The sequence below is a fragment of the Mesorhizobium sp. CA5 genome, from assembly GCF_020165105.1.
In the GTDB taxonomy this organism is placed as follows: Bacteria; Pseudomonadota; Alphaproteobacteria; order Rhizobiales; family Rhizobiaceae; genus Mesorhizobium.
Map to the genome: position 1 here is coordinate 281501 of NZ_JAIUHJ010000003.1, position 56086 is coordinate 337586.

Annotated in this window: 56 protein-coding genes and 1 pseudogene (2 of these 57 cut by a window edge); 15 read left to right on the forward strand and 42 right to left on the reverse strand. The window is 63.2% G+C overall.

Annotation, left to right across the window (positions count from 1 at the left end):
* Window positions 1-380 carry the final stretch of a nucleoside triphosphate pyrophosphohydrolase gene (mazG, locus tag LB529_RS06225; protein WP_224710557.1) on the forward strand. The gene continues 445 nt to the left of window position 1, outside the view, so only the last 380 of its 825 coding nucleotides appear in the window; the start codon falls outside the window, past its left edge; the stop codon is at window positions 378-380.
* An 8-nt stretch (window positions 381-388) separates the two neighbouring features.
* Here mazG and hflX read toward each other — a convergent pair whose 3' ends face one another.
* From hflX to dusB, 8 genes are all read right to left on the reverse strand, one after another.
* Window positions 389-1777: a GTPase HflX gene (hflX, locus tag LB529_RS06230; RefSeq protein WP_224710558.1), complete on the reverse strand. Its 1389-nt coding sequence runs from the start codon at window positions 1775-1777 to the stop codon at window positions 389-391.
* Window positions 1778-2023, reverse strand: a complete 246-nt coding sequence (hfq, locus tag LB529_RS06235; RefSeq protein ID WP_006202172.1) for an RNA chaperone Hfq — start codon at window positions 2021-2023, stop codon at window positions 1778-1780.
* Between the two features lie 143 nt (window positions 2024-2166).
* Window positions 2167-3030, reverse strand: a complete 864-nt coding sequence (locus LB529_RS06240; RefSeq protein WP_140843390.1) for a D-amino-acid transaminase — start codon at window positions 3028-3030, stop codon at window positions 2167-2169.
* An 82-nt stretch (window positions 3031-3112) separates the two neighbouring features.
* A complete protein-coding gene (locus LB529_RS06245; RefSeq protein ID WP_095765455.1) occupies window positions 3113-4474 on the reverse strand; it encodes a sigma-54-dependent transcriptional regulator in 1362 nt (453 codons plus the stop codon).
* A complete protein-coding gene (locus LB529_RS06250) occupies window positions 4464-6755 on the reverse strand; it encodes a sensor histidine kinase NtrY-like (RefSeq protein WP_224710559.1) in 2292 nt (763 codons plus the stop codon). The genes LB529_RS06245 and LB529_RS06250 overlap by 11 nt, the downstream gene beginning before the upstream one ends.
* A gap of 121 nt (window positions 6756-6876) precedes the next feature.
* A complete protein-coding gene (gene ntrC, locus LB529_RS06255) occupies window positions 6877-8337 on the reverse strand; it encodes a nitrogen regulation protein NR(I) (RefSeq protein ID WP_095765457.1) in 1461 nt (486 codons plus the stop codon).
* A complete protein-coding gene (locus tag LB529_RS06260; protein ID WP_140843396.1) occupies window positions 8334-9476 on the reverse strand; it encodes a two-component system sensor histidine kinase NtrB in 1143 nt (380 codons plus the stop codon). The genes ntrC and LB529_RS06260 overlap by 4 nt, the downstream gene beginning before the upstream one ends.
* On the reverse strand, window positions 9473-10501 hold the full coding sequence (gene dusB / locus LB529_RS06265; protein WP_224710560.1) for a tRNA dihydrouridine synthase DusB: 1029 nt from the start codon (window positions 10499-10501) through the stop codon (window positions 9473-9475). Before dusB ends, LB529_RS06260 begins: the two co-directional genes overlap by 4 nt.
* A 140-nt stretch (window positions 10502-10641) precedes the next feature.
* On the opposite strand from dusB, the gene LB529_RS06270 reads away from it, so the two are divergent.
* Both LB529_RS06270 and LB529_RS06275 read left to right on the forward strand, forming a co-directional pair.
* Window positions 10642-11871 (forward strand): bifunctional 2-C-methyl-D-erythritol 4-phosphate cytidylyltransferase/2-C-methyl-D-erythritol 2,4-cyclodiphosphate synthase, encoded by a 1230-nt coding sequence (locus LB529_RS06270; RefSeq protein WP_224710561.1) that lies wholly within the window; start codon window positions 10642-10644, stop codon window positions 11869-11871.
* Window positions 11868-12356, forward strand: coding sequence for a CinA family protein (locus LB529_RS06275; RefSeq protein WP_224710562.1), 489 nt, complete (start codon window positions 11868-11870; stop codon window positions 12354-12356). The genes LB529_RS06270 and LB529_RS06275 overlap by 4 nt, the downstream gene beginning before the upstream one ends.
* Here LB529_RS06275 and LB529_RS06280 read toward each other — a convergent pair.
* From LB529_RS06280 to eno, 10 genes and pseudogenes are all read right to left on the reverse strand, one after another.
* The gene (locus LB529_RS06280) at window positions 12353-12808 is read right to left on the reverse strand and encodes a type II toxin-antitoxin system RatA family toxin (protein WP_140843402.1); all 456 of its coding nucleotides are present in this window, start codon (window positions 12806-12808) and stop codon (window positions 12353-12355) included. The two genes, LB529_RS06275 and LB529_RS06280, sit on opposite strands and share 4 nt — an antisense overlap.
* Window positions 12809-12814: 6 nt before the next feature.
* Entirely contained in the window at window positions 12815-13780 is a 966-nt protein-coding gene (gene lipA, locus LB529_RS06285) for a lipoyl synthase (RefSeq protein WP_140843404.1), read from the reverse strand.
* Between the two features lie 133 nt (window positions 13781-13913).
* Window positions 13914-14163 (reverse strand): annotated as a pseudogene (locus LB529_RS06290) (GlsB/YeaQ/YmgE family stress response membrane protein).
* A gap of 156 nt (window positions 14164-14319) precedes the next feature.
* Window positions 14320-15786: a dihydrolipoyl dehydrogenase gene (gene lpdA / locus LB529_RS06295; protein ID WP_224547552.1), complete on the reverse strand. Its 1467-nt coding sequence runs from the start codon at window positions 15784-15786 to the stop codon at window positions 14320-14322.
* A gap of 27 nt (window positions 15787-15813) precedes the next feature.
* Entirely contained in the window at window positions 15814-16452 is a 639-nt protein-coding gene (locus LB529_RS06300) for an SGNH/GDSL hydrolase family protein (protein WP_224710563.1), read from the reverse strand.
* A gap of 130 nt (window positions 16453-16582) precedes the next feature.
* Window positions 16583-17950: a pyruvate dehydrogenase complex dihydrolipoamide acetyltransferase gene (locus LB529_RS06305; protein ID WP_224710564.1), complete on the reverse strand. Its 1368-nt coding sequence runs from the start codon at window positions 17948-17950 to the stop codon at window positions 16583-16585.
* A gap of 18 nt (window positions 17951-17968) precedes the next feature.
* On the reverse strand, window positions 17969-19363 hold the full coding sequence (locus LB529_RS06310; RefSeq protein WP_224608843.1) for a pyruvate dehydrogenase complex E1 component subunit beta: 1395 nt from the start codon (window positions 19361-19363) through the stop codon (window positions 17969-17971).
* Between the two features lie 15 nt (window positions 19364-19378).
* The gene (gene pdhA / locus LB529_RS06315) at window positions 19379-20416 is read right to left on the reverse strand and encodes a pyruvate dehydrogenase (acetyl-transferring) E1 component subunit alpha (RefSeq protein ID WP_095765469.1); all 1038 of its coding nucleotides are present in this window, start codon (window positions 20414-20416) and stop codon (window positions 19379-19381) included.
* 174 nt (window positions 20417-20590) lie between these two features.
* Entirely contained in the window at window positions 20591-20914 is a 324-nt protein-coding gene (locus LB529_RS06320) for an FtsB family cell division protein (RefSeq protein ID WP_095765470.1), read from the reverse strand.
* Between the two features lie 157 nt (window positions 20915-21071).
* A complete protein-coding gene (eno, locus tag LB529_RS06325; RefSeq protein ID WP_140843412.1) occupies window positions 21072-22346 on the reverse strand; it encodes a phosphopyruvate hydratase in 1275 nt (424 codons plus the stop codon).
* A gap of 201 nt (window positions 22347-22547) precedes the next feature.
* Here eno and LB529_RS28970 point away from each other — a divergent pair, with 201 nt between their 5' ends.
* The gene (locus LB529_RS28970) at window positions 22548-22670 is read left to right on the forward strand and encodes a hypothetical protein (RefSeq protein WP_263490149.1); all 123 of its coding nucleotides are present in this window, start codon (window positions 22548-22550) and stop codon (window positions 22668-22670) included.
* Between the two features lie 65 nt (window positions 22671-22735).
* On the opposite strand, the gene LB529_RS06330 is transcribed toward LB529_RS28970, so the two are convergent.
* The 6 genes from LB529_RS06330 to LB529_RS06350 form a co-directional block, all read right to left on the reverse strand.
* Entirely contained in the window at window positions 22736-23101 is a 366-nt protein-coding gene (locus LB529_RS06330) for a PRC-barrel domain-containing protein (RefSeq protein WP_095765629.1), read from the reverse strand.
* Window positions 23102-23237: 136 nt separating this feature from the next.
* On the reverse strand, window positions 23238-24083 hold the full coding sequence (kdsA, locus tag LB529_RS06335; protein ID WP_224710565.1) for a 3-deoxy-8-phosphooctulonate synthase: 846 nt from the start codon (window positions 24081-24083) through the stop codon (window positions 23238-23240).
* The gene (locus LB529_RS06340) at window positions 24080-24952 is read right to left on the reverse strand and encodes a VOC family protein (protein ID WP_224710566.1); all 873 of its coding nucleotides are present in this window, start codon (window positions 24950-24952) and stop codon (window positions 24080-24082) included. Before LB529_RS06340 ends, kdsA begins: the two co-directional genes overlap by 4 nt.
* Window positions 24953-25022: 70 nt before the next feature.
* On the reverse strand, window positions 25023-25313 hold the full coding sequence (locus tag LB529_RS06345) for a Dabb family protein (RefSeq protein WP_224710567.1): 291 nt from the start codon (window positions 25311-25313) through the stop codon (window positions 25023-25025).
* 102 nt (window positions 25314-25415) lie between these two features.
* Complete coding sequence (locus tag LB529_RS28975) at window positions 25416-25544, reverse strand: hypothetical protein (protein ID WP_263481783.1); 129 nt, start codon at window positions 25542-25544, stop codon at window positions 25416-25418.
* A 210-nt stretch (window positions 25545-25754) separates the two neighbouring features.
* The gene (locus LB529_RS06350; protein ID WP_224710568.1) at window positions 25755-27020 is read right to left on the reverse strand and encodes an NAD(P)/FAD-dependent oxidoreductase; all 1266 of its coding nucleotides are present in this window, start codon (window positions 27018-27020) and stop codon (window positions 25755-25757) included.
* 173 nt (window positions 27021-27193) lie between these two features.
* Here LB529_RS06350 and LB529_RS06355 point away from each other — a divergent pair, with 173 nt between their 5' ends.
* Entirely contained in the window at window positions 27194-27853 is a 660-nt protein-coding gene (locus LB529_RS06355; RefSeq protein ID WP_224710569.1) for a 5-formyltetrahydrofolate cyclo-ligase, read from the forward strand.
* Here the strand turns inward: LB529_RS06355 and LB529_RS06360 are convergent.
* Window positions 27850-28323 (reverse strand): Lrp/AsnC family transcriptional regulator, encoded by a 474-nt coding sequence (locus LB529_RS06360; RefSeq protein WP_040982960.1) that lies wholly within the window; start codon window positions 28321-28323, stop codon window positions 27850-27852. The two genes, LB529_RS06355 and LB529_RS06360, sit on opposite strands and share 4 nt — an antisense overlap.
* Window positions 28324-28529: 206 nt before the next feature.
* On the opposite strand from LB529_RS06360, the gene ald reads away from it, so the two are divergent.
* On the forward strand, window positions 28530-29645 hold the full coding sequence (gene ald, locus LB529_RS06365; RefSeq protein WP_140843422.1) for an alanine dehydrogenase: 1116 nt from the start codon (window positions 28530-28532) through the stop codon (window positions 29643-29645).
* A gap of 432 nt (window positions 29646-30077) precedes the next feature.
* Here the strand turns inward: ald and LB529_RS06370 are convergent, their stop codons facing one another.
* From LB529_RS06370 to LB529_RS06390, 5 genes are all read right to left on the reverse strand, one after another.
* Window positions 30078-30545: a DUF1203 domain-containing protein gene (locus LB529_RS06370; RefSeq protein ID WP_224710570.1), complete on the reverse strand. Its 468-nt coding sequence runs from the start codon at window positions 30543-30545 to the stop codon at window positions 30078-30080.
* Between the two features lie 103 nt (window positions 30546-30648).
* Window positions 30649-31212 (reverse strand): GNAT family N-acetyltransferase, encoded by a 564-nt coding sequence (locus LB529_RS06375; RefSeq protein WP_224628479.1) that lies wholly within the window; start codon window positions 31210-31212, stop codon window positions 30649-30651.
* Window positions 31212-32063: a 3-mercaptopyruvate sulfurtransferase gene (gene sseA, locus LB529_RS06380; RefSeq protein ID WP_224710571.1), complete on the reverse strand. Its 852-nt coding sequence runs from the start codon at window positions 32061-32063 to the stop codon at window positions 31212-31214. Before sseA ends, LB529_RS06375 begins: the two co-directional genes overlap by 1 nt.
* 30 nt (window positions 32064-32093) lie before the next feature.
* The gene (locus LB529_RS06385) at window positions 32094-32837 is read right to left on the reverse strand and encodes an alanyl-tRNA editing protein (protein ID WP_224710572.1); all 744 of its coding nucleotides are present in this window, start codon (window positions 32835-32837) and stop codon (window positions 32094-32096) included.
* Window positions 32837-33871, reverse strand: a complete 1035-nt coding sequence (locus LB529_RS06390; protein WP_224710573.1) for a cysteine synthase A — start codon at window positions 33869-33871, stop codon at window positions 32837-32839. The genes LB529_RS06385 and LB529_RS06390 overlap by 1 nt, the downstream gene beginning before the upstream one ends.
* A 191-nt stretch (window positions 33872-34062) precedes the next feature.
* On the opposite strand from LB529_RS06390, the gene LB529_RS06395 reads away from it, so the two are divergent.
* Both LB529_RS06395 and LB529_RS06400 read left to right on the forward strand, forming a co-directional pair.
* Window positions 34063-34911: an SDR family NAD(P)-dependent oxidoreductase gene (locus tag LB529_RS06395; protein ID WP_140843434.1), complete on the forward strand. Its 849-nt coding sequence runs from the start codon at window positions 34063-34065 to the stop codon at window positions 34909-34911.
* Window positions 34912-34980: 69 nt separating this feature from the next.
* Window positions 34981-35970, forward strand: a complete 990-nt coding sequence (locus tag LB529_RS06400) for an alpha/beta hydrolase (protein WP_095765483.1) — start codon at window positions 34981-34983, stop codon at window positions 35968-35970.
* A gap of 189 nt (window positions 35971-36159) precedes the next feature.
* On the opposite strand, the gene LB529_RS06405 is transcribed toward LB529_RS06400, so the two are convergent.
* Window positions 36160-37599 carry a DEAD/DEAH box helicase gene (locus tag LB529_RS06405; RefSeq protein ID WP_224710574.1) on the reverse strand — a complete coding sequence of 480 codons (1440 nt, stop codon included), beginning with the start codon at window positions 37597-37599 and terminating at the stop codon, window positions 36160-36162.
* Between the two features lie 12 nt (window positions 37600-37611).
* Window positions 37612-37812 (reverse strand): hypothetical protein, encoded by a 201-nt coding sequence (locus LB529_RS06410; protein WP_224710575.1) that lies wholly within the window; start codon window positions 37810-37812, stop codon window positions 37612-37614.
* Between the two features lie 180 nt (window positions 37813-37992).
* Here LB529_RS06410 and LB529_RS06415 point away from each other — a divergent pair, with 180 nt between their 5' ends.
* Genes LB529_RS06415 through waaF form a run of 3 tightly spaced genes read left to right on the forward strand, consistent with a single transcriptional unit; the run spans window position 37993 to window position 41599 of the window.
* Complete coding sequence (locus tag LB529_RS06415; RefSeq protein ID WP_140542881.1) at window positions 37993-39525, forward strand: acyl-CoA carboxylase subunit beta; 1533 nt, start codon at window positions 37993-37995, stop codon at window positions 39523-39525.
* 52 nt (window positions 39526-39577) lie between these two features.
* Entirely contained in the window at window positions 39578-40519 is a 942-nt protein-coding gene (locus LB529_RS06420; RefSeq protein ID WP_224610712.1) for a glycosyltransferase, read from the forward strand.
* 60 nt (window positions 40520-40579) lie between these two features.
* Window positions 40580-41599, forward strand: coding sequence for a lipopolysaccharide heptosyltransferase II (waaF, locus tag LB529_RS06425; RefSeq protein ID WP_224710576.1), 1020 nt, complete (start codon window positions 40580-40582; stop codon window positions 41597-41599).
* Between the two features lies 1 nt (window position 41600).
* Here waaF and LB529_RS06430 read toward each other — a convergent pair whose 3' ends face one another.
* Together LB529_RS06430 and LB529_RS06435 are read right to left on the reverse strand one after the other, a co-directional pair.
* Window positions 41601-43601, reverse strand: a complete 2001-nt coding sequence (locus tag LB529_RS06430) for a hypothetical protein (protein ID WP_224710577.1) — start codon at window positions 43599-43601, stop codon at window positions 41601-41603.
* A complete protein-coding gene (locus LB529_RS06435; RefSeq protein ID WP_224710598.1) occupies window positions 43598-45115 on the reverse strand; it encodes an NAD(P)H-hydrate dehydratase in 1518 nt (505 codons plus the stop codon). Before LB529_RS06435 ends, LB529_RS06430 begins: the two co-directional genes overlap by 4 nt.
* A 346-nt stretch (window positions 45116-45461) precedes the next feature.
* On the opposite strand from LB529_RS06435, the gene LB529_RS06440 reads away from it, so the two are divergent.
* Genes LB529_RS06440 through LB529_RS06450 form a run of 3 tightly spaced genes read left to right on the forward strand, consistent with a single transcriptional unit; the run spans window position 45462 to window position 47499 of the window.
* Window positions 45462-45800, forward strand: coding sequence for a P-II family nitrogen regulator (locus tag LB529_RS06440; protein WP_018428041.1), 339 nt, complete (start codon window positions 45462-45464; stop codon window positions 45798-45800).
* 49 nt (window positions 45801-45849) lie between these two features.
* Entirely contained in the window at window positions 45850-47259 is a 1410-nt protein-coding gene (glnA, locus tag LB529_RS06445; RefSeq protein WP_095765489.1) for a type I glutamate--ammonia ligase, read from the forward strand.
* Window positions 47260-47286: 27 nt separating this feature from the next.
* Window positions 47287-47499 (forward strand): hypothetical protein, encoded by a 213-nt coding sequence (locus tag LB529_RS06450; protein WP_224710578.1) that lies wholly within the window; start codon window positions 47287-47289, stop codon window positions 47497-47499.
* 136 nt (window positions 47500-47635) lie between these two features.
* Here LB529_RS06450 and LB529_RS06455 read toward each other — a convergent pair whose 3' ends face one another.
* Window positions 47636-48673: a glutamine synthetase beta-grasp domain-containing protein gene (locus tag LB529_RS06455; RefSeq protein WP_095765491.1), complete on the reverse strand. Its 1038-nt coding sequence runs from the start codon at window positions 48671-48673 to the stop codon at window positions 47636-47638.
* 310 nt (window positions 48674-48983) lie between these two features.
* Here LB529_RS06455 and LB529_RS06460 point away from each other — a divergent pair, with 310 nt between their 5' ends.
* A complete protein-coding gene (locus LB529_RS06460; RefSeq protein ID WP_140544917.1) occupies window positions 48984-49178 on the forward strand; it encodes a DUF2735 domain-containing protein in 195 nt (64 codons plus the stop codon).
* Window positions 49179-49264: 86 nt separating this feature from the next.
* Here LB529_RS06460 and LB529_RS06465 read toward each other — a convergent pair whose 3' ends face one another.
* The 7 genes from LB529_RS06465 to adh form a co-directional block, all read right to left on the reverse strand.
* Window positions 49265-51154, reverse strand: a complete 1890-nt coding sequence (locus tag LB529_RS06465) for an MFS transporter (protein ID WP_140847586.1) — start codon at window positions 51152-51154, stop codon at window positions 49265-49267.
* A 281-nt stretch (window positions 51155-51435) separates the two neighbouring features.
* The gene (locus LB529_RS06470) at window positions 51436-51900 is read right to left on the reverse strand and encodes a cupin domain-containing protein (RefSeq protein ID WP_224710579.1); all 465 of its coding nucleotides are present in this window, start codon (window positions 51898-51900) and stop codon (window positions 51436-51438) included.
* Window positions 51901-52013: 113 nt separating this feature from the next.
* Window positions 52014-52805, reverse strand: coding sequence for an ATP12 family chaperone protein (locus tag LB529_RS06475; protein ID WP_224710580.1), 792 nt, complete (start codon window positions 52803-52805; stop codon window positions 52014-52016).
* A 103-nt stretch (window positions 52806-52908) separates the two neighbouring features.
* The gene (locus LB529_RS06480; protein ID WP_224710599.1) at window positions 52909-53784 is read right to left on the reverse strand and encodes a DMT family transporter; all 876 of its coding nucleotides are present in this window, start codon (window positions 53782-53784) and stop codon (window positions 52909-52911) included.
* Between the two features lie 43 nt (window positions 53785-53827).
* Entirely contained in the window at window positions 53828-54808 is a 981-nt protein-coding gene (locus LB529_RS06485; protein WP_224710581.1) for an RluA family pseudouridine synthase, read from the reverse strand.
* 102 nt (window positions 54809-54910) lie between these two features.
* Window positions 54911-55273: a DUF779 domain-containing protein gene (locus tag LB529_RS06490; protein ID WP_224710582.1), complete on the reverse strand. Its 363-nt coding sequence runs from the start codon at window positions 55271-55273 to the stop codon at window positions 54911-54913.
* Window positions 55274-55337: 64 nt separating this feature from the next.
* Window positions 55338-56086 carry the final stretch of an aldehyde dehydrogenase gene (gene adh / locus LB529_RS06495; RefSeq protein ID WP_224710583.1) on the reverse strand. 769 nt of this gene lie beyond the right edge of the window, so the window shows 749 of its 1518 coding nt (coding positions 770-1518); its start codon lies beyond the right edge, outside the window — the gene reads right to left on this strand; its stop codon occupies window positions 55338-55340.

Genomic DNA, 56086 nt, shown 5'->3' on the forward strand with positions numbered 1-56086 from the left:
ACAGCGTGCCGGTCGCGCTCCCTGCCCTGACGCGTGCCCTGAAACTGCAGGAAAAGGCGGCACGCGTCGGCTTCGACTGGAGCGAGGCAGCTCCCATCCTCGACAAGATAGAGGAAGAGATCGGGGAATTGCGCGAGGCGCTCGCCACCGGTGACGCGGCTCCCATCAAGGACGAGTTCGGCGACATGCTGTTTGCTATCGTCAATCTCGGCCGCCACCTCAAGCTCGATTCCGAAGCCGCGCTCAGCGGTACCAACGAAAAGTTCCGTTCGCGCTTCCATTATGTCGAGCAGGCTCTGGAGGCCTCGGGCAAGTCGCTGGAGAAGGCAACGCTCGACGACATGGAAGCGCTCTGGCAGCAGGCCAAAAGCACCAAATAAACAGCCGGTTAGCTGCCGCTCCTGCGATGCAGGCGGTTCTCTATCTCTTGCCTGGCGCTGTGCGTGGCTGTCAGCGAGAGCGTGACGCTGCCGTCTTCATTGTCGGTGCGCGAAATGACGTCGCCGTTGCGGTAGAGCCAGTCGACCTGGCCAAGCTGGGCGGGGCTCAACGTCACCGTCATCCTTTCCAGCTCGCCCGACACGCGCGTCTCGATGAGCGCTTTCAGCGCGTCGATTCCTTCGCCGGTGACGGCCGATATAGAGATCGGCGGCGCCTTGCCGCTGGCGCTCTCGGCAAGCAGTCGCTCGCGATTGCCTTCGTCGAGCAGGTCGACCTTGTTCCAGACCTCGATCACGCGGTTCGCATCGGCAGCGTCGACGCCGAGATCGCCGAGGATGCGTTCGACGTCCTCGGCCTGGGCGGCGGTGTCCGGATCGGAGATGTCGCGCAGATGCAGCACCAGATCCGCCTCGACGACTTCTTCCAGCGTTGCCCGGAAGGCCGCCACCAGATGCGTCGGCAGGTCGGAAATAAAACCCACCGTGTCCGACAGGATAACCGGCGTGCCGTGCGGTAGCCGCACGCGCCGCAGCGTCGGATCGAGCGTTGCGAACAGCATGTCCTCGGCCAGCACCCCTGCTCCGGTCAGCCGGTTGAACAGCGTCGACTTGCCGGCATTGGTGTAGCCGACGATCGCCACTACCGGGAACGGCACCTTCTTGCGCTTGGCGCGGTGCAGGTCGCGCGTGCGCCGAACCGTCTCCAGCTCGTGCTTCAGCTTGGTGATCTTGTCCTGCAGGATGCGCCTGTCGGATTCGATCTGGGTTTCGCCCGGACCGCCGAGGAAGCCAGCGCCGCCGCGCTGCCGCTCGAGGTGGGTCCAGCTTCGCACCAGACGACCCTTCTGGTAGTTAAGATGCGCAAGCTCGACCTGCAGCGTGCCTTCCTTGGTGCGCGCCCGCTCGCCGAAGATCTCGAGGATGAGCCCGGTGCGATCGAGCACCTTGGCGTTCAGTTCCTTTTCGAGATTGCGCTGCTGCACCGGCGTCAGCGGATGGTCGACGATGACCAGCTCCGCCTTGCGCTCCTTCACGATTTCAGCAAATTCAGCAACCTTGCCGCTGCCGAGCAGCGTGCCCGGCCGCGGATCGGCAACCGTCACCACCGCGGTGTGAACCGGGTTGAGATCGATGGCGCTGGCAAGCCCGACCGCTTCGTCGTGGCGTGCATCCGCCGAACGGCTCAGGCGCGGACGGCTCGACTCGTCGTCGCCGCGGGGCTGCCGGGTAAGCACCGGCACAATGACAACTGTGCGGGTCGGATCCTTGGATTCCGGCCCGAGTTGATGTCCTTGTTTTCCGCGAACGCTGCGGTCCGCGTCCTTATCACGTGCCAATCAGGCGCCCTGGCTTTCCTCGCCATCGAACATCTGAACCGGCTGGCTCGGCATGATCGTGGAAATAGCGTGCTTGTAGACGAGCTGGGAGTGCCCGTCGCGCCGCAACAACACACAAAAATTGTCGAACGAAGTGACGACCCCGGTCAGCTTCACGCCGTTGATGAGGAAGATGGTAAGTGGATTTTTGCTCTTGCGAACTGAATTCAGGAACAGGTCCTGAAGGTTTTGCGATCGTTCCGCCATTTTTCTTGTCTTTCGCCGATCCCCTTCGGTTTACGCGCCAATGCGCCAAATTACGAGGCACCTGTCAAGCGCGCAAACCCCCTCTTGCCGACACAATGGCAAGCAGAATGAGATAGTTGAGGTTACTTCCAGTTGTGCGGTTATCAGGCTGGACTTTTTTCCGCAACGTGAAAAAAGGCCTGCCGCAACGAAAGTGTCATCGAACCGGGATGGCCATTTGCGATCGGCGCCCCGTCGATTTCGACCACCGGCATGGCGATTGTGGTCGCCGAACTGATGAATGCTTCCCTTGCGGCCTTGGCTTCGGCGACCGAAAAACCGCGTTCCTCGATCTTGAGGCCAAGCTTGGCGGCGACATCGAAAAGCGTCGTGCGGGTGATGCCGCGCAGGATGCCGTGCTCGGCCGGCCGGGTCACGAGGACGCCGTCCCGGGTGACGATCCAGGCGTTGGACGAGCCGCCTTCCTTGACGTTGCCGTCGGTGTCGACGAACCACGCTTCCTGCGCGCCGGCTTCCTTGGCCTTCTGCTTGGCGAGCACATTAGGCAAGAGGCCGGTGCTCTTGATGTCGACGCGGTCCCAGCGATTCTCCGGGACGGTGATGACCTTGATGCCGGTCTCCACCCGCTTCGCGCTCGCGGCCGGATCGGCTTTCCTGGCGGTTATGACCAGGGAAGGCCTTGTGCCCGCGGGCGGAAACACGAACTCGCGGCTGGCGACGCCGCGCGTCACCTGCACATAGACAAGGCCGTCGACCACGCCGTTGCGATTGACCACCTCGCGCAGCAGCATCGGCAAGACGCTTTCCGAGACTGGCCAGGCGATCGACAGTTCCTTCAGCGAGCGCTTGAGCCTGGCAAGGTGGCGCGGCATGTCGACGATATGGCCGCGCGCCACCTCGCAAACCTCATAGACGCCGTCCGCGAACTGGTAGCCGCGATCCTCGATATGGACGCTGGCTTGAGCATGGACGACATAGCGCCCGTTGACATAGGCAATGCGCGGCATGGGCATCCTCAGGGAAAATGTCCGGCTTTCTTAGGCGATTCCGCCCCTGCCGTAACGAACAATCGCGTGGGCCAAGGGCTCGCTACACACCCAGCGACTTCAGCTTGCGGTGGAGTGCCGATCGTTCCATGCCGATGAACTCGGCGGTCTTCGAGATATTGCCGCCGAAGCGGTTGATCTGGGCGATCAGATAATCCTTCTCGAATTGCTCCCGGGCCTCGCGCAGCGGCAGCGCCATGATGTGCTGGTCCGACTGGTTGGGCGTGCGCGGCATGACGTCGCCGATCTCGGACGGCAGAAGGTCGGCGGTGATCGGCGCATCGGCGTCTTCGCCGCGCGCCAGGATCATCAGCCGCTCGACATTGTTGCGCAATTGGCGAACATTGCCCGGCCAGTTGTGCGCCTGCAGCACGGCCAGCGCGTCGTCGCCGATGCGGCGCGGCCTTATGCCGGCCTGGCGCGCGATCTGCTTCATGAAGTTGTCGACGAGGTAGGGAATGTCCTCGCGCCGCTCAGCGAGCCCCGGCACTATGACCGGAACCACCGCCAGGCGATGGTAAAGATCCTCGCGGAAGCGGCCGTCGGCGATCATCGCTTCGAGGTTCTGCGAGGTCGAGGAAATGATGCGGACATCGACCTTGACGCGCTTGGTGCCGCCTACCCGCTCGAATTGCTGCTCGACCAGCACGCGCAGGATCTTGTTTTGCGTTTCGCGCGGCATATCGGCGACTTCGTCGATGTAGAGGATGCCGCGATGCGCCTCCTCCAGCGCGCCGACCTTGCGCTCGGTGCCGTTCGATTCGGTACCGAACAGCTCGATCTCCATGCGCTCGGGCGTGATGGTGGCCGCGCTCAGCGTGACGAACGGACCGGACTTGCGAGACGACAGCGTGTGGATGGCGCGCGCCGTCAGCTCCTTGCCTGAGCCGGAGGGGCCGATGATCATGACGCGGCTGTTGGTCGGCGCGACGCGCTCGATGGTCTGCCGCAGCTGGCTCATCGCCGACGACATGCCGATCAGGTCGAAAGTCTCGCCGCTGCGCTGCTTGAGGTCGGAGACCTCGCGCCGCAGCTTGGACGTTTCCAGGGCGCGCTCGGCGATCAGGATGAGGCGATCGGCCTTGAACGGCTTCTCGATGAAATCATACGCGCCGCGCCGGATGGCCGACACCGCCGTTTCGATGTTGCCGTGGCCGGAGATCATGACCACCGGCATGTTCGGATGCATGGTCTTGATCTCGTCGAGCAGCGCCAGGCCATCGAGGCGCGAGCCCTGCAGCCAGATATCGAGGAAAATCAGCCGCGGCGCGCGATCGGCAATCGCCGCAAGCGCGCTGTCGGCATCATGGGCCGTGCGGGTTTCGTGACCCTCGTCGCTCAATATACCGGCGACAAGTTCGCGGATGTCTTCCTCGTCATCGACGATGAGAATGTCAGACGCCATTACCGACCTTTTCAGTTTCTCGTTCGTGTTCGCTTCGACCTTCACCGCGTGGCGGCGCGGCTACGATCGTGGCCGGGGGCAGGATGATCGAGATCATCGCGCCCCGGCCGCCATGAAAATCCGCTGGCGCGTCGTGCAATTCGAGACGGCCGCCATGGTCCTCCACGATCTTTTTGACGATAGCGAGGCCAAGCCCGGTGCCCTTCTCGCGCGTCGTCATATAGGGCTCGAGAAGCCTTTGACGATTCTCGCGCGGCAGCCCCTTGCCGTTATCGATAACGTCGATTCGTATGGCGCCATCTTGCCGTCCAGCCTGAATCCGGATTGTGCCGCCCGAACGGTCCTGCGCATCAAGTCCGTCGATCGCCTCGGCCGCGTTCTTGATGACGTTGCCGAAGGCCTGAGCCATCAGGCGGCTGTCGAAAGTGCCTTTCAACGGCTCGCTGCCGAAGTCGCGCTGGAAGGCAATGTCCGAGCGGCTGACCTCGACCAGGAAGGACGCCTCGCGCAACGACTCACGAAGGTCGATCGCCTTCATCTCCGGCTTCGGCATGCGGGCGAAGGCCGAGAATTCATCGACCATGCGGCCGATGTCCTCGACCTGGCGGATGATGGTGTCGGTGCACTGGTCGAAGACCTCGCGGTCCTCGGTGATGACCTTGCCGTAGCGGCGCCTGATGCGCTCGGCCGAAAGCTGGATCGGCGTCAGCGGGTTTTTGATCTCATGCGCGATGCGCCGCGCCACATCGGCCCAGGCCGACGAACGCTGCGCCTGGACGAGATCGGTGATGTCGTCGACCGTCACCACATAGGATTTCTCTTCCTCGCCGTCGTCGCCGGATTCGACTGTGACCTGGACATTGAAGGTGCGCTCCAGACCGGTGCGGAAGAAGGTCACCTGCTCGCGATAGACCGGCTTGCCGGACTGCCGCCCGATCTCGAACACGCGACCGACAAGCGGCAGGACTGTCGAAAGGTTCTGGCCGAGCGTCGCATTCGCCGAAATCGTCAGCATGGTCTCGGCCGAGCGATTGACGATGGTGATGATGCCGTAGGGGTCGACGCCGATGACGCCGGCAGTGACGCCGGCAAGCACCGCCTCGGAGAAACGCCGGCGCTCGTCGATCAGATCCTTGGCCGAGAGCAGCTCGTTGCGTTGCGACTTGAGCTCCAGGATCATGTTGTTGAAGGTCTCGCCGAGCGAGGCGACGTCGCCATCGGACTGGCGCACTGGAACGGCAACGTCGAGATTGCCGGTCGCCACCTCGTCGGCGGCGCCGATCAGCTGGCGGATCGGCCGCACGATCCGGTCGGCGACCGCGATGCCGGTCCAGATCGCCGAAAGTGTGATGATCAGCGTGAGCGACAGATAAGGCAACGCGAAGGCGACCTGCGAGGTCCGGCGGTTGTCTTCCAGGTTGCGGTATTCGTCGGTGTTGCCCCTGACGATCTGGCGCGCCTTGATCACGTCGGGATCGACCAGCCGGATCGTGTAGAGGTAAAGCCCTTCGATCTCGCGCAGTTTAGTGATGGCACCCATGATGTTGCGGGTGCGCGGCTCGATCAGCACCGGCTTGCCGCCGGCCGCGGTCTCGACAGCACCCGCGGGCGGCTCCGGCATCGGAAAATCGGCATCGGTCTTGGCATTCATGACGAACGAGCCGTCAGGCTTGATCAGGGCCGCATGCGCCAGTCCGCGGCCTATGGCTTCCTTGTTCAGCAGATCGAGGAAACCGCCCTTGTCGAGACCGTAAAGCGTGCGCGAGGCATCGAGATCGTATGCCATGGACAGTGTTGTGCCCTGGAGGTTGCGCGCATTCTCCTGCACATAAGCGTCGGCAATCGACAGCGACGAGTTGACGATCGTCTTGGTGCGGATTTCGAACCAGCGGTCCAGGCCGATGTCGAGCGTGATCGAGGCGACGATCGCCACCATGATGGCCGGGATGGCGGCAACCAGCGCGAACATGGCGACGATGCGCACATGCAGCCGCGAGGCAGCCCTGCCGTGACGCCGCGCCAGGACGATGCGACGCACCTCGCGGGCGATCAAGGCGATCAGGAACAGGACAAAGACGGCATTGGCCGCGATCAGGGCCCAGGTCGCGTCAGCGGTCGGCGCGATCGGCGTTGCGCCGACCAGGATCGCAAACGATATGGCCGCCGTGATCACCGCGCCGGCAATGGCGACCACGCCGGGCAACGCCAGCAACCGTCGCCCGTCACGCGTGCCGGTCTGGTTGAAAAGCGGTTGGGTCAGGGTCGGAGCCTCAGCTGCCATGTCGCGGTACAGAGTCGGTCATCGCGTCGGATGTATGCAACGCATTGTGGCGATTATGCAACAAGTGTGGCCGGGAAGATAATCTTTCCCAGACAAAATTCACCGACGGGACGAGGTGACGTTACGGCTGCCTGGCTGATTTGTAGACGTTGACGCCGAGCTCGCGGATCTTCTTGCGCAGCGTGTTGCGGTTGAGCCCCAAAAGCTCCGCCGCCTTGATCTGGTTGCCGCGCGTCGCCGTCATCGAAGCCAGCACCAGCGGATACTCGACCTCGGCAAGAATGCGCTGGTAGAGCCCGGCCGGCGGCAATTCGCCGGCGAAGGAGGCGAAGTAGCGCTGCAGGAAATGCTCGACAGCCTGGCCGATCGACAGATCGTCGGGGATGAGCGCGCCGCCGTCCGGCACGACCGGCCTTTCGCCGGTTTTCAGCTCCGATTCTATGATTTCCGATGAAATCTCGTCCTGCGAGTAGAGGGCGGCCAGCCGGCGCACCAGGTTTTCAAGCTCGCGCACATTGCCCGGCCAGGGATAGCGTTTCATAAGCTCGATGCCGCCGGAGGATATGCGCTTGGTCTGCAGGCCCTCGCTGGCGCCCTGCTTGAAGAAATGCCGCACCAGGTCGGGAATGTCCTCGGAACGCTCGCGCAGCGCCGGCAGCCTGAGCGGCACGACGTTGAGACGATAGAACAGGTCCTCGCGGAACAGGCCCTGGTTGATGAGCGTGCGCAGGTCCTTGTTTGTGGCCGCGACGATACGGACGTCGGTCTTGATCGGCGTGCGGCCGCCGACAGTGGTGTATTCGCCCTGCTGCAGCACGCGCAGCAGCCGGGTCTGCGCTTCCATCGGCATGTCGCCGATCTCGTCGAGGAACAGCGTGCCGCCCTCGGCCTGTTCGAACCGGCCGCTGGAGCGGTTCTGTGCCCCGGTGAAGGCGCCCTTCTCGTGGCCGAACAATTCCGATTCGATCAGGTCGCGCGGGATCGCCGCCATGTTGATGGCCACGAACGGGCCGCCGCGACGGCGGCCATATTCGTGCAGCGCGCGCGCCACCAGCTCCTTGCCGGTGCCGGACTCGCCGCTGATCATGACCGTGAGGTCGGTCTGCATCATGCGCGCCAGCATGCGGTAGATGTCCTGCATGGCGGCGGATCGGCCGACCAGCGGCATCGTCTCCGGCTGGTCTTCCGCGCGGCCATCGAGCTTCGGCCGCTTCGGCTCGGCCAGCGCCCGGCTGACGATGTTGAGCAGCTCCGTCAGGTCGAACGGCTTCGGCAGATATTCGTAGGCGCCGGTCTCGGAGGCGCGGATGGCGGTCATGAACGTGTTCTGGGCGCTCATGACGATGACCGGCAGCTCGGGCCGCGCCTTCTTGATGCGCGGCAGCATGTCGAAGGCGTTTTCGTCGGGCATCACCACGTCGGTGATGACGAGATCGCCCTCGCCCGCCGCAACCCAACGCCACAGCGTCGAGGCATTGGAGGTCACGCGCACCTCGTGGCCGACGCGTGACAGCGCCTGGTTGAGCACGGTGCGGATGGCCGCATCGTCATCGGCGACGAGAATATTGCCGCGAGCGGTCATGTGCGGTCTCCTTCAGCTTCATCGCCGGCGCTTGGTGCGGCCTCCTTCCAGGCTGGAAGCAGGATGCGAAACGTCGTCCCGCGCGGCGTCGAATCGCATTCGATGATGCCGCCATGCTCGCCGACGATCTTGGCGACCAGCGCAAGGCCAAGTCCGGAGCCGTTCGGCTTGGTGGTGATGAACGGATCGAACAGGATCGGCAGGATGTCCTCGGAAACGCCTGGACCGTTGTCATGCACGCAGAATTCCAGCGGCAACGACACCCGGTCCTGCGTTCCGGGTACCGAGACGCGGATGCCTGGGCGGAAGGCCGTCGACAGCGCGATCTCGCCTTGCGGGTCGGCGCCGATCGCCTCGGCGGCGTTCTTGACCAGGTTGAGGAAGACCTGGATCAGTTGATCGCGGTTGGCGAAGACCGGAGGCAATGATGGATCATATTCCTCCAAGATCTTGATCCGTCTTGCAAAACCGTTCTTGGCAATCGCCTTCACATGGTCGAGCACGACATGGATGTTGACCGGATAGCGTTCGATCGGCCGCTCATCGGAGAACACTTCCATGCGGTCGACCAGTGAGACGATGCGGTCGGTCTCGTCGGTGATCAGGCGGGTCAGCGCGCGATCTTCATCGGAGGCGGAAAGCTCGAGCAACTGGGCGGCGCCGCGGATGCCGGAGAGCGGGTTCTTGATTTCATGCGCCAGCATCGCGGCAAGGCCGGTGACGGAGCGCGCCGCGCCGCGATGCGTCATCTGGCGGTCGATCTTGTCGGCCATCGACCGTTCCTGGAACATGACGACGACCGAGCCCGGAAATTCCGGCACCGGCGCGACATAGAGATCGACCATCTTTTCGATGCCGAGGCGCGGCGACGAGACGTCGACGCGGTATTCGTTGACCGGCGCGCGGCGTTCGCGCACTTGGTCGACCAGCGTCAGCAACGGGCTGCCGAAGGGCACCAGCTTGGAGAGCGTGTTGCGCGCGAGCATATTCGCGCTGGAGCGGAAGAAGTCCTCGGCATCGGCGTTGGCGAATGTGATGAAGCCGTCGGGATCGACCATGATCACCGGGCGGCGGATGGTGTTGAGCACGATATTGGCGGCATCCGCCATATCGGCCTGCTGTGGCACGTCCGCCTTCATGCCGCGCTCCGCAGGCTGTCCGGGTGCGCGCCATCGGCGAAGACACGGCACAATTCGGCCACGACTTCACCCGGCTTGAAGGACGTGAGAATGGCTTTGCGCTGCTCGGCTGAGACATCGGCAGCGTGACGGTCGAGATACCAGCCGAGATGCTTGCGCGCCTGACGCAGCCCGCTTTCTATGCCGTAGAGCGAGAGCATGTCCTCGTAATGCAAGGTGACGTATTCGGCGAGCGCCTGCGGCGCGTGCGGAATGCCGGGCGCAGATACACCACCGGCAATTGAGGCGATGCTTCCTGCAATCCACGGCGCGCCGTAATGCGCGCGACCGATCATCACCGCGTCGGCGCCGGACTGTTCGAGGATTGTCGCCGCCTCTTCCGGCGAGCCGACATCGCCATTGGCCACGACCGGGATCGAGACGGCTTGCTTGACGCGGGCGATGGCGCGCCAGTCGGCCTTGCCCTGATAGAACTGGCAGCGCGTGCGGCCATGCACGGTCACCATGCTGACGCCGGCCTGTTCGGCGCGGCGCGCCAGCATCGGCGCGTTGAGCGCGCTTTCGTCCCAGCCGAGCCGCATTTTGACGGTCACCGGCACCGAAACGGCGCCGACCACCGCCTCGATTAGCGACAGCGCATGGTCGAGGTCGCGCATCAGCGCCGAGCCGGCATAGCCGCCGGTCACCTTCTTCGCCGGGCAGCCCATATTGATGTCGATGATATCGGCGCCCTCGCCCGTCGCGATTCGCGCGCCCTCAGCCATGTGCGCGGCCTCGCGGCCGGCAAGCTGCACCATATGCACCGGCAGACCGGAATGACGGATGCGAAGGTCGCAGCCTGCCCTGCCCTTGGCCAGTTCGCCGCTCGCCACCATTTCCGAAACGACCAATCCCGCGCCATGCCCGTGCGCGCGCTGCCGGAACGGCTCGTCGGTGATGCCCGACATCGGCGCCAGGAAAACCCGATTACGGATTTTCACGCCGCCGACATCAAGAGGCGATGCCAATGTGGTCAGTTCAGCCATGCACAAAAACCAAGCATGTTCGATCGTTGCACATTCTCTAGCCAGAAGTGTGGCATTGTGCAACGCGCAATGACGTCACATTAAGGCGCATTTTGGAAAAAGCTGGCCTTCGGCCATCACCCCGACTAGGACCGATCGGAATGAGCGAGGCAAGTGAAAAGCAAGCGACAGGCCTGAACGGCGGGATCGGGGTGGTGATCGTTGCCGCCGGCCGTGGCGCGCGCGCCGGACAGGCGGACGGTCCGAAGCAATATCAGCGCATCGGCGGCCGTGCCGTCATCGCGCATACGTTGGATACCTTCCTCTCCCATCCGATGATCGGTCCCGTGGTCGTCGCCATCCATGCCGACGACGCCGAACTCTTCCAACGCGCGGCCGAAGCGCATGGCAATCGTCTTGTCGCCGTTATCGGCGGCCCTTCGCGCCAGGCGTCCGTGCGGCTCGGCCTCCTGGCGCTGAGGGACAAGGCACCGGCAAAAGTGCTGGTGCATGACGCCGTGCGACCCTTCGTCGACGCCGGGCTGATCGACCGCACCATCGAAGCCATCGGCGAGCGCCAAGGCGCGTTGCCGGCGCTGCCTGTCGCCGACACGCTGAAGCGGGAATCGGCCGCCGGCATGATCGACGAGACGGTGTCGAGAGCCGGCCTTCATGCCGCGCAGACGCCGCAGGGCTTTCCGTTCTGGCCGCTGCTCGCCGCGCATGAGAAGGCGCATCATCTGGGCAAGACGGAGTTCACCGACGACGCGGCGATCGCCGAATGGGCACAGATACCGGTCAAGATCGTTCCCGGATCGCCGGACAATGTCAAACTCACCTGGGCAAGGGACATCGCATTGGCCGACCAGCGGCTTTCGAGCGCGCAGCAGCGCTTCCCGGATATTCGCACCGGCAACGGCTATGACGTGCACGCGTTCGAGCCCGGCGACCATGTAACGCTCTGCGGCGTCTCCATTCCCTATGATCGCAAACTCTCCGGGCATTCGGACGCCGATGTCGGGCTGCATGCGCTGACCGATGCGTTGCTCGCCACCTGCGGCGCCGGCGATATCGGCACGCATTTCCCACCGTCCGATCCGCAATGGAAGGGTGCTGCCTCGAAGATATTCGTCGAGCACGCGGCGAAGCTGGTGCGCGAGCGCGGCGGCCGTATCGCCAATGCCGACATCACGCTGATCTGCGAGGCGCCGCGCGTCGGGCCGCATCGCGCGGCGATGACGCAAGCGCTCGCAGCCATGCTCGGCATCGCGCCCGAGCGCATTTCGATCAAGGCGACAACCAACGAGAAGCTCGGCTTCGTCGGGCGCGGCGAAGGTATCGCCGCGATCGCCACCGCCAGCGTCGTCTATCCGGGCGAGGTGCCGGCATGAGCAACGCCGAACTCGCAAATGCCCTGCTCCAGGCCTGCCAGCAGCGCGGTGTTATGCTGGCGACGGCCGAAAGCTGCACCGGCGGCCTGATCATCGCGGCGCTCACCGATATCGCCGGGTCTTCCGCCGTGGTCGATCGCGGCTTCGTCACTTATTCCAACGAAGCAAAGATGGAGATGCTCGGCATCTCCGCCGCCACGCTCGACGCGCATGGAGCGGTGTCGCGCGAGACGGTGCTGGAGATGGCCGCAGGCGCGCTGGCGCATTCGCAAGCGAGCCTGTCGCTCGCCGTCACCGGCATTGCCGGCCCCAGCGGCGGCTCGGCCGACAAGCCGGTCGGTCTTGTCTGGTTCGGGATAGCGCTTGCAGGACAACCGGTTATCGCTGAGCGGCAGTTGTTCGGCCACAAGGGCCGCGAATTCATCCGGCACGAGACGGTGCGGCATGCGCTGCAACTCGGCTTGCGCGCGCTCAGCGAACGTTAGGCGGGCTTTGGACCGTAAATCACGTTTGCCCGTTTCTCGAAGGCTTCCGAGAACATGCGGAAGGCACGGTCGAACATCGTGCCCATCACGGCGCCGAGTATGCGGCTCTTGAATTCGTAGTCGATGAAGAAATGCACCTCGCAGCCGCTGGCCGCGGGGTCGAAGCGCCAGATGTTGCTGAGATATTTGAACGGGCCGTCTATGTATTTGACGTCGATCGCTTTCTCGTCGGGCTTTAGCAGCACTTGGGTCGTGAAAGTCTCGCGGATCGCCTTGTAGCCGATGCTCATGTCGGCAACCAGGATAGTGCGGCCGTCACGCTCCTTGCGCGAGCGCACGGTGAGCGATTCACAGAGCGGCAGGAATTGCGGGTAAGCCTCGATATCCGCCACCAGCGCGAACATCTCGTCGGGTGAATGCGCGACGCGGCGTGTCGCCTCGAATTTCGGCATTGAAGGTCAGCTGGCCTTCGCGAGCTGCGCCTCGCGCGCCGCGCGCAGCCTGGCGAAATCCTCGCCGGCATGGTGCGAGGAGCGCGTCAGCGGGCTCGACGCCATCAACAGGAAACCCTTGGTCTTGCCGATGGTCTCGTAGGACTTGAACTCGTCCGGCGGGATGAAGCGGATCACCGGATGGTGCTTCTTCGAAGGTTGCAGATACTGGCCGATGGTCATGAAGTCGACATTGGCAGAGCGCAGATCGTCCATCAACTGCAGCACTTCGTTCCGCTCCTCGCCGAGGCCGACCATGATGCCGGATTTGGTGAAGATCGAGGGGTCGATTTCCTTGACCCGCTGCAAAAGCCGGATCGAATGGAAATAACGCGCGCCGGGGCGAACCGTCAGATAATTCGACGGCACGGTTTCGAGATTGTGGTTGAAGACGTCGGGCTTGGCGGCAACGACGATCTCCAGCGCGCCGTCCTTGCGCAGGAAGTCGGGTGTCAGGATCTCGATCGTCGTCGAAGGCGTTGCCTTGCGGATGGCGCGGATAACGTCGGCGAAGTGCTGCGCGCCGCCGTCGGCAAGATCGTCGCGGTCGACGGAGGTGATGACGACATGGCTCAATCCCATCTGCTTGACGGCATGCGCCACGCGCGCCGGCTCATCCGGATCGAGCGCGGTCGGGATGCCGGTCGCGACATTGCAGAAGGCGCAGGCACGCGTGCAGATCTCGCCCATGATCATGAAGGTGGCGTGCTTCTTGTCCCAGCATTCGCCGATATTCGGGCAACCGGCCTCCTCGCACACCGTCACCAGCTTGTGCGACTTCACGATCTCGCGCGTTTCGGCATAGCCCTTGGAAACCGGCGCCTTGACGCGGATCCAGTCGGGCTTGCGCAGCACCTCCTGGTCGGGCCGGTGCGCCTTCTCGGGATGCCGCGGGCGCGGCCGGTTGGCGATCGTGTCTACGACTGTGACCATCTCAAACCCTTCCCCTTCGCGGCCGCGATTTCGCCAGCCGCCTGTCTTGCGTCATCTAGGACTTTTCGAGACAAAGAAAAAGGCCGCGGCAGCGCATGCCGCCACGGCCATTTTCGCATAACGTTGGCTTCGGTCAGCGACGCACGAGCCGTCCGACGAAGATCAGCAGGCAGGCGCCGATGAAGCCGGTGATCAGATAGGCGACCCAGCCGACGCCGAACGACTGGATGTTGAGAGCCTGCAGGATCGCGTTCAGCACTATCGCGCCGACGATCCCCATGATGATGTTCATGAAGATACCGGTGTTGCTCTTCATGACCATCTCGGCCCGCCAGGCCGCCGACGATGATGGCTGCGATCCAGCCGACGCCATTCATATGCATGTGCCAATTCCTCCTCGATCAGGTGAAAATGCATCCGGATACGAACCGCCTTGCCGTCAGCTTTCTCCGGCTGCCGCGTGTGAGTCTCACCCGACCACGTTAGCACGGATTGGCCATCGATCACCGATTGATGACTTATCACCGATTGGTGGCTCATCAGGCGTTCAAAACGCGGCCATAGGCGTCGAGCACGCTCTCCTTCATCATCTCCGACAGTGTCGGATGCGGGAAGATCGTATGCATCAGCTCTTCCTCGGTCGTCTCTAGGTTCATCGCCACGACAAAACCTTGGATGAGCTCGGTCACCTCGGCGCCGACCATGTGCGCGCCGAGCAGCTGGCCGGTCTTCTTGTCGAAGATGGTTTTGACGAAGCCCTGGTCCTCGCCGAGCGCGATGGCCTTGCCGTTGGCGCTGAACGGGAAGCGGCCGACGCGGATGTCCTTGCCGTCCGCCTTGGCCTTCGCTTCGGTCAGGCCGACGGAAGCGACCTGCGGGCTGCAATAGGTGCAGCCGGGGATCTTCAGCTTGTCGATGGGGTGGACGCCCGGGAAATTGGCTATCTTCTCGACGCAGACGACGCCTTCATGCTCAGCCTTGTGGGCGAGCATGGGCGGGCCGGCGACGTCGCCGATCGCGTAGATGCCGGGCACATTGGTCTTGCCGTAGCCGTCGACGGCCACGCAGCCGCGGTCCGTCTTCACGCCAAGTGCTTCCAGGCCGAGATTCTCGATATTGCCCTGCACGCCGACGGCCGAGATCATGCGGTCGGCGGTGATCTTCTCGACCTTGCCGTCCTTCATCTCGACATACGCGGTGACCGAATTGGCGCCCTTTTCGACCTTGGTCACCTTGGCTTCGAGGAGGATCTTCATGCCCTGCTTCTCGAACTGTTTCTGCGCGAATTTCGAGACTTCGGCGTCCTCGACCGGCATCACCGCCGGCAGCAGCTCGACCACCGTCACATCGGCGCCCATGGTGCGGTAGAAGGAGGCGAATTCGATGCCGATGGCGCCCGAGCCCATCACCAGCAGCGATTTCGGCATTTCCTTTGGCACCATGGCCTCGAAATAGGTCCAGATCAGCTTGCCGTCCGGCTCGATGCCGGGCAGCGCGCGCGGCCTGGCACCCGTCGCCAGGATGATGTGCTTGGCCGTGTAGGTGCCCTCGCCCTTGACGCCTTTCGGCACCGGCGGCTGCGGCTCCATCGCCTTCTTCGCCGTCTTCGAAACGACGACCTCGCCCGGTTTGTCACCGGCTGGGGCTTTGGAAAGCTTCGCCTCGCCCCAGATGACGTCGACCTTGTTCTTTTTCATCAGGAAGCCGACGCCGGTGTTCAGCCTGAGCGAGACTTTTCGCGAGCGGTCGACCACGGCAGCGGTGTCGGGGATAATTTTACCGCCTTCAAGCTTCAGCCCGTAATCCTTCAGATGATCCGAATAATGCATGATCTCGGCCGAGCGCAGCAGCGCCTTGGTCGGAATGCAGCCCCAATTCAGGCAGATGCCGCCAAGATGCTCGCGCTCGACGATCGCCGTCTTGAAGCCGAGCTGGGCGGAACGCACCGCCGTGACATAGCCGCCCGGGCCTGAGCCGATGATGATGACGTCGTAGGATTCAGCCACGGGTTTTCTCCCTGATCTTTCTGAGGGTTAGAGCGAGAGCATGACGCGCACGAGCGGCGCCAGAGCCTTGCCGATGTTTCGCGTGTTCTCGGCATCGAGATGGACGCCGTCGAGCGGCGTGGTGGTTGCGACCGTGCCGGCGTCGAAGAAGCCGCAGCCGGCCTCGTCGGCCAGCGCCGAATATTGGGCCGCAAGTCGCCTGGAGGCGTCGTCACCGCCGGCGAACGTTTCCTTGAATTCGGCATTGTCGGTGCGTGTCACGACAGGCGGCGCGACAATGAGGATCTGCGGCGCCGGCCATTCGAACGGATAGTCATGGCCGCGCACGATATCGATCAGCCGCTGCACGCCTTGCTTGGCTGCGACCGGATTGCCGTGAATCCAAGGCTTCATGTCGTTGGAGCCGAGCATGACGATAACGAGATCGAGCGGCGCATGGCTGGTCAGGATCGTCGGCAGAATGCGGGCGCCATTGCGATCGGCGCCGGCCAGATGGTCGTCGAAGGCGGTGGTGCGGCCGTTGAGGCCTTCGGCGATGACTTCGACATCGTTGCCGAGTTCAGCCCCAAGCACACTCGGCCAGCGGTCCTCGAGCGCATGGCGGCCGAGATTGGCGGCGTCATAGCCCCAGGTCAGCGAGTCGCCATAACAGAGAATTGTCTTCATGCGATTGCCCCACCTTGCCGAAAGCTGGCTGCGAGCGCCTGCCGCCGGCGTGCGAAGAGCTCGCCGTCGGGATTGAAAATAATCAGGGTGAAAAGGCTGGTGAAGAATTTCCGCACCGCCTTTTCCCTTCTTACACCAGCATGCCCATCGGGTTTTCGATCAAGCGCTTGAAGGCGCCGAGCAGCTCGGCGCCGAGCGCGCCGTCGACGGCGCGGTGATCGGTCGACAAGGTCACCGACATCACGGTGGCTATTCTGATCTCGCCCTTCTTGACCACCGCCCGTTCCTCGCCGGCGCCGACCGCCAGGATCGTCGCATGCGGCGGGTTGATGACGGCGGCAAAGTCCTTGACGCCGAACATGCCGAGATTGGACACCGCCGTCGTGCCGCCCTGATATTCTTCCGGCTTCAGCTTGCGGCTCCTGGCGCGGCTTGCCAGGTCCTTCATCTCGTTGGAGATGACCGACAGCGTCTTTTCGTCTGCATGCCGGATGATCGGCGTGATCAGCCCGCCGGGGATCGAGACGGCAACGCCGACATCGGCGTGCTTGTGCTTGACCATGGCGTTCTCGGTCCAGGAGGCGTTGGCATCCGGCACCGCCATCAGCGCCATCGCCATGGCCTTGATGACCATGTCGTTGACCGAGAGCTTGTAGGCCGGAACCTCGCCCTTCTCGGTCTTCTTCATCGGGGCTGCGGCATTGAGCTGCGTGCGCAGCGCAAGCAGCGCGTCGAGCTCGCAATCGAGCGTCAAATAGAAATGCGGGATGGTCGACTTCGCCTCGACCAGGCGGCGCGCGATGGTCTTGCGCATGTTGTCATGCGGCACGAGCTCGTAGGAGCCTTCGGCGAACAGCTTCAGCACCTGGTCGTCCGACATCGGCTTGGCTGCGGTCGCCGGAGCGGACGGGGCGGCGGCGGGCGCCTTCGCAGCCGGAGCGCCGCCGGAAGCGATCGCCGCCTCGACGTCGACCTTCACCACGCGGCCATGCGGGCCGGAACCGGTCAGCGCCGTCACGTCGACGCCGGCATCCTTGGCGATGCGGCGGGCCAGCGGCGATGCGAAGACGCGATCGCCTGCGGCGTGGCCGTTGGCGACGGGAGCAGGCTCGGCCTTCGCCGGCGGGGGCGCCGCGGCGGCTGCTGCCGGCTTGGGCGCTTCCTTGGGCGGCTCGCCCTTCTGGGCATCAGCTTTCGGCGCTTCAGCCTTGGGCGCGGCGCCGCCGCCGCTCTTGGCAGCGGCCGCGGCATCCTCGCCTTCACCGGCCAGGATGGCGATCAGCGCGTTGACCTTGACGCCTTCGGTGCCGGCCGGAACCACCAGCTTGGCGACTGTGCCTTCATCGACGGCTTCGACCTCCATCGTCGCCTTGTCGGTCTCGATCTCGGCGATCACGTCACCCGGCGAAACCTTATCGCCTTCCTTGACCAGCCATTTTGACAGATTGCCCTCTTCCATGGTCGGGGAGAGCGCCGGCATGGTGATGTTGATTGGCATGATGTCCTCCCGACCGGCTCAGCGATAAGTGACGGCTTTGACGGCCTCGACGACTTCGCCGACGTTGGGCAGCGCCAGCTTCTCGAGGTTCGCCGCGTAAGGCATGGGAACGTCCTTGCCGGCAATGGTGATCACCGGCGCATCGAGGAAATCGAAGGCGCGCTGCGAGACCTGGTTGGCGATGTGGTCGCCGACCGAGTTCTGCGGAAAACCTTCTTCCACCACCACGAGACGGTTGGTCTTCTTCACCGAGGCGATGATCGTGTCGAAGTCGAGCGGCCGGACGGTTCTGAGATCGATGATCTCGGCGTCGATGCCCATGCCGCGCAACTCGGCTTCCGCCTTGAGTGCATAGGTCATGCCGATGCCGAAGGAGACTAGGGTGACGTCCTTGCCCTGCTTGTGGACACGCGCCTTGCCGATCGGCAGCACGAAGTCGTCGAGCTTCGGCACGTCGAAGGAATGGCCGTAGAGGATCTCGTTCTCCAGAAAGATGACCGGGTTCGGATCGCGGATCGCGGCTTTGAGGAGGCCCTTGGCGTCGGCAGCCGTATAGGGCATCACCACCTTCAGGCCGGGAATATGGCTGTACCAGGCGGCATAGCACTGCGAATGCTGGGCGGCGACGCGGGCCGCCGCACCGTTGGGACCACGGAACACGATCGGCGCGCCCATCTGGCCGCCGGACATATAGAGCGTCTTGGCGGCCGAGTTGATGATCTGGTCGATCGCCTGCATGGCGAAGTTGAAGGTCATGAACTCGACGATCGGCTTCAGCCCCGCCATCGCGGCGCCGACGCCGACACCGGCAAAGCCATGCTCGGTGATCGGCGTGTCGACGACGCGCCTCGGCCCGAATTCCTGCAGCAGGCCCTGCGTGATCTTGTAGGCGCCCTGGTACTCGGCGACCTCCTCGCCCATGACGAAGACATCGCCGTCGCGGCGCATCTCCTCGGCCATGGCGTCACGGAGCGCTTCGCGCACCGTGGTGGAAACCATCTCGGTGCCGGCTGGAATATCCGGATCGGCGGCGATCTCCGCCTTCGGCGCGGCGGCGACAGCGGCGGACGCCTCGCTTTTGGCCGAAGCTTGCGCCGGGGCCGGCGCGGCTTTTTCAGCCTTGGCGGGCTCTTCCTCGCCGATGCCTTCGCCGGCCTTGTCGACGTCCTCGCCGTCGACGGCAAGCACGGCGATGACCGCGTTGACCTTGACGCCTTCACTGCCGGCGGGAACCACAATCTTGGCCAGCGTGCCTTCGTCGACAGCTTCGACCTCCATCGTCGCCTTGTCGGTCTCGATCTCGGCGATCACATCACCGGCGACGACCTTGTCGCCTTCGTTCTTCAGCCATTTGGAAAGATTGCCCTCTTCCATCGTCGGCGACAGCGCGGGCATGAGAATTTCGATCGGCATGTCCTTGCCCTCTCCTTAGAGTACGATGTCGGTCCAGAGCTCGGACGGATCCGGCTCGGCGTCGTTCTGGGCGAATTCGGCGGCGTCGGCGACGATGTCGCGGACTTCCTTGTCGATGGCCTTGAGCTCGTCCTCGCTTGCCCACTTCTTGTCGAGCAGCCGCACTCGGACCTGCTCGATCGGGTCATGCTCGGAGCGCATCTTCTGCACTTCCTCCTTGGAGCGGTATTTCGCCGGGTCGGACATCGAATGGCCTCGATAGCGATAGGTCTGCATCTCGAGGATGAGCGGACCGTTGCCGGCACGGCACCATTCGGTCGCGAGATCGGCCGCCGACTTCACGGCGCGGACGTCCATGCCGTCGACCTGGATGCCGGGAATCTTGAAGGAAGCGCCGCGATGCGAGAAGTCGGTCTCGGCCGACGAACGCGACACGGACGTGCCCATGGCGTAGCGGTTGTTCTCGATAATGTAGATCACCGGCAGCTTCCACAGCGAGGCCATGTTGAAGCTTTCATAGACCTGGCCCTGGTTGGCGGCGCCATCGCCGAAATAGGTCAGCGAGACATTCTTGTTGTCGCGGTAGCGGTTGGCGAAGGCGAGACCGGTGCCGAGCGACACCTGCGCGCCGACAATGCCGTGGCCGCCATAGAAATGCTTCTCCTTGGAGAACATGTGCATCGAGCCGCCCTTGCCCTTCGAAAGACCGCCACGGCGGCCGGTGAGCTCGGCCATGACGCCGCGCGGCGACAGCTCCATCGCCAGCATGTGGCCATGGTCGCGATAGGCGGTGATCATCTGGTCGCCTTCGACCAGCGCCATCTTCATGCCGGTGACGACGGCCTCCTGGCCGATATAGAGGTGGCAGAAGCCGCCGATGAAGCCCATGCCGTAGAGCTGGCCCGCCTTCTCCTCGAAGCGGCGGATCAAAAGCATGTGCCGGTAGGCGGAAAGCTCTTCTTCTTTGGTGAAATCCGCCGGTTTGGGCGCTGACAGATTGGGCTGTTTGTCGGATCTGGATTTTGCGGGCGCTTTTTTGGCGGCGGTGGCCATGCGTCACTCCCTGTTGGCGTCTCTTCGCGGACATTCAGGGAGATCGATCGTCTCCCCACCGATTGCGGAAAGCTAACATGCAAGTATGCATTGCGCCATGCTGAAAAACGCATGGCTGGCATGCATCTAAGCGATTAGAATCATTGAAAATAAAGGCGATTAACCGAAATTCGGTTATTTCGTCGAGGTAGGCAGCATAATGGTGATTTCGTCCGGATGGGACAGATTGAGCGCCTTTCGGGCCTGCTCGTCAAGCATATCCTTCTCCAGCGTACCTTCATGCATCAGCTGGACACGGCGCTCGAAGTCGATCCGGCGCGCCTTCACGGCGTCAAGCTGGGCCTGCAATTCAACGGCACGGGCCTGCAGCCGATATTTGGAATAGATGCCGAATTCGCCGTGATAGGCGTGGAAGCCGAAATAGGCCAGGAAGAGCACGCAAAGCGAGGGGATGATCAGCCTGCCGGTGTTTCTCTGCTTGTGCTGACGTGTCCACATGACCCGAACCCTCGCGGCCGCGAACGCAAGCGGCCATGAATCGTATTTCGCCCGATTGTGCTTAATGGACGGTTACGGACGACCCTTATCGAGGATCGCCGGAACGAAAAAGGGCGGGAATGACCCGCCCCTTTCCAGACTGTCCGAACAGGCTGGATCAGCCCTTGACCACCGACTTGCCTGCGTAGCGCGCCTGCTTGCCGAGCTCTTCCTCGATGCGGATGAGCTGGTTGTATTTGGCCATGCGGTCCGAACGCGACAGGGAGCCGGTCTTGATCTGCCCGCAATTGGTGGCGACGGCGAGGTCGGCGATGGTCGAATCCTCGGTCTCGCCCGAGCGATGCGACATGACGGCGGTGTAGCCGGCCTTGTGCGCGGTCTCGACGGCGTCGAGCGTCTCGGTCAGCGAGCCGATCTGGTTGACCTTGACCAGGATCGAATTGGCGACGCCCATGCGGATACCGTCGCGCAGCCGCGCCGTGTTGGTGACGAAGAGATCGTCGCCGACGAGCTGGGTCTTCTTGCCGATCAGATCGGTCAGGATCTTCCAGCCTTCCCAATCGTCCTCGGCAAGGCCGTCCTCGATGGTGATGATCGGATAATCGGCAGCGAGCTTGGCAAGGTACTTGGCCTGCGCCTTCGGATCGCGGGTCTTCTTCTCGCCCTCATAGACGTAATTGCCGTCCTTGAAGAACTCGGTCGCCGCGCAATCGAGACCGAGGGCCACGTCCTCGCCGGGCCTGAAGCCTGCCTTCTCGATCGATTCCATGATGAAATCGAGCGCCGAAGGCGCGCTCTTCAGGTTGGGGGCGAAGCCGCCCTCGTCGCCGACATTGGTGTTGTGGCCGGCGTCCTTCAGCTTCTTCCTGAGCGTGTGGAAAATCTCGGAGCCCCAGCGCACGCCGTCGCGCAGGGTCGGCGCGCCGATAGGCAGGATCATGAACTCCTGGAAGTCGATCGGGTTGTCGGCATGCGCGCCGCCGTTGATGATGTTCATCATCGGCACCGGCAAGATGTGCGCCTTAGTGCCGCCGACATAGCGGTAGAGCGGCAGGCCCGCGGCTTCCGCCGCGGCCTTGGCGACCGCCAGCGATACGCCCAGGATGGCGTTGGCGCCAAGGCGGCTCTTGTTCGGCGTGCCGTCGAGCTCGATCATCGTCTGGTCGATATGGATCTGGTTCTCGGCTTCCATGCCGCCGATCGCCTCGAATAGCTCGCCGTTCACCGCTTCGACGGCGCGCTGCACGCCCTTGCCGAGATAGCGCGGCCCGCCGTCCCGGACTTCGACCGCCTCATGCGCGCCGGTCGATGCGCCCGACGGCACAGCGGCGCGGCCCATGGAGCCGTCCTCCAGCACCACGTCGACCTCGACGGTCGGATTGCCACGGCTGTCCAGGATTTCACGCCCGACAATGTCGATGATGGCGGTCATTTGCGATGTCCCCGATTGATCGATTGAAGCGTCGCGCCCCTCTTAGCCAAAGCAGAGCAAAAGGCAATCGGCGGGCCCCGCATTTATTGCCGCGGGCGTGATTCACGAAGCGCAATTTTCTGTCATCATAAGTCATGCGCGCTGTGTGACCATCTCATCTATGGTCGCGTTCGCGCGGGGCGAAACAGGAGGAGTTTCGCCATGTCCCAGTTGAGCGGTATCGTGAGTTTGTTCCTGATCGCGGCAGCGTTCCTGACGTCATGCGACGATCAGAAACCCCAGCAGAGCTCGGTGGAGCTATCGACTCTCAACGCGGCGGAGTAGCTAAACGTCAAAGGCCCCCGGCTTTGTGTCGGGGGCCGTTCGATTCCCAGCTTGCCGATCTGCGATCAATGCCAATAGGGCTTCACATGGTAATACTGGAATGAAGCATCGCGGGCGGCTTCGCCGTCAGCGCCGGTCAGCTCGTCGATCGAATAGGCGGGCGCGGCCTGAAGCTGTTCCTTGGTGAACGGCACGACGTAGCCGCCTCTGTCCTCGTCATAGTCGAGCGTCGCCCACGGAACGGCGTGGTATTTCTCGCCCATACCGAGAAAGCCGCCGAAGCCGATCACGGCGAACATAATGCCATTCGACATCTTGTCGAGCATCACGTCCTCGATGCTGCCGATGCTCTTACCTTCGGTGTTATAGACCGACGTGCCGATGACGCGCGAGGCGGCAATGGCTTCGGTATGCCCGGACGGAGTGGTCATGATGGTGCTCCTCTCGTTGAATGCCTGCACCGACAATGAGAGGAGCGCGCTAAGGTTCCCGACGATTTGCTCAGCTGTCGGTGAGGCAGCCCCCGCTCACCACAAGCCGGCGCAGGATCGAGGTCCGCCGCTGCAATCAGTGGCCCTTGGCAATGCGGTCGAAAGCCATCAGCTTTTCCAGCAACGCCGGCATATCCTTGAGAGGCACCATGTTGGGGCCATCCGAAGACGTCGAATTGTCCGGGTCCTGATGGGTTTCGATGAAGACGCCGGCGACACCGACGGCAACGGCCGCGCGCGCGAGCGTCGCGACAAAGCGCCGTTCGCCGCCGGAGGAGCCGCCCTGTCCGCCCGGCTGCTGCACGGAATGGGTGGCGTCGAAGATCACCGGGGCGCCGATCTCGGCCATGACCGGCAGAGCGCGCATGTCCGAGACCAGCGTGTTGTAACCGAACGAGACGCCGCGCTCGGTGGTGAGCACATTCGGGTTGCCGGAGCCGGTGATCTTGGCGACGACGTTCTTCATGTCCCAGGGCGCGAGGAACTGGCCCTTCTTCACATTGATGACCTTGCCGGTCCTGGCGGCGGCGACCAGCATGTCAGTCTGGCGCGACAGGAAGGCCGGGATCTGCAGGACATCGACATGGGGGGCTACGATCGCGCATTGCTCCTCGGTGTGAACGTCGGTCAGCACCGGCAGCGAGAACGCCTTGCGCAGATCGTCGAAGATCGGCATCGCCGCATCGAGCCCCGCGCCGCGCGTCGCCGACAGCGAGGTGCGGTTGGCCTTGTCGTAGCTGGTCTTGTAGACGAGGCCGATTCCCAGCCGTTCCGTCAGTTCCTTCAGCGCGCCGGCCATGTCGAAAGCGTGCTGGCGCGATTCAAGCTGGCACGGGCCGGCGATTAGCGACAGCGGCGCATTGTTGGCGAAGACGACCTTGCCGACGGTTACCGATGAATTGGGCGCCAAGGGCTTGCTCATGGGATCTCCCGGAAGATGAAGGCGGCGCCCTGCCCGCGCGCCGGAGGAACGACGATGTCAGTGCCGCTCATGTCGTGATCGATGGTCCCGGCCGCAAGCGCGTGCGCCGCTGTAGCTTTGTCGCGGATCGAGAAAATAACCGCCTCAAACCGTAAATGCGGTGAGGCTTCGGCCGCCAGGCCGAAGCGCCGCGCGTAGCTCTCGGGCGTGACCACGCTCAAGATTGCATTCGGCAACCGCACCATGTCGCCGTCTGCCTCCGACCCGGCGGCGATCGAGATCAATGCGATCTGTGCGGAAGGCACATCGCTGAAGGCGATCACTTCGACGATGCCGGTTACGCCATTGGCATGCGCCTGGAGCGCCGTGCGATCGATCTTCGGCGGGTTCACGCGCTCGCAGGCGAAGAGGAAGGCGTCCGTCGCTCCCTTGCCGGCCGCGAAGGCCAGCTTGAAGGATGCCGTGTCGCTCTTTCCGTTAGCATCTGTGAACGCGCGCGAGAAACGCAGCGTATCGCCGGCTGACAGATCGGCTTCGACAAAACGCATATGGTCGGCATCGGCATTGCCGGTTCCAAGCACGACGGCGGAAAAACCTTCATCGCCCAGTCGTTCGCGATAAAGGCGGTCGCGCGCTACGAAGACATTGCCGGCGGCAATCGCCTGTTCCGTCGCCTGCGCATCTCCTACCGCCAACGGCTCGAGATAGGTGCCGTCGGCGAAAAAGACGCAGGCATTCTCAGTGCCGAACGGGTGGATGCCCGTGGGGGCGACGACGAAGCCGAGCGAGGCCAGACGCGACCGCGCGGCATCGAGGCTCCGCGTCGGCAGCACGAGATGGTCAAGCGGATGGGCGGAGTTTCTGGTCATGCCGGCGCGGTGTGCCTCATTCCGGCCGGCGGTTCAAGAGCGGCGGCCCGACGGACCGTGCTCTGCCGCTTCAGGCAGCGGCCACGACATCGGCCGAATAGCGCAGTTCGCGCAGCGGCTTCACCTTGGTGGTCGTATCCGCATAAATCGGATGCGCCTTGTAAGCGGCAAGCGCCGCCTCGTCCTCGAACTCGGCATAGACGACGACATCGATCGCATTGGAGAACTGATCGACCTTGGTGTTGAGCGTCACCTCGAAATGCTTCGAGTGCGGAATCTTGCCGAGCGCCAGCAGGCCCGAGCGCACAGTCTCGACATGTTCCTTGCGCCGCACGCTGAAGAAAACGATGTGCCGGATCAAGCCAGCCTCCCTGGTCTTCGCTTCAGCGGCGTTTTTGTGGGAGCAATGCTCAGGCGTCAACCGGCAACGATGTCGCGCCCGTGACGCGAAACCGGCGAGACCTTACCCGGTAACGTAGCGCACAATGCGCGAGACTTCCCGCACGGTCACATCGAGGTAGTGGCCGCGATTGTAGAGTCCGTCCCAGAACAGGAAGAAGGTGATGGAGGCGATGACAATCACATAACGCATGGCTAAAACTATCCCATGCGGACGGCCGGAACCAGAGGGGGGAGCGACGGCAGTCATTCCAGTTAACCGCTTTTTGCCTGGCGCTTTCGGCCAACGGCGCCTGCGCAAGAGGGCCTGGCCGCAGAGTGCGAAGCCACGCTCTTGAGGCGACGGAATGAAACCGCGATCGGCCATCAAGCATCTCCGCTGCCGCAGGCGGCGGCCTGGGAATCAGCTTTTGTCCTCGTCGCCCTGCGTGATCAGGCGCGCGCTGCGCTGACCCGTAAAGTATATCCATAGCCAGCTAAGCGAGACCGCCAGGCGGTTGCGGAAATCGATCAGGAAATAGATGTGCGCTATGCCCCAGAGCCACCAGGCGAGCCAGCCGGTGAGCTTGATCCAGCCGAAATCGATTGCCGCGGCGCGCTTGCCGATCGTCGCCAGATCGCCGTCATGACGGTATTGGAAAGGACGCGTCGCCGTGTCGCCGGCAAGTCGCGCCTTGATCGTCGCGGCGACATGCTTGCCCTCCTGCTTGGCGGAGGGCGCCACACCCGGCACCGGCTTCCCATCCGGCCGCAGCACATGCGCGGTGTCGCCGATGACGAAAATGTCGGGACTGCCCGGCACGGTGAGGTCGGGTTCGACGATTACCCTGCCCGCCCGGTCGGCCGGCGCTCCCAGCCATTCGGCCGCCGGCGAAGCGGCAACGCCAGCCGCCCAGATGATCGTCCTTGCCGGCAGGCGCGTGTCGCCGAAGACGACGCCTTCGGCATCGAGGTGCGTGACCGGACGCCCGAGCTCGACGGTGACGCCCAGCCGTTCCAGCGCCTTGCGGGCATAGTCGGAAAGCTGCGGCGCGAAATTGGCCAGGATCCGGTCGCCGGCTTCGATCAGCACGACGCGCGCCTGGCCTGGGTCGATGTTGCGAAACTCGCCGCGCAACGTGTCGTGCGCGAGCTCGACAATGGTACCGGCAAGCTCGACACCGGTCGGCCCGCCGCCGACGATGGCCAGAGTCAGCAGCGCCTGGCGCCTGGCCGGATCGGTTTCGCGCTCGGCCTGCTCGAAAGCGAGCAGGATACGGCGCCGGATCGTCGTGGCATCCTCAAGCGTCTTCAGACCCGGCGCGAACGGCTCCCATTCGTCATGGCCGAAATAGGCGTGGCGGGCGCCGGTGGCGAGCACCAGCGTGTCATAGGGGATCGAACTGCCGTCCTCGAGCAGCACGCGCTTGCCGGCGCGGTCGACGCCGGTGACATTGCCGAGAAGCGTTGTCACGTCCTTGCGCCTGCGCAGAAGATGGCGGATCGGCCAGGCGACTTCCGAGGTCGCCAGCGACGTCGTCGCCACCTGGTAAAGCAGCGGTTGGAAGAGATGGTGGTTGCGCTTGTCGATCATGGTGATGCGCACGGGAGCTCCCGCCAGCGCGCGCGTGAGTTCAAGGCCGCCGAAGCCGGCGCCGACGACAACGACTTGATGCTCGGTTTCGCTCATTTCATTCCACCTCGCCAAAGTGCAATCCTACCGATGATGTAAGTATTTTTGTGCACTGCAACAATATTGCGCATGGCAACGGTCATGCCCGGGAGTCGTCGTGCGGCGTCGTGAATGCACATGCGGTCGCACAGGTGCGAGTATAGCGTGAAACAAAACGACAGGAGCCAAGCATGGCTGACAAACACGACGACGAAGGCCAGGCCCAATACGCCTCACCGCCCTGCTTCATGCACGAACTCGACCCGGAATACCGGGAGCCGCTCTCCGACTGGACGGATGTTCGGCGATGGCGCAAGGCCGAGCGTGAGCGGCTCATCACCGGGCGCCTCGCCGTTTCAGCCGATGCGCGCGCCGCGATGTCGGCACGCATCGCGGAAGGCCTCGACGCGCTGATCGGCGACATAGCCGGCCGGATGGTCAGCCTCTTCTGGCCGTTTCGCGGCGAGCCGGATCTGCGTGGCTGGATGGCCTCGATCAACGAGCGCGGTGGGCGCACCGCGCTGCCCGTCGTCATCGAGAAGGGGCAGCCGCTGGTGTTTCGCGCCTACAAACAGGGCGACCGGCTGGAAAAGGGCGTGTGGAACATTCCGATCCCGGCCGAGGGCGACCCGGTGCTTCCCGACATCGTGATCTCGCCGATCGTCGGCATCGATCCAGGCAACTATCGGCTGGGTTATGGCGGCGGCTTTTACGATCGCACGCTTGCCGCAATGCCGTTCAGGCCGCTGGTCATCGGCGTCGGCTACGAATTGCAGCGCATTCCGACCATCTACCCGCAGCCGCACGATATCCCAATGACTACTGTGGTGACCGAAGCCGCAGCGGTTTAAGCCATCTCAGGCCGCAGCCCGACCGCCGTGCGATCGACGATCTCACGCAGCGCGAAGGACGAGTTGATCTTGGTCACGTGCGGCATGGCCGACAGCCATTCCTTGTGGATGCGCTCATAGTCGACGAGATCCTTCGCCGCGATGCGCAGGATGTAGTCGTATTCGCCCGACATCAGATGGCAGGAGAGCACGTTCGGGCAGCGCTTGATCGCCGCCTCGAAATCCGACAGCGTCTTTTCGAATTGCCCCGACAGCGATATGTGCACGATCGCCGTCATCTGGTGGCCGAGCGCGGAATTGGACAGCCGCGCGTGATACCCGCGGATGGTTCCGGACTTCTCCAGATTGTCGAGCCGGCGCGAACAGGCCGATTGGGAAAGGCCGACCTTCTCCGCGAGCGCCGCATTGGGGATCCGGCCATCCTTCTGCAAAGTCTCCAGAATGGCGATATCAATCCTGTCGAGCCGCATTTTTCGTAGTTCCTGCGAATTTCAAGTCATTTTGCGCAACGATTATCGAAGAGCGACCATTGCCGCAAGTGCATTCGCAAACACATACGGAGGGATTCGTGGTTGACTGCGGTTACTGCGTGTCCACCCTCCGCATTTTCGACCCGGTGACATGCACGAGCGACAGTGAGAGCGCCCCCTGAAGGGCGCGGACAGGGAGAAGAAAAATGCGTGTCGGCTGCCCCAAGGAAATTAAGAACCATGAATATCGCGTCGGCCTGACGCCGGGCTCTGTCCGCGAATATGTCGCGCATGGCCATGAAGTGCTGGTCGAGACCGGCGCTGGCGCCGGCATCGGCGCCGACGACAACGCCTATCGCGCCGCCGGCGCCACTATCGCCAAGACGGCCGCCGACGTGTTCGCCAAGTCCGACATGATCGTCAAGGTCAAGGAACCGCAGCCAAACGAATGGGTCCAGCTGCGCGACGGCCAAATCCTCTACACCTATCTTCATCTGGCTCCGGATCCGGAGCAGACCAAGGGTCTTCTTGGCTCGGGCGTCACCGCGATCGCCTATGAGACCGTGACCGACGACCGCGGCGGCCTGCCGCTGCTCGCGCCGATGTCGGAAGTCGCCGGCCGCCTGTCGATCCAGGCCGGCGCGACTGCGCTGCAGAAGGCCAATGGCGGCCGCGGCGTGCTGCTCGGCGGCGTGCCCGGCGTGCTGCCCGGCAAGGTCACCGTGCTCGGCGGCGGCGTTGTCGGCCTGCATGCGGCCAAGATGGCGGCCGGCCTCGGCGCCGACGTCACCATCATCGACCGCTCGATCCCGCGTCTGCGCCAGCTCGACGACATCTTCGGCGGCCGCGTCCATACGCGCTACTCGACCGTCGAAGCGCTGGAGGAAGAATGCTTCTCGGCCGACGTCGTCATCGGCGCCGTGCTGATCCCGGGCGCCGCCGCGCCCAAGCTCGTCACCCGCGAAATGCTTTCCGGCATGAAGAAGGGCTCGGTGCTGGTCGACGTCGCGATCGACCAAGGCGGTTGCTTCGAGACCTCGCATGCCACGACGCACGCCGATCCGACCTATGAGGTCGACGGCGTGATTCACTATTGCGTCGCAAACATGCCTGGCGCCGTGCCGGTCACTTCGGCGCACGCGCTCAACAACGCGACGCTGCACTATGGCCTGCAGCTCGCCGACAAGGGCCTCAAGGCGCTGGTCGACGACCACCATTTGCGCAACGGCCTCAATGTTCATAAGGGCAAGATCACCAACCGCGCCGTCGCTGAGGCGCTGGGCTACGAAATGGTCGAACCGAAGGCGGTCCTTGCCGCCTGATAATTCGCAACGATTTCCTTCAGTCGCCCGCCGGGTCATTCCGGCGGGCTTTTTTCTTGCGCGGAAACTGCGCTTCCGTCGAAAAATCCGGTCAACAAAAAAGCGGAGCAAAAAGCCCCGCTTCCTCGACTGTCGCGATCTGCCGCCGGTCCATCCGCGGTCGACACATCGCAACCACTGCTTTTTAGCGCAGTAGTACGACGAGAATACGACGGCCTTGCAAATGCGCCTCTTTTCGCTCTTCCGCCATTATGCGGCCTTGTGTGAAATGCTTCACATTCGCTCGACGAGAAAGCTGCCTAGAGACGGACCGTTACTGGCGGTCTGAGCTGCTTGCCGGGTCGGGCAAGTCCGGCCCGGACGGCACTGGCCCGACAGCTTCTGTCAGACCCTCCAACGGCCCGCCCGACCATCGGCGGGCTTCTTTTTTGGTCATGCCCGCTCGATGCGGCATTGATAGCAATTGTTGCGGGCCGAGCGGACATGGATGTAGGCGATGTCGTCGCGCCCAAACAGCGTCCGCGCGCGGGCGGCAATCTCCCTGGTCGGCGTGACGGCGCCGCTGCCATAAACGATGCGATCGTCCCTGCCGTAACCCCTGACGATATAGTCGCTGCTTTCGAGCATCTCCGGCAGCGCATCCCCTTCGGCTGCGCGCTCGCATTCCTCCGCATGCAGGAAGATTGGGCCGGTTTCGGCATAGGGCTGCAGTTCCGGAAACGGGCGGTAGGCAACGATCAGATAGCCGTCACCCTCGGCGACGTTCCTGAGGCAATGTCTGCAAGGCACGCCGTCGCCGTCGGAGATGCGGTGCTCCGGGGTGCGGCCGTAGGCATCGGGCCCTCCCCGCTGCAAGGCGCGCACGGCTTCGGTCGGCAAGGCTTTGAACTGGATGCTCATGGCAGATCTCCGGTGTCGATCTCCGGAAGCTATGCCTTGGCGATAGTGCCTCCCACCCGATTCCTGACTGGCGGAACCGTTTCTCACTAGTCCTGGAATTGCTCTAGTCTCGCATGACGCTGGCCGAGCGCTCGGCGAAGGTCAGCGGATGCACGACCTCTTTCTTCTGCGCCACCGGCGTGAAGCCGAGCTTCTGGTAGAGCGGCAGAGCCGCCGGATGGTCGAGGGTACAGGTCTGCACGGTGACGCGCCTTGGCCCATGCGCCCAGGCGGCCGAGATCGCGGCGCCGAGGAACCAGCGACCGATGCCCTGACCATGCGCATGCTCCATCATGCCGAAATAGGCGAGCTCCACCTCGTCAGGCAGATGCGGCTTCAGGTCGAAGAAACCGGCGGGAGCGCCGTCGAGATAGAGCACGCGGATGTCGCGGTCCTCGCGGTGCAAGCCGGCGGCAAGCTCCTCGTCGCTCAGCCTCAGCACGTTGACCCAATGCCATTTGCGCCCGACGCGATCCATCAGATAGCGGTAGAAATGGAGCGGGATATCTTTCGTCTTCAGCAGCGCGATCTGGCGATTGTAGGGGATCGGCGGTGAAACCGCCGGCGCCGCATGCATCTCCAGGAAAGTGACCGTGACATCGATATCTTGCAGCGCGCCGTTTTCCATCATTCTTTCCCCGTCACCACCGGTGTGGCGCTGAGACTGCCCCACTCAGCCCAGGATCCATCGTAAAGCCGGTTGTCGGTGTGGCCGAGCGTCTCGAGCGCCAGCGTGATCGCCGCCGCCGTGATGCCCGAGCCGCAGGACGTCACGACCGGTTTCGACAGGTCGATGCCGGCATCCTCGATCACCTTGCGCAGACGGTCCTTGGGCAGCAGCTCGCCATTCTCGGCTAGCGCCGTGACCGGAACATTACGCGCACCCGGCATATGGCCCGAACGGACGCCCGGACGCGGCTCCGGATCCGTTCCGGCAAAGCGGCCGGCCGAGCGCGCGTCGGCGATCTGGCTCTCATGGCTGCCGACGATCCTGCGCATCTCGTCGAGGCCGACAACACGTCCGGCATCGAAATCGGCATAAAAGACACTCGGCGCGATTTTTGTCGGCTCGGCCGTCACAGGTCGCCCCTCGGCCTTCCAGCGATCGATGCCGCCGTTCAGGATGTAGACCTGGAACACGCCCATGACGCGGAACATCCACCAGGCGCGCGGTGCCGAGAACAGGCCGGGCCCGTCATAGACGACGATGGTGTCGTCAGCCGAAACGCCCATGGCGCCGACATATTGGGCGAAGTGCTGCGGCGATGCCAATGTGTGCGGCAGTTTCGAATCCGGATCGGAAACTGCGTCCTGGTCGAGGAAGCGCGCTCCGGGAATGTGGGCGGCATCGTATTCGGCGCGGGCGTCGCGCTTTTGCGCCGGCAGGTACCAGGAGGCGTCGATGATGGTGAGACCCGGCTCGCCAAGTCGCTTTTCCAGCCAATCGGCGTCGACGATGAAGGGACTGTCCTGCGCCATTTTATTCTCCTGCCCCGCCCAGCTTTAACGTCAGTTCGCCGGCATCGGTCCGAATCGGATGCGGAAGCGCCGGTTCTCGCGGCCTTTCTTCTCGATTTTGCCGATATGAATCTCGCCAACCTCGCCGGTCGACCTCACATGCGTTCCGCCGCATGGCTGGCTGTCGATCGAGCCGTCGTCGCCGATGCAGACCAGGCGGATCTTGCCGGTGCCGACCGGTGGGCGGACGTTCTTCGATTTGACCAGGCCGGGATTGGCGGCGAGTTCCTCGTCGGTGATCAGCCGGGTGAAGATCGGATGGTCGGCGCGCACCAGCTCCATCAGCCTCGCCGTCACATCCTCCTTGGTGAAGCCGGCGTCGGGAATGTCGAAGTCGACGCGGCTGTCGTCCTCTGCGACCGCTGCCCCGGTGATTGGGAAAGGGCAAACGACAGTCAGCAGGTGACAGGCGGAGTGCATGCGCATCAGGAGGTGCCGCCGCTCCCAGTCGATCAGGAGTTTCAGCTTTTCGCCGACCGCGGGCAGCGCCTGCTCCGGCGCCGGCACATGGACGATCTCGTCCTTGGTCTCGCCGGTGATGGTGGCGGCGATCGCGATGCGGCCGCCATCGGCGCGCTCAAATATCCCGGTGTCGCCCGGCTGCCCACCGGACGTTGCATAAAAGACTGTCCGATCGAGAAGGATGCCGCCACGATCGTTGATCGCGACGACCTCGGCCTCCGCCGTCTTCTGATAGGCGTCGTCGCGAAACCGCGCCTCGGTTTTGTACGCCATCATGCCACCTTTTCGAACGGCACTGAAATATCGGCTTTTTCTTCCATCCAGCCCGGCACCGGAAGGTTCTTGCCGCGCAGGAACTCCGGATTGAAGAGCTTGGCCTGGTAGCGCGTGCCGTAGTCGGCAAGGATCGTCACGATGGTGTGGCCGGGTCCGAGCTCGCGCGCCAGCCGCACGGCTCCGGCGATGTTGATGCCGGTCGAGCCGCCGACGCAGAGCCCCTCTTCCTGGATCAGGTCGAAAATGATGGGCAACGCTTCCTCGTCCGGGATCTGGTAGGAGAAATCCGGCGTGAAGTCTTCCAGATTGGCGGTGATGCGGCCCTGGCCGATACCTTCGGTGATCGAGCTGCCATCGGATTTCAGCTCACCGCTGGTGTAGAAGCTGTAGAGGGCGGCACCCAGCGGGTCGGCGAGTGCGATCTTGACGTCCTTGCTCTTGCCCTTGAGCCCGAGCGCGACACCCGCAAGCGTGCCGCCGGAGCCGACGGCCGAGACGAAGCCATCGATCTTGCCGCCGGTCTGGGCCCATATCTCCTGGGCAGTCGTGCGGACATGGCCGTCGCGATTGGCGACATTGTCGAACTGGTTGGCCCAGATCGCGCCGTTCGGCTCCGAGCGCGCCAGTTGCTCGGCAAGCCGGCCGGACAGTTTTATGTAATTGTTTGGGTTCTTGTAGGGCACGGCGGGCACCTCGATGAGCTCCGCGCCCAGGATCTTGATCACGTCCCTCTTTTCCTGGCTCTGCGTGTCGGGAATGACGATCACGGTGCGGTAGCCGAGCGCCTTGGCGACCAGCGTCAAGCCGATGCCGGTGTTGCCGGCAGTCCCTTCCACGATGAGCCCGCCGGGCTTGAGCAGGCCGCGCTGCTCGGCGTCGCGGATGATGAACAGGCCGGCCCGATCCTTCACCGATTGCCCCGGATTCATGAACTCGGCCTTGCCGAGGATCTCACAGCCGGTCGCTTCCGAAGCCTTGTTGAGCCGGATCAGGGGCGTGTTGCCGATCGCTTCGATCACAGAACGGGGCATGCGGGATTCCTTTATGTGTGCGGCGAGACCCTAAAAACCGGACGCCCCGGTTTCAAGGTAAGATTTTGTCTGGTCCAGTCGCATTCTGGACGCTGCAACGCTTGCGATCATTTCAACGCCAAGCGCAAAAGCGCTCTTTTCATTCGATTTCTTCGCCGCTACAGCAAGCCCGAACATTCGCAGGACATCGCATGACACTCTACCGGGCCAATCCGAAGGATGGTGTCGCCTGGATCACGGGCGGCAGCAGCGGACTTGGCCGCGCTTTGGCCAAGGATCTTGCCAATCAAGGCTATGCCGTCGCGGTGACCTCTCTGCCCGAAGATCCGGCCGACACGCTGGTCGTCGAAACGGCGCAAATGTCCGGACATGTGAAATCCTTTCCCTGCGACGTCACCGACGAGCAGGGCATGGCGCGTACGGCCGCCGCAATCGAGGAGCAGATGGGCCCCATCGTGCTTGCCGTCTTCAACGCCGGCAACTACATCGCCACCCCCGGCGAGAATCTGGTTGTGCGCGATTTCCACCGCTCCTTCGCCGTGAACTATTTCGGCATCGTCAACGGCGTGGTGCCTGTCGTCGAGCATATGCGCGTGCGCGGACGCGGCCATATCGTTCTGGTGGGATCGGTCACCGCTTATTCGGGCTGGCCGACCACGGCGGCCTATGGCGGCACCAAGGCCGCGATCAACATCCTGGCGGAGTCGCTGAAATACGATTTCGACAAGATGAATATCCGCATCCAGGTCATCAACCCGGGCTTCGTCGACACGCCGCTGACGGAAAAGAACAGGCTGCCGATGCCGGGCCTCATGCCTGTGCATCGCGCGTCGCGCCGCATGGCTCGCGGCATCCGGAAGGGCGGCTTCGAAGTCACCTTCCCGTACCACATAAGCTTGCCGTTGAAGGTGCTCGGCCTGTTGCCGCGGCCGATCGGCCGCTTCGTCATCGGGCTCACCACCCACTGGTGGGGACGGCCATTGCATTTCGATCGCAGGCTGCCTGGCGACAAGAACCCATCCCGCGACAAGGCGGCATAAACCGGCGAAACGGCGATTGCCTGCCGGCGGGTACGGCCATAGGTTGAGAATCATTGCTTGGAGACTGTAATGGGGCGGCGGATCGTGCTGACGGTGCTTGGCCTTGCAGTCGTCCTGATAGCCGTTTTCTTCCTCGGTCCACGCGTGCCGGTCGACACCACAATCCGGTTCAATCCGTCGGCGATCGGCGACGATCCGCAGGCCTATCTGGCGCGCGAAGAGGCTGCCGTGCCCAACATCCGCGACGGCCTCGACAAGGAGATCATCTGGGCGAACCCGATGGTCCATGCCAAGACGCCCTTGGCCATCGTCTATATCCATGGCTTTTCCGCCTCGAAGGGCGAGGTCCGCCCCTTGCCGGACGACATTGCGAATGAATTGGAGGCCAACCTCTTCTACACGCGCCTGACCGGCCACGGCCAGGACGGCGGGGCCATGGCGCAAGGCAGCGTCAATGCCTGGATCAACGACTATGAGGAAGCTTTGGCCATCGGCCGTGCCATCGGTGACAAGGTGATCGTCATCGGGACCTCGACCGGCGGCTCGCTCGCAGCATGGGCTGCAACCCGGCCGGATGCATCGGACGGTGTCGCTGCTATTGCATTCATATCGCCGAATTTCGGCGTCAAGGCCTCCGGCGCCGAGGTTCTCACACTACCCTGGGGCCGGCAGATCGCCGAGCTTGTCGGTGGCAAGGAGCGCAGTTTCCCTGCCCGCAACGCGCTGCACGAGAAATTCTGGACCACCAAATATCCCATGAGGTCGGTGCTGCCGATGGCGGCGCTCACCAATCTCGCCTATGAGGCGCCGGTCGAGAAGGCGAAAATCCCTGCCCTGTTCATCTTCTCGGATTCCGACAAGGTGGTGCGGCCCGACCGGACGCGCGAGATAGCTGGGCGCTGGGGTGCGCCGCATGAGCTGGTGCCGGTCGACGACACCGGCGATCCGGACAATCACGTCATCGCCGGCGATGTGCTGTCGCCGCAGACCACAGCCTTCCTCACCCAGCGTATCGTGGTGTGGGTGAAGGCGTTGATGCAGCAGCAATCAGGCCAGTGAAATCAGGCCAGTGAAATGGAAAAAAACGGCCGAAGCATCGCTCCGGCCGTTCCTGTTCGCGTGGTTCTGCTAGAGCATGATGCCGAAAAGTGTGGAGCGGTTTTCGGACGACATCATGCTCTATGTCTTTGATTTAGAGCCGGATTCAGATTTCAGCTCGACTCGACCTGAAATCATCCGGCTCTAGGCTCAGGCGGCCCGGTTCGCCGGACGCTTGCCGCCAAAGCGGCGCTTGTTGTTGCCCTTGAAGCGCTTGAAGCCGTCGGGCTTGCTCGAGCCATTCGGCTTGGCCGCGGCCAGGCGTTCGCCCTGCGGCTTCGGAGCGCGCTCGCCATGAGGCTTGCCAGCGAAACGCTTGTTGTCGCCACCGTTGCCCGGGCGGCGGCCATCGCGACGGGCGCCGTGATGCTCGCGGTCATTGGCCGGTTCGAAATGACGCTCGGTCTTTTCCCTGGGGTCGCGCTGCGGATCCGGGCTGCCGAGATGGTCGGCCACGACCGGCAGCTTCATGCGGATGATGCGCTCGACCTGCCGCAGCTTGGCGTTTTCCGAAGGATCGCACAGCGTGATCGCAATACCGTCCCTGCCGTTGCGGCCGGTGCGGCCGATACGATGGACATAGCTCTCCGCTTCGTCGGGCAAGTCGAAATTCACGACATGGCTGATGCCGGGCACGTCGATGCCGCGCGCCGCGATATCGGTCGCGACCAGGATGCGCACCGAGCCGTCGCGGAAATCGTTGAGCGCCTTCTGGCGCGCGTTCTGCGACTTGTTGCCGTGGATGACGGCCGCCTCGAAACCGTCACGGGCAAGGTCCTTGGTGACGCGGTCGGCACCATGCTTGGTGCGCGAGAACACGATCACCGAACGCATCGCCTCGTCGGCCAGCATCTTGGACAGCACCTGGCGCTTCTGCTTGGTGCGGGCGAGCACCAAGCTCTGCACGATCTCGACCGCAGCGGTGCTTTGCGGCGAGACTTCGATACGGACGGGGTTCTTCAGCAAGCCCTTGGCAAGCTCCGCGATTTCATCGGGCATGGTGGCCGAGAACAGTGCCGTCTGGCGGTCCGGCGCAGTCGCCTTGGCGATACGCTTGACGTCGTTGATGAAGCCCATGTCGAGCATGCGGTCGCCCTCGTCGAGCACCAGCCATTTGGTGTCGGCAAGGATGAGGTCGCCCTCACGCACTAGGTCGGTCAGGCGGCCGGGCGTGGCGATCAGAATGTCGACGCCGGGCGCAACCTTCTTCACCTGGCTGAAGCGCGAGACGCCGCCCAGCACCAGCGCGGTCGAGACATGCGCGCCCTTGGCGAGGATCTTGATGGTGTCCTCGATCTGCACGGCTAGCTCGCGCGTCGGCGCCAGGATGAGCGCCCGCGTCGTCTTCGGCCGGCGCTTGGTGCCAAGGCCGATGATCTTCGAGAGAATCGGCAGCGCAAAGGCCGCCGTCTTGCCCGAGCCGGTCTGGGCGATACCGAAAATATCGCGCCCCTCGAGCTGCGGCGGGATCGCCTGCATCTGGATCGGCTTCGGATCGGTGAAGCCGGCGGCATGGGTCGCCTTGAGCAGCGCGCCGGAAATCCCAAGTGCTGCGAAACCGTTCAGTTCCGCTGTGTTTTCGTTGGTCAAAGTAATCTTCTTTCACGCGGCCTTGTGGCCGCAAACATCAATGGCGGCAGGGCGCAACCTGCCGTCGGATAAATTGTCATGGAACGACAAGGCGGCGGACAATCGTCCGCGCGGCTGCGCTGTCGTGCCCGCAGACATCATGCCTCGGGGCTTTTTCGCCAGCTTGCCGATCGACCAGGGCCGATTTGCCGGAAAGAGGGAAAACAGACGCAACCAGTCTCATTCGTCGAGAAGGCCGGATGATTCCCGGCCCAAGCGCCTATGCCGCTGCATATGGCTGAGTTCGTCCCGAAATGCAAGGGGCGTCATGTTGCGGCGCAGCAAAACAGAGGTTCTTGCGCTCCCCTGCCGGCGCGATTACCACAAATTACCTATTGGTTTTGAGGACTAGCGATGAAAGACGTGCTGAAGGAACTCGAGCGTCGCCGCGAGATTGCCCGCATGGGCGGCGGCAAGGACCGCATCGAGGCGCAGCACAAGAAGGGCAAGCTCACCGCGCGCGAGCGTATCGAGATATTCCTCGACGAGGGCTCGTTCGAGGAGTTCGACATGTATGTCGAGCATCGTTCGACCGATTTCGGCATGGAGAAGACCAAGATCGCCGGCGATGGCGTCGTCACCGGCTGGGGCACCGTCAATGGGCGTCCGGTCTATATCTTCGCCAAGGATTTCACCGTGTTCGGCGGCTCGCTGTCGGAAGCGCATGCCGAGAAGGTCATCAAAGTCCAGGAGATGGCTCTGCGCAACCGCGCGCCGATCATCGGCCTCTACGACGCCGGCGGCGCACGTATCCAGGAAGGCGTGGCGGCGCTTGGCGGCTATGCCGAGATATTCCAGCGCAATGTGCTCGCCTCCGGCGTCATCCCGCAAATCTCGCTGATCATGGGTCCCTGCGCCGGCGGCGACGTCTACTCGCCCGCCATGACCGATTTCATCTTCATGGTGCGCGACACCTCCTACATGTTCGTCACCGGGCCGGACGTGGTGAAGACGGTGACCAACGAGACGGTGACTGCCGAAAGCCTCGGCGGCGCGTCCGTCCACACCACCAAATCTTCCATCGCCGATGGCGCCTATGACAATGATGTCGAGGCGCTGCTGCAAATGCGCCGGCTGGTCGATCTTTTGCCAGCGTCGAACACAGCCGAGATTCCCGAGATAGAGTGCTACCAGTCGGTGACGGATCACGACCTGTCGCTCGACCGGCTGATCCCCGACAATGCCAACAAGCCCTACGACATCAAGGAGTTGATCCTGAAGGTCGCGGACGAAGGCGATTTCTTCGAGATTCAGCAGAGTTTCGCCAAGAACATCGTCACCGGCTTCGGCCGCGTCGAGGGCCGCACGGTCGGTTTCGTCGCCAACCAGCCGATGGTGCTGGCCGGCGTGCTCGATTCCGACGCCAGCCGCAAGGCCGCGCGCTTCGTGCGCTTCTGCGACTGTTTTTCTATTCCCATCGTCACTTTCGTCGACGTGCCAGGCTTCCTGCCGGGCACCGCGCAGGAATATGGCGGGCTAATCAAGCATGGCGCCAAACTGCTCTTCGCCTATGCCGAGGCGACCGTGCCGAAGATCACCGTCATCACCCGCAAGGCTTATGGCGGCGCCTATGACGTGATGGCTTCGAAGCATCTGCGCGGCGACATGAACTATGCCTGGCCGACGGCGCAGATCGCGGTGATGGGCGCCAGGGGCGCGGTCGAGATCATCTATCGCAAGGACATCGGCGATCCGGAGAAAATCGCCGCTCATACAAAGACTTACGAGGACCGCTTCCTGTCGCCTTTCGTCGCCGCCGAACGCGGCTATGTCGACGAGGTGATCATGCCACACTCGACCCGGCGTCGCGTCGCGCGGGCGCTGCGCATGCTGCGCAACAAGGATATGCAGAACCCCTGGAAGAAGCACGACAACATCCCGCTGTGAAAGACCTCCCGCCAGCCGAAGGGACAACCGCTAACATGAGCGCGGAGACGAAATGCGAATAACACTTGCGGCCCAGGGCCTTATTCCGTGCAAAGGCTATGGCGGCATCCAGCGGCAGGTCGAATGGCTGACTACGGAAATGGTCAAAATGGGGCATCAGGTGACATTGATCGCCGGCCCGGGATCGTCGCATCCGATGTGCGAGGTCCGCCACGCGGTGACCAATGACGAATGCCGCGCGGCTGTTCCCAAGGACACTGATATTGTCCATCTCCATGCCTGGAAGGTCGAAGTTCCTTTTCCGACGCTCAATACCGAGCGCGGCCATCTGCCGGATTACCCCAGGCCGCAGCCGAACTGGAGCTTCATCAGCGCCCGCCATGCCGAGCTGCATGGGCGCAAGACCTTCGTTTACAATGGCTTTCCGGTGGATGCCTATCGCCTGGCAGCGACGAAGAACGACCATCTATTCTTCATGGCGGCCATCGCGCGGGCCGGAAAGGGCCTCAATCGGGCGGTGGACCTGGCGAAAAAGTACGATTTCAAGCTCGATATCGCCGGCGGCTCGCGCTGGAAGCTGCTTGGCCGCAGCAAGACGCGACGCGAGGGCGTGTTCTTCAAGAGCCTGTCACTGCGCTTCCGCTATCACGGCATGGTCGATGGTGAACCGAAGGTGCGATTGCTGGGCGAGACCAAAGCCTTTCTGAATCCGATTTCCTGGGAGGAGCCTTTCGGCAATGCGCCGGTCGAATCCATGCTGTGCGGCACGCCGGTCTTGACCACGGCATGCGGCGCGCTGCCCGAAACCGTCGATGCCGATACCGGCCGTTTCTTCGACACGGATGAGGAGTTCGCGCGCGGTTTCGGTGAAATCGACGGTTTGTCGGCGCAAAGATGCCGCGAATCCGCGGCAGACCGGTTCCCGATCCAAAAGGCCGCAAAAGCCTATATCGAGCTCTACCACCGTATTCTTGATGGCGAAGCGCTTCCATGAGACATCACGCAGGTGTTTCTTAGCAGCGCTGACCGTTCCGGACCGAAAGAGTATCGCGCATTGCGCCCCATCCTGATCTTCTGCCTGCCGGCGATCGGTGATTTCATCCGCTGCCACTCGGCCATCCGGATCATCGCCGAGAGATTCCCGGGGCAGCCGATCGACATCATCACTTCAAGGGTCGCCGCGCCGCTGGCGCGGCTGATGCCGCATGTTCGCAAGGCCTGGATAGCCGAGAAGCACTGGAAGCCAGGGCTGAATGAGCGGGCTGGTCTGGCACGCGAAATCCGCCGGGAGAATTACCAGGCGGCCTATATGCTCACCAGCAGCACCAAGGCTTGCCTGGTGCCATGGCTGGCCAGAATACCGGAGCGCATCGGCTATCCGCGCGAGTTCCAGTTCGGCATCGTCAACCGGCTGCCCGCCGGTTGGCTGAAATCGATGCTTGCATTCGGCCCGCGCAAGACGCGGGTGGCAGACCAGGTTTGCGCAATCGCGCGTCTCGGCAAAAGGCCTGCCGAGGACGGACCATTGCCGGCTCCGCAGCTGGTTGTTTCCGCCGAAGAGCTTGCCGGTTGGCGTCGGCGCAACGGGATCGACCCTGCAAAGCCGGCGATTGCCCTCTACACATCGGACTTTGCCAACAAACGCTCATGGCCGATGGAGCGCTTCGTCTCGATCGCGCGCGACCATGTTGCCCGCGGCTGGTCGGTCTGGCTGATCGGCGGGCCGCGCGAGCGGCACGCTGCGGCGGAAATCAGGGCTTGTTTGCCCGCGGCGCTCGATTTTACCTCGACGCCCGATATTGCGGAAGCCATGTGCCAGATCGCGGCCTCGACCATTTTTCTCGGCGTCGACGGCGGCATCTCCCACGCTGCTGGGGCGCTGGGCGGCCCTTGTGTGCTCATATACGGTTTGAACCGAGCCTATATGCACGGTCCGGTGAACGAACAGGTGATCTTTCTCGAGCCGCCGATTTCGACGCCGGGCTGGGTGAAGAACACGCGCGCGGTATCCGAGGACAGGGTTCGCGAGGCGCTTGCGGCAGCGATCCGAAAAAACGCGCCGCAATTCACCTGACCTATTCCTCGGCTGCCGCCCCGAAACCCGCGCCCATGCTCGCGCGCGCCGTGGTCGCCCAAGGCGTGGCGTGATTGTCGATGCGCATCTGGAAGATGAAATAGGTCGGCGAGCAGAAGCCGATGCCCTTGACCCTGGCGGCGCCCGGTGTGTCCGGCGGCAGCGACTGGCACATATAATCCTCGCGGCAGAAATGGTCAGCCGAGCAGGCTGGGCGGTTGCCGCGGTTGACCGAGCCGCCGAGACACTGGTCGAAATTGTTGGTGGCCACGCAGGTGTCGAACTTCTTGCCGCCGACCAAGCCGCAGATCTCGCTCGGCATCGGCTTGCCGGGCTTGAAAGCGGAGAAGGCGCGATCCTTGTCATCGCAGGCGCGATACGCGAAGCCTCCCGGAACGCCGATCTTCGGCGGCCGGCAGGTATAGGCAGTGCGCGAGATCGCCGGCGCGAAGGCAGCGAATTGGCCGGTGATCTTGTAGCGATCGTTGAACGGCTGCGTCACGTTGCTGGCGATCGAGCCGGTGAGGCAAGGATGGCCCGAAAACATCGCTGGACTGTCTTTCGGCAGCAGGCATTGCGCCAGTTCGGTTCTCACCCCCGAAGCGGTGGCGATCGGCGTGCAGACCGTGCCGGCGCCGCATTGCCAGGTGCCGCCGAAGCGGCTTGCGTCATCCAGCATCAGGCATGGCATTGCCGTTTCGGCCGGCGCATAGGCGGGCTCGCCCGCATCCTTCCAGACGGCGGGCGGTGCGAAGGAGAGCGGACGAAAACGATTGGGCTCCCTGGCTTCAGCCGTCGCCTTGAGCCACGCCTCGCGGCGCGCAATCTCGGCATGGAGATGCGGCGAGATGCCGACTTCGATACGGTTGAGCGGCGAGGTCGTGGCGTCGTCGAGACCGATGAAATGGAAGCCGGCGGTCGAGCCCGCCTGATGGCAACCCTGGCAGGCGCCGTTGTCGAGCCGCTCGATCAAAGCGTCCGGCGTGCGCGCCAAGGTAAACTTCGAATAGTCTAGCCCGGCGAACTCCTTTGGGTCGAACAGCGGCGTGAACGGATGATTGGCTTGCCTTGCACTGCCGAAGGTCGACCAGGAGACGACTTTTCGGGCGAGGAATTCGTCCGGGATTTCGTAGACGCCGAGATCGACCGCCGCGGCATTGGCGCGGACATAGTCGGCAAGCCGCGCTTTCAGATCGGCGTCCTCGGCAAGCCGGGCTGTGTCCGGCGTATTTTCCAGCGGTTTTTCGCCGACCCTCGAACCATCGATGCTGAAGATGCGCATCAGGTAGGCGGCCTGCCCGCCGAACTCGGTTTCCTGGCCGGAAGGAAAGCGCACCACCTGCGCGTTGAGCTCGAGCTGCTTGAAGGATAGCGAGGCCTTTTCGAGCGGCCCGCCGGTCAACCAGCCGGCATCGACCGTTTCGTCGAGCTGCGGCGTCCAGCGGCCAGCAGCGCCTACACAGCCCCCGTCGGCGTCTTGCGCGACGCGGTATATGGCGCTGAAGTTGAACGGCAGGCGCGAGGCCAGTTGCTTGCCGTTCTTCCTGAAGCTGTAGGCCAGGCGATAGATGAACCGCACCTCGCCGCAGTTCGTCTCGTTGCCAAGCGTTGCGAAATCGCGCCGGTCGAGACGGTTGACGACACCGATCAGACGGAAGCGCGCCGCGTTCGTCTTCAGCCAGCGCATGTCGATGATGCGGCCGACATTGCCGTCGGTCACTTCGTAGAGAGTGCGGCCGCCGGCCTTCATCTCGGTTCGCAACGCGGCGACATCGCCGGCCACTGTGTCGACGATGGCGTGATAGGCCGGTGCCTCATCATAGAGGGATTTCAGATCGTCGCTGCCGTCGACGCCGAAGAGGTCGGCGAAGCCATATCCCCCGGCATCTAGTGCGGCGAGCACGCGTGGGTCGTCGATGATGGCAACCGGATGATCGGCGGCGCGCGCCGGCTGGGCAATGAAAGCGGCCAGGACGGCAACAAGCAGCCCCAGCCGCTTCATAGGACAGCGCTCTGCGCCAGCTCGCGAAGAACCGGCACCATGGCCAGAGGCAGGTCTTCTGCGATCAAACCCGGCCCAAAGCGGCTGCCGGCTTCGGCGTGGATCCAGACCGCGGCGCAAGCCGCTTCGAAGGCCGGCATGCCTTGCGCCAGAAGCCCGGCAATGATGCCCGCCAGCACGTCGCCCGACCCGGCGGTGGCGAGCCATGGCGCGCCATTGCTATTGATCGCGGCGCGGCCCTCCGGCGAGGCGATCACGCTGTCGGCGCCCTTGTAGACGATCACGGCGTTGGCGCGCTGCGCGGCTTCGCGTGCCTTGGCCAGCTTCGACAAGGCCTTGTTGCCGGCAATGTCGGCAAACAACCTGCCGAACTCACCCTCATGCGGCGTCATGATCAACGCCGGCGCGTCCGGTCTGGCGGCCGCCTCGAACAGCGTCAAGGCCGCATTGCGGAAAGAGGTGATGCCGTCGGCGTCGAGCACGAGGCCCTCAACGCCGCCGTCCTGCCGGTTTTTGGCGAGCACGGCGAGCGCGAAATCGCGCACCTTGTCACCGATGCCGAAGCCGGGGCCGAGAACGAAGGCGGACGGCCGGCGATCGCCGATAAGATCATGCACATCCTCGATCGCGTCGACCTTGCGCAGCATGATCGAGGTCAGATGCGCAGCGTTGACCTGCATGGCGTTGGCGGGCGAGAGCACGGTGACGGCCCCTGCTCCGCTTCTGGCGGCCGCAAGCGCCGACAGCCGCGCCGCGCCGGTCGCCGATGGTCCGCCCGAAAAGACGCTGGTATGGCCGCGCTTGTATTTGTGCGTGTCGAGGGCGGGCGCGGGAAAGCTTGCGATCCAGAGCCCGGGGCGATTCTCAAAGGCCCGCGGCGCGACCTCGTCGATGATCTCGTCACGAATGCCGATGTCGGCCAACACGATCTCGCCGCATCGCTCGCGGCCAGGCAGCAGCAGATGCCCAGGCTTCTTTCGTGCGAAGGTCACCGTGAGAGCCGCGCCAAATGCCGAACCGAGGATTTCGCCGCTTTCGCCTGAAACGCCCGAAGGCAGGTCGATCGCGACAACCGGCAGGTTCATGCCCGTCGCGGTGTCGACCGCGCCTCTGGCGTCGCCGGCGAGAGGCTTCGACAGGCCCGCACCATAGATGGCGTCGACAACCAGCGATCCAGCTTCCGCGGTGAAGGCTGAAAGCGGGTGCCGCTCCAGAGCGCAATCAGCCGCCGCGAGCGCGGCGTCGCTGCCTGCCTTCGGTTCACCCGATATCCACAGGGCCACATCGACGCCGGCCGCGGCCAGCAGCCGCGCCACGACGTAGCCGTCGCCGCCATTGTTGCCCGGGCCGCACAGCACGTGCACCTTCTTCGCGCCAGGATAGCGCGCCAGCACGACGGCCGCGACCGCCTCGCCCGCGCGTAGCATCAAGCGATAGCCGTCGAGCGGTCCGGCCGCGATTGTCAGCCTGTCGGCCTCGGCCATTTCGGCCGGCGATAGAAGTTCATTGCGCATGGGATTGCCGATCTCCATGCGATCAAGCATTGTCCAGTTTTCGGTTCGAAAGCAAACCAGTGACCGCGCCTTGTCTTGCAAATGCGGTCGCATCCGGGAGGGTTCAGCCTGCAAATTGCGCTGTCTGCCCATTTTTTACGCAGACGCGAGGAGGAGCGATGTATACGGTTTGGGCGTCCATGACGCATCCGATGCAGCCGGTGACGCGAATTTGCACCCGGACGCGGCATGGGCGCGAAAACGCCCCTCACCGCCTGCTCTCCTCAGGATTGGCACGCTTCGTGCTTGATGAAGGCGCAAGCGGGGCACACAACCCGTCTTCTTGGCAGTGGAGGCCACTTTTTACATGAAAAAGATCGAAGCGATCATCAAGCCATTCAAGCTGGACGAAGTGAAGGAAGCGCTTCAGGAGGCCGGACTGCAAGGCATCACCGTCACCGAAGCCAAGGGTTTCGGCCGTCAGAAGGGCCATACCGAGCTCTATCGCGGCGCCGAATATGTCGTCGATTTCCTGCCCAAGGTGAAGATCGAGGTGGTGCTTGGCGACGAGGCTGTCGAAGGCGCCATCGAGGCCATCCGCAAGGCGGCGCAGACCGGCCGCATCGGCGATGGAAAAATCTTCGTCTCCAACATAGAGGAAGTCGTGCGCATCCGCACAGGCGAGACCGGCATCGACGCCATCTGACCAAACCTACAATCCATTTCCGGACGTCATCACACAGGGAAGAAATGACATGACGACAGCCAAAGACATCATGAAGCAGATCAAGGACAACGACGTGAAATTCGTCGACCTGCGCTTCACCGATCCGCGGGGCAAGCTGCAGCATGTGACGATGGATGTCGTCGAGGTGGAGGAAGACATGTTCGCCGACGGCGTCATGTTCGACGGCTCCTCGATCGCCGGTTGGAAGGCAATCAACGAGTCCGACATGGTGCTGATGCCGGACACGGATACCGTCCATATGGATCCGTTCTTCGCCCAGTCGACCATGGTCATCCTGTGCGACATCCTCGATCCGATTTCGGGCGAGGCTTACAATCGCGATCCGCGCGGCACCGCCAAGAAGGCCGAGGCCTACATGAAGGCGGAAGGGATCGGCGACACCATCTATGTCGGTCCCGAGGCCGAGTTCTTCGTGTTCGACGACGTCAAGTACAAGGCCGATCCCTACAACACCGGCTTCCGTCTCGACTCGACCGAACTGCCCTCCAACGACGATACCGACTACGAGACCGGCAATCTCGGCCACCGTCCGCGCATCAAGGGCGGCTATTTCCCGGTGCCACCGATCGATTCCTGCCAGGACATGCGCTCCGAGATGCTGACCGTGCTCGCCGAAATGGGCGTGCGCGTCGAAAAGCACCACCACGAGGTCGCCGCCGCGCAGCACGAGCTCGGCATCAAGTTCGACACGCTGGTGCGCAACGCCGACAAGATGCTGATCTACAAGTATGTCGTGCACCAGGTCGCCAACGCCTACGGTAAGACAGCCACCTTCATGCCGAAGCCGGTGTTCGGCGACAACGGCTCGGGCATGCACGTCCACCAGTCGATCTGGAAGGGCGGCAAGCCGACCTTCGCCGGCAACGAATATGCCGGCCTGTCGGAGAGCTGCCTCTATTACATCGGCGGCATCATCAAGCACGCCAAGGCGATCAACGCCTTCACCAACCCGCTGACCAACTCCTACAAGCGTCTGGTGCCGGGCTATGAGGCGCCGGTGCTGCTCGCCTATTCGGCGCGCAACCGCTCGGCTTCCTGCCGCATTCCGTTCGGCAACTCGCCGAAGTCGAAGCGCGTCGAGGTCCGCTTCCCCGATCCGGGCGCGAACCCCTATCTCGGTTTCGCCGCCATGTTGATGGCCGGCCTCGATGGCATCAAGAACAAGATCCACCCCGGACAGCCGATGGACAAGGATCTCTACGACCTGCCGCCGAAGGAGCTGAAGAAGATCCCGACCGTCTGCGGCTCGCTGCGCGAAGCCCTGCAGAACCTCGACAAGGACCGCGGCTTCCTGAAAGCTGGCGGCGTCTTCGACGACGATCAGATCGACAGCTATATCGAGCTCAAGATGGCCGAGGTCATGCGCTTCGAAATGACCCCGCACCCGGTCGAGTACGACATGTATTATTCAGTCTAAGCTTCTGATCGGATGGAAATTCCGCCCTTGGAAGGCACTCCCTTCCAAGGGCTTTTCATTTCAGAAGACGGGCTTTCGAGCCGGCGCGGCGCGTGCCGGCCGGGCTCGCGCACCGGCACCGCCGGCTGCTCGCATTTCTCCGGCAACATCTTCCTCGCCCTGGTCAACCGCGACGGGAACCGCACGCCGCTGCCTGCCCCACGCCAAGACGTAGTGGCAGCGCTCAAATCGCGTGCGTGATTGCCGCCTGACGGTGGCGGCAGACTGGCCTGTATTGCCGGCTCATCTCATGCAAAAAGCCCCAGCGGGTTTCCGCTGGGGCTTTTCTAGCGTGCTCATCGCGCCAAGGGCCTGCGCCCCAGGGCAAGCGAGGAGATCAGGCGGCGGCCGAAACCGCGGCGGTCGAAACCTGCGAGATCGTCTTCAGCACCTGCGAGGCGATCTGGTAGGGGTCGCCCTGCGAGTTCGGGCGACGGTCTTCCAGGTAGCCCTTGTAGTCGTTCTTGACGAAGGAGTGCGGCACGCGGATCGAAGCGCCGCGGTCGGCGACACCGTAGGAGAACTTGTTCCACGGCGCGGTTTCGTGCTTGCCGGTCAGGCGCTTGTCGTTGTCCGGGCCGTAGACCGCGATATGATCCATCAGGTTCTTGTCGAACTGCGCCATCAGCGCCTCGAAATAGGCCTTGCCGCCGACTTCACGCATGTACTTGGTCGAGAAGTTGCAGTGCATGCCCGAGCCGTTCCAGTCGGTGTCGCCGAGCGGCTTGCAGTGGAACTCGATGTCGATGCCGTATTTTTCGGTCAGACGCAGCAGCAGATAGCGCGCCATCCAGATCTGGTCGGCGGCCTTCTTGGAGCCCTTGCCGAAAATCTGGAATTCCCACTGGCCCTTGGCCACTTCGGCGTTGATGCCTTCATGGTTGATGCCGGCGGCGAGGCAAAGGTCGAGATGTTCCTCGACGATCTGGCGGGCGACATCGCCGACGTTCTTGTAGCCAACGCCGGTGTAATACGGACCCTGCGGGGCCGGGTAGCCGCTCTCGGGGAAGCCAAGCGGACGGCCGTCCTTGTAGAAGAAATATTCCTGCTCGAAGCCGAACCAGGCATCCTCGTCGTCGAGGATGGTCGCGCGGCTGTTGGATTCATGCGGGGTGACGCCATCGGGCATCATCACTTCGCACATGACCAGAATACCGTTGGTGCGGGCCGGGTCTGGATAAAGCGCGACCGGCTTCAGCACGCAATCGGAGCTGCGGCCCTCGGCCTGGTTCGTGGAGGAACCATCGAAGCCCCATAGCGGCAGCTGCTCGAGCGTCGGGAACTCGGCGAATTCCTTGATCTGGGTCTTGCCGCGCAAATTGGGGACCGGTGTGTAGCCGTCCAGCCAGATATACTCGAGCTTGTATTTGGTCATTCTAGAGCCTCTCGTTGCTTGATCACCGCCAAATGGTGGCGACGCTCGGCCGGCTCGAGCCGGCCTGCCGACGGTCAAAAAGCAATTCGTATGCCACTCGGCCTTCGCGGGGTGCGGCAAAATGGTCATGGCAACGCGTTGATTTTGTTGAGCCGTCTCAGCAATGCGACTGGATCGTTCAGGCGCCGTTTTTGCTTACAAAATAGGCATTTGCTGATCTTTTTGTAAGCATATTGCCTAAAGGAGTCGCAGGGCATATTTTGGTGGGAAGGTGAATCGGTACGCTCCTGAAAAGGCGAGGAGATCGGCAATGCAAGTCACGCCATCGCGGCCGTCGGCAAAAGTCCTGCTGTTCCCGCTCGCAGCACGCAAGTCTGCCTCAAATTTAGGCGCAAAGGCCAAATTCGCGGCAGAACTTGCGGCACTTCGCGGCGAGCACGCCGACTTCGACGGCTGGTACCACGAAGCGGCGATCGAGGAAGAGAACCAGCAGCGCAAGAGCTGAGCTGTCCGCTTTCTTGCAATTGGGCATGAAAAAAGCCCGGCGTGATCGCTCACGCCGGGCCTTCTGTTTGAACGGGATGACCGAGGTCATTCCTTGGCGTGGAGGTCTGTGCCGAGCGTATCCCTGACGAAGATCATGCCGATGATAAGCGACATTGCCGCGATGATAACCGGGTACCAGAGACCGTAGTAGATATCGCCCTTGTAGGCGCTGAGCGCGAACACCGTTGCCGGCAGCAGACCGCCGAACCAGCCATTGCCAATGTGGTAGGGCAGCGACATGCCGGTGTAGCGAATGCGGGTCGGGAACATCTCGACCAGGATGGCTGCGATCGGCCCATAGACCATGGTCACGAACAGCACCAGGATGAACAGGATGCCGATCGTGAGCGGCCAGTTGATGGCTGCCGGATCGGCAGTCATGGCGAACGGACCGCCGCCCGGGATATTGTAGACGGTGACTTCGGGCGCACCCGCCGCCTCCTCCTTGGTCAGCAGCTTGTCGGCGATCGCCTTGTCGGCCGGAACCGTCGCCTTTTCGCCGCCGCGGATGGCCGCGGCATCGAGCTTGAGTTCGGGATTGGCCGCGATGAAGGCGTCGAGCTTCTGGTCCGGAACCTTGGCCGCGGCGCGCTTCAGCGGATAGCCGCCGTCCCGCAGCGCCATGTTCACCGCTTTCTGGAAGGCCGCCTCCTTGGCCTTGGCCTGATCGCCAGCGGCAACGGCATCATAGGACGCCACCGTCTCGTTGCCGATCTTGACCGTGGCAGCCGTGCCGGGCGCTGCCGTCGCAACGACGTCGTAAGGCACCGAGTTCTTGGTCAGGAACGACGTCGCGATATCACAGGATGTCGTGAACTTCGCCGTGCCGACAGGATTGAACTGGAACTTGCAGTCGCCGGGCGCCGCCGTCACCGTCGCGCGGGTGTTCTGCTGCGCGGTGGCCAGAGCCGGATTGGCGGCCCAGGTCAGAGCCTTGAACAGCGGGAAGGTGCAGACGATGCCCAACGCAAGGCCTGCCATGATGATGGGCTTACGGCCGATCTTGTCCGACAGCCAGCCGAACACGACGAAGAAGATCGAGCCGACGGCCAGCGCGATAGCGATCATGACGTTGACCGACCATGCGTCGACCTTCAGCACGTTCTGCAGGAAGAACAGGGCGTAGAACTGCCCGTTGTACCAGATCACGGCCTGGCCGGCGGTAAGGCCGAGCAGCGCCAGAAGGGCGATCTTGGCGTTCTTCCACTGACCGAAAGCTTCCGTTAACGGCGCCTTGGAGCCCTTACCTTCCTCCTTCATGCGCTGGAAGGTCGGCGACTCCGAAAGCGACAGCCGGATCCAGATCGAGATGGCGAGCAGCAGGAACGAGACGATGAAGGGGATGCGCCAACCCCAACTGGCGTAGGTCTCCTTGCTGAGCGAGCCCTGGACGATCAGGATGACGATCAGCGACAGGAACAGGCCGAGCGTCGCCGTGGTCTGGATCCAGGACGTGTAGTAGCCGCGTCGGTCGTCCGGCGCGTGTTCGGCGACGTAGGTCGCGGCACCGCCATACTCGCCGCCAAGCGCAAGGCCCTGCAGCATGCGCAGCCCGATCAGGATCACGGGCGCCGCGATGCCCCAACTGGCATAGCCGGGCAGCAGGCCCACCAGGAAGGTGGACAGGCCCATGATCGTCATAGTGACGAGGAAGGTGTATTTGCGGCCGACGAGATCGCCGATGCGGCCAAACACGAGCGCGCCGAACGGACGCACAAGGAAGCCGGCGGCAAAGGCCAGCAGCGCGAAGATGTTGCGCGTCGCTTCGGGAATCGCCGGGCTGAAGAAGGTCGAGCCGATGAAGGCGGCCAGCGAGCCGTAGAGATAGAAATCATACCACTCGAAAACGGTACCGAGCGAGGAGGCGAAGATGACCTTCTTCTCCTCCCGCGTCATGCCGCGGCTGGTTCCGCCGGCGGTCGAAGCCATTGCCATTGATATATCCTCCCGTGAGATCCCGTCTGTCCTCGATGGCTGCGCGCCACCGTCCGCGCTCCTGCGAACGCGGACTCAAAAACGCAGCCAACGAAGGAAAAATGACAGAAAGGGCGGGCGAAAGGCACCGCGACGATGGGATTATGACTTTGGTATTAGGTGCGCTGCGAAAGCTGAGTGCAGCACTTGGAGCGGATCATTTCCGGCACCGGGCCGCAAATATCGCCGATCGAATGTGTCTTCTTGGAAAGGAAGCGTTTCTCAAGATGCATGGCCAAGCGTCAGCGATTGATCGCCACCGTCTCGTCGTTGATTATCCCAAGGCGTGCTTCAATCAATGCGATCTCGTCGGGCGCGTCGGCGCCAGAGGCCTCTATCTCCATGAAGAGTTGCTCGAAGCCACCCGGCGTCACTATTGCAAACATCTGCCCGGGCTCGTCGCCAATGTTTCGCCAACTGTGACGCACGTGAGGAGGCAAAACAACGACGGCGCCTGGAGGGGCATCGAATTCCTCGTCACCACATTGGAAACGATAGATCCCGCGTATCACCCGAAAAACCTCGGTCTCTCGGGTGTGAGTGTGAGGGGCCGGGCCTTTCCCGGGTGGGGTGAAAGTTTCCCACATCCCGAATGCGCCGTTCGTCTCGGCGGCAGTGGCATGGATCACAACTTTTGCGCCATGGGGCGCTTTAGCCAGGCGCTCCCTGGCCGGCATTGAGGTTACCGCATTCCGAAAGTCTGACATTGCCGCCCCCCGATTGCGCGGCGAATAATAGCATAGGATCGGTTGCCGGATAGCTGTCAGTGGCCAAGCGGTATTCTGAACGGAACCCGTTGTGCGGCGTTCCTGAAGTTACTTTAGCCCTGCAGCGCCTCGAGCAGGCTGACCGCCGCCATCATGTCGCGCTTGCGCGCCAAGCGGCGCGCCAAGGCCTCCGCATCCTGGCCCCAATGCTCGATCTGCCAATCCTCGTCGACATGGCCGGCCGCCCAGGCTTCCTCGCCGTCGAGCTCGCCGAAATCGACGGCCAGCGCCAGCAGCGCCGAGCCGGTCAGCGCGGTCATGACATGGATGGCGGCCAGCCGCATCGGCTCCGAGCGCTGGCCAAGATGCGCGCCGAGGACGGCGATGGTTTCGCGGGGCTGCTCGACATGGACGACGCCTTCGGCAAGGTTGAAGCGTGCGCCGAGATGGCCGCGCGCCCAGTCCAGCACCGGGTCCCAATGCTTGTTTTGGCGATCGACCAGGCCTTGCGGGCCGTCGGCGCGGTAGCAAAGAAGATCGGACGAGGCGAAGCGCAGGATATCCTCCAGCACCGCCTGCGGATCGGAGGCGACGCCGTCGATGGCGGTGTTCACTAGCCGCATGACCGGCATCGTCAGGGGATCGATGACTTCGCCTTGCGCGCTGAATTCAGCGGCCACAAGTGCTGCAGCCTTTTCGGTCGGCAACACCATCACAGCCTTGCCCGGCGTGCGCACCGGGCGGCCGTCGAGATGAACGGCAAAGCCATTCTCGACGGGAGTCACCGAAACAGCCTGGTAGAAACGCTTCGGCAGCGGCGTCTTCATCTGGATCTGGGCGCGGCGCACAGGATCGGGATCTGAAAGCAGCTTACCGGCTTCGAGGTCTTCGAGGATGTCGCGCATGCCGAACTCCTTAAAGCAATTTGAGGAAAAGTGTGAAGCGGTTTTGCGTCCGCAATCGCGTCAACACAAAGAGATAGGGCAGCTTGCCGTTCCGCGAGCTGATCTATGGTGCGGGTTGTCTGCGCGCCGGGCGATTGACGATGATCAGCCCGGTGGCAATAAGGCCGAGCGCCAGGAAAATCCTGGTCGTCGGCAGCTCGCCCAACAGCACCGCGCCGCACAGGACGCCGAACACCGGCGACAGAAAGGCGAAGCTCGACAAGCCGGCCGCCGGATAGCGCGTGAGCAGCCAGAACCACAACACATAGGTGAAGGCGACGATATAGAAAGACTGGAACAGCAGCGCCAGTGTCGGCAGGACGGCAAGCGCTCGAATGGGCGGGCCGGCGAAAGGCATCACCAGGATACCAACGACGGCCGCGCCGGCCAGCTGATAGAGCAGCAGTTTCTCCGCGCGCGTCTCGACCAGCCTCGATCGTTTGATGACGATGCTGGTCGCTGCCCAGAGAATGCCAGAGCCGAGACTGAGCAGATCGCCGGTCAGTGTCGCGCCGCTGCCGGCAGTGATGCCGTCGGAGAAGACCGCCGCCAGACCGCAGAAGGCGAGAACAAGGCCACCGAGCTTGCGCGCATTGATACGCTCGCCAAGCAGGAAATGTCCGCCGATCAGCACCCAGAACGGCATGGTGTTGACCAGGAGCGTGTTGCGGGCAACGGTCGTGTATTCGAGGCCGATATAGAGACACAGGAACTCGACGCCGAAGAGCACGCCGACGACGATACCGGCGGCCAGCGTCCGATCCGCTTCGAAGAGCTTGATGCCGCGCAGCCGGCACCAGACGAACACGCAGGCTCCCCCGATGAGCGAACGTGCGATCGAGACGAAGACAGGGTCGTAGCCGGAGTATGACACCTTGGCGGCGACATAGTTCAGGCCCCAGGAAAAGGTCAGCCCGACCATGATGGCCGCCGCGGCCATGTCGACTGCATCGCGGCGATCCAATGCGGGGGCGACAGCCAAGTCAGTCTTCCGCGCTCTGGTCGTCGAAGCCGATCAGGTTCCAGCTCTGGCGCATATGCGGCGGCATCGGCGCCGTGACGTCGATGACGCCGTGGTCCGGATGCGGGATGATGATGCGGCGCGCATGCAGGTGCAGGCGGTTTTGAATGCCGCCCGGGAAATCCCAGTTGGTATCGGCCTCGAAATATTTGGGATCGCCGATGATCGGGCAACCTATGTAGGCGGAGTGAACGCGAAGCTGGTGCGTGCGGCCGGTATAGGGCTCCATCTCCAGCCAGGTCATCGTCTGCGCCGCCTGCTCGATGACACGGTAGTAGGAGACGGCGTGGTCGGCGCCCTTCTCGCCATGCGCGGCTACGCGCACGCGGTCGCCATCTTCCGTGGGCTCCTTGATCAGCCAGGTCGAGATCTTGTCCTCGCGCTTGGGCGGCACGCCCTTGACCAGCGCCCAGTAGGTTTTCTTGGTCTCTCGCGCGCGGAACGCCTCCGACAGCTTCATCGCCGCAAGACGGGTACGGGCAACCACCAGCACGCCGGACGTGTCGCGATCGAGGCGATGGACGAGGCGCGGCTTCTCGCCCTTCTTGTTGCGCCAGGCCTCCAGCATGTCGTCGACATTGCGGGTGACGCCGGAGCCGCCCTGGACCGCCAGGCCAGCCGGCTTGTTGAAGACGAAAACTTTCGGATCCTCATGCAGGAGCATCTTGGCGAGCACGTCGGCATCGCCCTGGTTGCGGATCGAGTGGCCGGTGAGCGGCGCATCGCCCTTCTTATCGACGTCGAGCGGCGGAACGCGGACAGACTGGCCGGGCTCCACACGCGTGTCGGCCTTCACCCGGCCGCCATCGACCCGGATCTGCCCCGACCGAAGCAACTTCTGCAGATGGCCGAAGCCGAGGCCCGGATAATGGACCTTGAACCAGCGGTCGAGCCGCATGCCCGCCTCACCGGCCTCAACCGTGATCTGTTCAACACCTGCCATGACTTTGCTTTTCCATTCGAAAGCGGCGCCATAGCACTAAGGCGGACAGGTTGCGAGCCAAAGGCCCAACAAAGAGCGATAATTACCCCAAACGTCGTCTGATCAATTGCCCGAAGGCGTAAGCACCGCGCAGACGGTCGAGCGCGTCAGAAAGCGCTTCTCGCGGCCATTGTCGAGCGAGAACATCCCGCCCCTGCCCTTCACCACATCGATGATGAGATCGGTGTGCTTCCACGCCTCATATTGAGAGGCGCTGATATAGACCGGCGTATCGCCGATTTCGCCCAATTTCACTTCATTGTCGCCGATCATGAACTCGCCACGCGGGTAGCACATCGGCGAGGAGCCGTCGCAGCAGCCGCCGGACTGATGGAACAGAACCGGGCCGTGATCGGCGATGATCTCGGCAAGCAGCGCCTCGGCCTCCGGCGTGGCCGACACCTTGCCCAATGAAGGCTTGTCCATCAAATCCTCCTCGACTGACGGGAGGACGCGGGTGGGCCGCGCCCTCCTCTTCGCCCTGGGAGGATCAGAAGAAGCCGAGCTTCTTCGGGCTGTAGCTGACCAGCATGTTCTTGGTCTGCTGATAGTGGTCGAGCATCATCTTGTGCGTCTCGCGGCCGATGCCGGACTGCTTGTAGCCGCCGAAGGCGGCATGCGCCGGATAGGCGTGATAGCAGTTGGTCCAGACACGCCCGGCCTGGATGGCGCGGCCGAAGCGGTAGCAGCGGTTCGCGTCGCGGCTCCAGATGCCGGCGCCGAGGCCGTAGAGAGTGTCGTTGGCGATCGACAGCGCCTCGTCATCGTCCTTGAAGGTCGTCACGGACACGACGGGTCCAAAGATCTCCTCCTGGAAGATGCGCATCTTGTTGTTGCCCTTGAACACGGTCGGCTTGATGTAGTAGCCGCCGGCGAGATCGCCCGGCAGATGGTTCCGCTCGCCGCCGGTCAAGACTTCGGCGCCTTCCTGGCGGCCGATGTCGAAGTAGGACAGGATCTTTTCCAGCTGCTCGCTCGAGGCCTGCGCGCCGATCATGGTGGCGGGATCGAGCGGATCGCCCTGGACGATCGCCTCGACACGCTTCAGCGCGCGCTCGATGAACTTGTCGTAGATCTTCTCATGCACCAGCGCGCGGCTGGGGCACGTGCAGACCTCGCCCTGGTTGAGCGCGAACATGACGAAGCCCTCGATCGCCTTGTCGAAGAAATCGTCGTCTTCCGCCGTCACATCCTGGAAGAAGATGTTGGGCGACTTGCCGCCAAGCTCGAGCGTCACCG

Bases quoted from the DNA above. Each gene is read 5' to 3' on its own strand.
- LB529_RS06430 (WP_224710577.1), bottom strand. From the start codon at position 43,601: ATGAAGCGGCTGGGGCTGCTTGTTGCCGTCCTGGCCGCTTTCATTGCC.
- LB529_RS28975 (WP_263481783.1), bottom strand. From the start codon at position 25,544: ATGCGTTATGTGATTGTCATCGCCTCCATCACCTTCTTCCTGTTCTGG.
- LB529_RS06310 (WP_224608843.1), bottom strand. From the start codon at position 19,363: ATGCCGATCGAAATTCTCATGCCCGCGCTGTCGCCGACGATGGAAGAG.
- LB529_RS28970 (WP_263490149.1), top strand. From the start codon at position 22,548: ATGTCCCAGTTGAGCGGTATCGTGAGTTTGTTCCTGATCGCGGCAGCG.
- LB529_RS06270 (WP_224710561.1), top strand. From the start codon at position 10,642: ATGAGCGAGGCAAGTGAAAAGCAAGCGACAGGCCTGAACGGCGGGATC.
- LB529_RS06260 (WP_140843396.1), bottom strand. From the start codon at position 9,476: ATGAAGGCGGACGTGCCACAGCAGGCCGATATGGCGGATGCCGCCAAT.
- dusB (WP_224710560.1), bottom strand. From the start codon at position 10,501: ATGGCTGAACTGACCACATTGGCATCGCCTCTTGATGTCGGCGGCGTG.
- hfq (WP_006202172.1), bottom strand. From the start codon at position 2,023: ATGGCGGAACGATCGCAAAACCTTCAGGACCTGTTCCTGAATTCAGTT.
- LB529_RS06400 (WP_095765483.1), top strand. From the start codon at position 34,981: ATGGGGCGGCGGATCGTGCTGACGGTGCTTGGCCTTGCAGTCGTCCTG.
- LB529_RS06435 (WP_224710598.1), bottom strand. From the start codon at position 45,115: ATGCGCAATGAACTTCTATCGCCGGCCGAAATGGCCGAGGCCGACAGG.
- LB529_RS06470 (WP_224710579.1), bottom strand. From the start codon at position 51,900: ATGTCAGACTTTCGGAATGCGGTAACCTCAATGCCGGCCAGGGAGCGC.
- eno (WP_140843412.1), bottom strand. From the start codon at position 22,346: ATGACCGCCATCATCGACATTGTCGGGCGTGAAATCCTGGACAGCCGT.
- LB529_RS06395 (WP_140843434.1), top strand. From the start codon at position 34,063: ATGACACTCTACCGGGCCAATCCGAAGGATGGTGTCGCCTGGATCACG.
- LB529_RS06390 (WP_224710573.1), bottom strand. From the start codon at position 33,871: ATGCCCCGTTCTGTGATCGAAGCGATCGGCAACACGCCCCTGATCCGG.
- LB529_RS06485 (WP_224710581.1), bottom strand. From the start codon at position 54,808: ATGGCAGGTGTTGAACAGATCACGGTTGAGGCCGGTGAGGCGGGCATG.
- LB529_RS06350 (WP_224710568.1), bottom strand. From the start codon at position 27,020: ATGAGCGAAACCGAGCATCAAGTCGTTGTCGTCGGCGCCGGCTTCGGC.
- pdhA (WP_095765469.1), bottom strand. From the start codon at position 20,416: ATGGCCACCGCCGCCAAAAAAGCGCCCGCAAAATCCAGATCCGACAAA.
- LB529_RS06385 (WP_224710572.1), bottom strand. From the start codon at position 32,837: ATGGCGTACAAAACCGAGGCGCGGTTTCGCGACGACGCCTATCAGAAG.
- LB529_RS06370 (WP_224710570.1), bottom strand. From the start codon at position 30,545: ATGAGCATCCAGTTCAAAGCCTTGCCGACCGAAGCCGTGCGCGCCTTG.
- ntrC (WP_095765457.1), bottom strand. From the start codon at position 8,337: ATGACCGCTCGCGGCAATATTCTCGTCGCCGATGACGATGCGGCCATC.
- LB529_RS06300 (WP_224710563.1), bottom strand. From the start codon at position 16,452: ATGAAGACAATTCTCTGTTATGGCGACTCGCTGACCTGGGGCTATGAC.
- sseA (WP_224710571.1), bottom strand. From the start codon at position 32,063: ATGGCGCAGGACAGTCCCTTCATCGTCGACGCCGATTGGCTGGAAAAG.
- LB529_RS06330 (WP_095765629.1), bottom strand. From the start codon at position 23,101: ATGACCACTCCGTCCGGGCATACCGAAGCCATTGCCGCCTCGCGCGTC.
- LB529_RS06375 (WP_224628479.1), bottom strand. From the start codon at position 31,212: ATGGAAAACGGCGCGCTGCAAGATATCGATGTCACGGTCACTTTCCTG.
- LB529_RS06440 (WP_018428041.1), top strand. From the start codon at position 45,462: ATGAAAAAGATCGAAGCGATCATCAAGCCATTCAAGCTGGACGAAGTG.
- LB529_RS06475 (WP_224710580.1), bottom strand. From the start codon at position 52,805: ATGCGCGACATCCTCGAAGACCTCGAAGCCGGTAAGCTGCTTTCAGAT.
- LB529_RS06415 (WP_140542881.1), top strand. From the start codon at position 37,993: ATGAAAGACGTGCTGAAGGAACTCGAGCGTCGCCGCGAGATTGCCCGC.
- lipA (WP_140843404.1), bottom strand. From the start codon at position 13,780: ATGGTCACAGTCGTAGACACGATCGCCAACCGGCCGCGCCCGCGGCAT.
- LB529_RS06490 (WP_224710582.1), bottom strand. From the start codon at position 55,273: ATGGACAAGCCTTCATTGGGCAAGGTGTCGGCCACGCCGGAGGCCGAG.
- kdsA (WP_224710565.1), bottom strand. From the start codon at position 24,083: ATGAGCAAGCCCTTGGCGCCCAATTCATCGGTAACCGTCGGCAAGGTC.
- LB529_RS06360 (WP_040982960.1), bottom strand. From the start codon at position 28,323: ATGCGGCTCGACAGGATTGATATCGCCATTCTGGAGACTTTGCAGAAG.
- LB529_RS06305 (WP_224710564.1), bottom strand. From the start codon at position 17,950: ATGCCAATCAACATCACCATGCCGGCGCTCTCCCCGACCATGGAAGAG.
- LB529_RS06340 (WP_224710566.1), bottom strand. From the start codon at position 24,952: ATGACCAGAAACTCCGCCCATCCGCTTGACCATCTCGTGCTGCCGACG.
- LB529_RS06275 (WP_224710562.1), top strand. From the start codon at position 11,868: ATGAGCAACGCCGAACTCGCAAATGCCCTGCTCCAGGCCTGCCAGCAG.
- glnA (WP_095765489.1), top strand. From the start codon at position 45,850: ATGACGACAGCCAAAGACATCATGAAGCAGATCAAGGACAACGACGTG.
- LB529_RS06280 (WP_140843402.1), bottom strand. From the start codon at position 12,808: ATGCCGAAATTCGAGGCGACACGCCGCGTCGCGCATTCACCCGACGAG.
- LB529_RS06250 (WP_224710559.1), bottom strand. From the start codon at position 6,755: ATGGCAGCTGAGGCTCCGACCCTGACCCAACCGCTTTTCAACCAGACC.
- LB529_RS06460 (WP_140544917.1), top strand. From the start codon at position 48,984: ATGCAAGTCACGCCATCGCGGCCGTCGGCAAAAGTCCTGCTGTTCCCG.
- LB529_RS06320 (WP_095765470.1), bottom strand. From the start codon at position 20,914: ATGTGGACACGTCAGCACAAGCAGAGAAACACCGGCAGGCTGATCATC.
- LB529_RS06240 (WP_140843390.1), bottom strand. From the start codon at position 3,030: ATGCCGCGCATTGCCTATGTCAACGGGCGCTATGTCGTCCATGCTCAA.
- LB529_RS06455 (WP_095765491.1), bottom strand. From the start codon at position 48,673: ATGACCAAATACAAGCTCGAGTATATCTGGCTGGACGGCTACACACCG.
- ald (WP_140843422.1), top strand. From the start codon at position 28,530: ATGCGTGTCGGCTGCCCCAAGGAAATTAAGAACCATGAATATCGCGTC.
- LB529_RS06420 (WP_224610712.1), top strand. From the start codon at position 39,578: ATGCGAATAACACTTGCGGCCCAGGGCCTTATTCCGTGCAAAGGCTAT.
- LB529_RS06480 (WP_224710599.1), bottom strand. From the start codon at position 53,784: ATGGCCGCGGCGGCCATCATGGTCGGGCTGACCTTTTCCTGGGGCCTG.
- LB529_RS06245 (WP_095765455.1), bottom strand. From the start codon at position 4,474: ATGGCGTCTGACATTCTCATCGTCGATGACGAGGAAGACATCCGCGAA.
- LB529_RS06465 (WP_140847586.1), bottom strand. From the start codon at position 51,154: ATGGCAATGGCTTCGACCGCCGGCGGAACCAGCCGCGGCATGACGCGG.
- LB529_RS06355 (WP_224710569.1), top strand. From the start codon at position 27,194: ATGGCTGACAAACACGACGACGAAGGCCAGGCCCAATACGCCTCACCG.